Source organism: Micromonospora psammae, from assembly GCF_036902725.1.
Classification (GTDB): Bacteria; Actinomycetota; Actinomycetes; order Mycobacteriales; family Micromonosporaceae; genus Micromonospora.
Genome location: NZ_JBAKHM010000020.1, coordinates 1 through 56,975, shown reverse-complemented (window position 1 = coordinate 56,975; position 56,975 = coordinate 1). Strand labels below are relative to the sequence as shown.

At 71.6% G+C, this 56,975-nt stretch carries 53 protein-coding genes, 2 tRNA genes and 1 pseudogene (1 of these 56 running past the window's edge); 26 read left to right on the top strand and 30 right to left on the bottom strand.

The annotated features are described in order from the left end of the window. Together V6U79_RS22080 and V6U79_RS22075 are read left to right on the top strand one after the other, a co-directional pair. Nucleotides 1-2,314, top strand: partial view of an HAD-IC family P-type ATPase gene (locus V6U79_RS22080; RefSeq protein WP_334615652.1) — the 3' portion only. Its footprint begins 2,141 nt before the window's first position; the window shows 2,314 of its 4,455 coding nt (coding positions 2,142-4,455); its start codon lies beyond the left edge, outside the window; its stop codon occupies nt 2,312-2,314. Next, entirely contained in the window at nt 2,298-3,092 is a 795-nt protein-coding gene (locus tag V6U79_RS22075; RefSeq protein WP_334615651.1) for an MBL fold metallo-hydrolase, read from the top strand. The genes V6U79_RS22080 and V6U79_RS22075 overlap by 17 nt, the downstream gene beginning before the upstream one ends. Nucleotides 3,093-3,160: 68 nt before the next feature. On the opposite strand, the gene V6U79_RS22070 is transcribed toward V6U79_RS22075, so the two are convergent. The 4 genes from V6U79_RS22070 to V6U79_RS22055 all read right to left on the bottom strand — a co-directional run bounded on the left by V6U79_RS22070 (nt 3,161) and on the right by V6U79_RS22055 (nt 5,914). Beyond that, nucleotides 3,161-3,580 (bottom strand): CBS domain-containing protein, encoded by a 420-nt coding sequence (locus V6U79_RS22070; protein ID WP_334529167.1) that lies wholly within the window; start codon nt 3,578-3,580, stop codon nt 3,161-3,163. Nucleotides 3,581-3,648: 68 nt separating this feature from the next. Beyond that, on the bottom strand, nt 3,649-3,852 hold the full coding sequence (locus V6U79_RS22065) for a hypothetical protein (RefSeq protein WP_334615650.1): 204 nt from the start codon (nt 3,850-3,852) through the stop codon (nt 3,649-3,651). 70 nt (nt 3,853-3,922) lie between these two features. After that, on the bottom strand, nt 3,923-4,885 hold the full coding sequence (locus tag V6U79_RS22060; RefSeq protein WP_334529233.1) for an L-threonylcarbamoyladenylate synthase: 963 nt from the start codon (nt 4,883-4,885) through the stop codon (nt 3,923-3,925). 48 nt (nt 4,886-4,933) lie between these two features. After that, nucleotides 4,934-5,914: a phosphotransferase family protein gene (locus V6U79_RS22055; RefSeq protein WP_334529172.1), complete on the bottom strand. Its 981-nt coding sequence runs from the start codon at nt 5,912-5,914 to the stop codon at nt 4,934-4,936. 107 nt (nt 5,915-6,021) lie between these two features. Here V6U79_RS22055 and V6U79_RS22050 point away from each other — a divergent pair, with 107 nt between their 5' ends. The 3 genes from V6U79_RS22050 to V6U79_RS22040 all read left to right on the top strand — a co-directional run bounded on the left by V6U79_RS22050 (nt 6,022) and on the right by V6U79_RS22040 (nt 7,650). Then, nucleotides 6,022-6,561, top strand: coding sequence for a hypothetical protein (locus tag V6U79_RS22050; protein WP_334615649.1), 540 nt, complete (start codon nt 6,022-6,024; stop codon nt 6,559-6,561). A gap of 255 nt (nt 6,562-6,816) precedes the next feature. Then, a complete protein-coding gene (locus V6U79_RS22045; RefSeq protein ID WP_334615648.1) occupies nt 6,817-6,987 on the top strand; it encodes a low temperature requirement protein A in 171 nt (56 codons plus the stop codon). A 9-nt stretch (nt 6,988-6,996) separates the two neighbouring features. After that, a complete protein-coding gene (locus V6U79_RS22040; RefSeq protein WP_334615647.1) occupies nt 6,997-7,650 on the top strand; it encodes a hypothetical protein in 654 nt (217 codons plus the stop codon). A gap of 366 nt (nt 7,651-8,016) precedes the next feature. Here V6U79_RS22040 and V6U79_RS22035 read toward each other — a convergent pair whose 3' ends face one another. Beyond that, nucleotides 8,017-8,370, bottom strand: coding sequence for a DUF7674 family protein (locus V6U79_RS22035; RefSeq protein WP_334615646.1), 354 nt, complete (start codon nt 8,368-8,370; stop codon nt 8,017-8,019). A 618-nt stretch (nt 8,371-8,988) separates the two neighbouring features. Between V6U79_RS22035 and V6U79_RS22030 the strand changes: the two genes are divergently transcribed. The 4 genes from V6U79_RS22030 to V6U79_RS22015 all read left to right on the top strand — a co-directional run bounded on the left by V6U79_RS22030 (nt 8,989) and on the right by V6U79_RS22015 (nt 11,269). Next, the gene (locus tag V6U79_RS22030) at nt 8,989-9,117 is read left to right on the top strand and encodes a hypothetical protein (RefSeq protein WP_334520393.1); all 129 of its coding nucleotides are present in this window, start codon (nt 8,989-8,991) and stop codon (nt 9,115-9,117) included. Nucleotides 9,118-9,323: 206 nt separating this feature from the next. Continuing rightward, on the top strand, nt 9,324-9,773 hold the full coding sequence (locus V6U79_RS22025; RefSeq protein WP_334615645.1) for a hypothetical protein: 450 nt from the start codon (nt 9,324-9,326) through the stop codon (nt 9,771-9,773). Nucleotides 9,774-10,161: 388 nt separating this feature from the next. Continuing rightward, on the top strand, nt 10,162-10,698 hold the full coding sequence (locus tag V6U79_RS22020) for a tyrosine-type recombinase/integrase (RefSeq protein ID WP_334615644.1): 537 nt from the start codon (nt 10,162-10,164) through the stop codon (nt 10,696-10,698). Continuing rightward, a complete protein-coding gene (locus V6U79_RS22015; RefSeq protein WP_334615643.1) occupies nt 10,685-11,269 on the top strand; it encodes a site-specific integrase in 585 nt (194 codons plus the stop codon). The genes V6U79_RS22020 and V6U79_RS22015 overlap by 14 nt, the downstream gene beginning before the upstream one ends. Nucleotides 11,270-11,324: 55 nt before the next feature. On the opposite strand, the gene V6U79_RS22010 is transcribed toward V6U79_RS22015, so the two are convergent. From V6U79_RS22010 to gyrB, 6 genes are all read right to left on the bottom strand, one after another. Continuing rightward, a tRNA-Ala gene (locus tag V6U79_RS22010) sits at nt 11,325-11,400 on the bottom strand. Between the two features lie 31 nt (nt 11,401-11,431). After that, nucleotides 11,432-11,560 carry a DLW-39 family protein gene (locus V6U79_RS22005; RefSeq protein WP_334529178.1) on the bottom strand — a complete coding sequence of 43 codons (129 nt, stop codon included), beginning with the start codon at nt 11,558-11,560 and terminating at the stop codon, nt 11,432-11,434. Nucleotides 11,561-11,603: 43 nt separating this feature from the next. Next, a tRNA-Ile gene (locus V6U79_RS22000) sits at nt 11,604-11,677 on the bottom strand. A 294-nt stretch (nt 11,678-11,971) separates the two neighbouring features. After that, a complete protein-coding gene (locus V6U79_RS21995; protein WP_334529181.1) occupies nt 11,972-12,865 on the bottom strand; it encodes a DUF3566 domain-containing protein in 894 nt (297 codons plus the stop codon). 4 nt (nt 12,866-12,869) lie between these two features. Next, nucleotides 12,870-15,392 carry a DNA gyrase subunit A gene (gyrA, locus tag V6U79_RS21990; protein WP_334529183.1) on the bottom strand — a complete coding sequence of 841 codons (2,523 nt, stop codon included), beginning with the start codon at nt 15,390-15,392 and terminating at the stop codon, nt 12,870-12,872. A gap of 130 nt (nt 15,393-15,522) precedes the next feature. Then, nucleotides 15,523-17,469, bottom strand: coding sequence for a DNA topoisomerase (ATP-hydrolyzing) subunit B (gyrB, locus tag V6U79_RS21985; protein WP_334529185.1), 1,947 nt, complete (start codon nt 17,467-17,469; stop codon nt 15,523-15,525). 523 nt (nt 17,470-17,992) lie between these two features. On the opposite strand from gyrB, the gene V6U79_RS21980 reads away from it, so the two are divergent. Continuing rightward, complete coding sequence (locus tag V6U79_RS21980) at nt 17,993-18,547, top strand: hypothetical protein (protein ID WP_334615642.1); 555 nt, start codon at nt 17,993-17,995, stop codon at nt 18,545-18,547. 34 nt (nt 18,548-18,581) lie between these two features. On the opposite strand, the gene V6U79_RS21975 is transcribed toward V6U79_RS21980, so the two are convergent. Then, nucleotides 18,582-19,070 (bottom strand): MarR family winged helix-turn-helix transcriptional regulator, encoded by a 489-nt coding sequence (locus V6U79_RS21975; RefSeq protein WP_334615641.1) that lies wholly within the window; start codon nt 19,068-19,070, stop codon nt 18,582-18,584. 84 nt (nt 19,071-19,154) lie between these two features. Here V6U79_RS21975 and V6U79_RS21970 point away from each other — a divergent pair, with 84 nt between their 5' ends. Then, nucleotides 19,155-19,385, top strand: a complete 231-nt coding sequence (locus tag V6U79_RS21970; protein ID WP_334529194.1) for a hypothetical protein — start codon at nt 19,155-19,157, stop codon at nt 19,383-19,385. A gap of 7 nt (nt 19,386-19,392) precedes the next feature. On the opposite strand, the pseudogene V6U79_RS21965 reads toward V6U79_RS21970, so the two are convergent. The 5 genes and pseudogenes from V6U79_RS21965 to dnaA form a co-directional block, all read right to left on the bottom strand. Beyond that, nucleotides 19,393-19,935 (bottom strand): annotated as a pseudogene (locus tag V6U79_RS21965) (DciA family protein); the annotation flags it as partial. Nucleotides 19,936-20,197: 262 nt separating this feature from the next. Next, nucleotides 20,198-21,331 carry a DNA replication/repair protein RecF gene (recF, locus tag V6U79_RS21960; protein ID WP_334529197.1) on the bottom strand — a complete coding sequence of 378 codons (1,134 nt, stop codon included), beginning with the start codon at nt 21,329-21,331 and terminating at the stop codon, nt 20,198-20,200. A 16-nt stretch (nt 21,332-21,347) separates the two neighbouring features. Then, on the bottom strand, nt 21,348-22,220 hold the full coding sequence (gene gnd / locus V6U79_RS21955; protein WP_334529200.1) for a phosphogluconate dehydrogenase (NAD(+)-dependent, decarboxylating): 873 nt from the start codon (nt 22,218-22,220) through the stop codon (nt 21,348-21,350). 40 nt (nt 22,221-22,260) lie between these two features. After that, the gene (gene dnaN / locus V6U79_RS21950; RefSeq protein WP_334529203.1) at nt 22,261-23,394 is read right to left on the bottom strand and encodes a DNA polymerase III subunit beta; all 1,134 of its coding nucleotides are present in this window, start codon (nt 23,392-23,394) and stop codon (nt 22,261-22,263) included. Nucleotides 23,395-24,189: 795 nt separating this feature from the next. Beyond that, a complete protein-coding gene (gene dnaA / locus V6U79_RS21945) occupies nt 24,190-25,992 on the bottom strand; it encodes a chromosomal replication initiator protein DnaA (RefSeq protein ID WP_442933806.1) in 1,803 nt (600 codons plus the stop codon). A 663-nt stretch (nt 25,993-26,655) separates the two neighbouring features. Here dnaA and rpmH point away from each other — a divergent pair. From rpmH to V6U79_RS21900, 9 genes are all read left to right on the top strand, one after another. Then, nucleotides 26,656-26,793: a 50S ribosomal protein L34 gene (gene rpmH, locus V6U79_RS21940; RefSeq protein ID WP_334529209.1), complete on the top strand. Its 138-nt coding sequence runs from the start codon at nt 26,656-26,658 to the stop codon at nt 26,791-26,793. Nucleotides 26,794-26,827: 34 nt separating this feature from the next. Next, nucleotides 26,828-27,244, top strand: coding sequence for a ribonuclease P protein component (gene rnpA, locus V6U79_RS21935; RefSeq protein ID WP_334529212.1), 417 nt, complete (start codon nt 26,828-26,830; stop codon nt 27,242-27,244). Next, on the top strand, nt 27,241-27,528 hold the full coding sequence (gene yidD, locus V6U79_RS21930) for a membrane protein insertion efficiency factor YidD (protein ID WP_334529215.1): 288 nt from the start codon (nt 27,241-27,243) through the stop codon (nt 27,526-27,528). The genes rnpA and yidD overlap by 4 nt, the downstream gene beginning before the upstream one ends. A gap of 2 nt (nt 27,529-27,530) precedes the next feature. Then, complete coding sequence (yidC, locus tag V6U79_RS21925) at nt 27,531-28,520, top strand: membrane protein insertase YidC (RefSeq protein WP_334529218.1); 990 nt, start codon at nt 27,531-27,533, stop codon at nt 28,518-28,520. Between the two features lie 211 nt (nt 28,521-28,731). After that, on the top strand, nt 28,732-29,328 hold the full coding sequence (locus V6U79_RS21920) for a Jag family protein (protein WP_334529221.1): 597 nt from the start codon (nt 28,732-28,734) through the stop codon (nt 29,326-29,328). 79 nt (nt 29,329-29,407) lie between these two features. Next, on the top strand, nt 29,408-30,148 hold the full coding sequence (gene rsmG / locus V6U79_RS21915; RefSeq protein ID WP_334615680.1) for a 16S rRNA (guanine(527)-N(7))-methyltransferase RsmG: 741 nt from the start codon (nt 29,408-29,410) through the stop codon (nt 30,146-30,148). Nucleotides 30,149-30,358: 210 nt separating this feature from the next. Then, complete coding sequence (locus V6U79_RS21910; protein WP_334529224.1) at nt 30,359-31,729, top strand: ParA family protein; 1,371 nt, start codon at nt 30,359-30,361, stop codon at nt 31,727-31,729. A gap of 27 nt (nt 31,730-31,756) precedes the next feature. Continuing rightward, entirely contained in the window at nt 31,757-32,767 is a 1,011-nt protein-coding gene (locus V6U79_RS21905) for a ParB/RepB/Spo0J family partition protein (RefSeq protein WP_334615640.1), read from the top strand. Between the two features lie 1,822 nt (nt 32,768-34,589). Continuing rightward, nucleotides 34,590-35,501 (top strand): hypothetical protein, encoded by a 912-nt coding sequence (locus tag V6U79_RS21900; RefSeq protein ID WP_334615639.1) that lies wholly within the window; start codon nt 34,590-34,592, stop codon nt 35,499-35,501. A gap of 82 nt (nt 35,502-35,583) precedes the next feature. On the opposite strand, the gene V6U79_RS21895 is transcribed toward V6U79_RS21900, so the two are convergent. Then, nucleotides 35,584-36,582 (bottom strand): D-alanine--D-alanine ligase family protein, encoded by a 999-nt coding sequence (locus V6U79_RS21895; protein ID WP_334615638.1) that lies wholly within the window; start codon nt 36,580-36,582, stop codon nt 35,584-35,586. Nucleotides 36,583-36,589: 7 nt separating this feature from the next. Continuing rightward, nucleotides 36,590-37,900 carry an aminotransferase-like domain-containing protein gene (locus V6U79_RS21890; protein WP_334533760.1) on the bottom strand — a complete coding sequence of 437 codons (1,311 nt, stop codon included), beginning with the start codon at nt 37,898-37,900 and terminating at the stop codon, nt 36,590-36,592. Nucleotides 37,901-38,179: 279 nt separating this feature from the next. On the opposite strand from V6U79_RS21890, the gene V6U79_RS21885 reads away from it, so the two are divergent. Further along, on the top strand, nt 38,180-38,845 hold the full coding sequence (locus V6U79_RS21885) for a GNAT family N-acetyltransferase (RefSeq protein WP_334533763.1): 666 nt from the start codon (nt 38,180-38,182) through the stop codon (nt 38,843-38,845). Between the two features lie 25 nt (nt 38,846-38,870). Here the strand turns inward: V6U79_RS21885 and V6U79_RS21880 are convergent, their stop codons facing one another. The 7 genes from V6U79_RS21880 to murJ form a co-directional block, all read right to left on the bottom strand. Next, nucleotides 38,871-40,028, bottom strand: a complete 1,158-nt coding sequence (locus V6U79_RS21880) for an N-acetylmuramoyl-L-alanine amidase (RefSeq protein WP_334533766.1) — start codon at nt 40,026-40,028, stop codon at nt 38,871-38,873. A gap of 206 nt (nt 40,029-40,234) precedes the next feature. Continuing rightward, nucleotides 40,235-40,558, bottom strand: a complete 324-nt coding sequence (gene trxA, locus V6U79_RS21875) for a thioredoxin (RefSeq protein WP_334533769.1) — start codon at nt 40,556-40,558, stop codon at nt 40,235-40,237. 33 nt (nt 40,559-40,591) lie between these two features. Beyond that, on the bottom strand, nt 40,592-41,545 hold the full coding sequence (gene trxB / locus V6U79_RS21870) for a thioredoxin-disulfide reductase (RefSeq protein ID WP_334533772.1): 954 nt from the start codon (nt 41,543-41,545) through the stop codon (nt 40,592-40,594). A gap of 191 nt (nt 41,546-41,736) precedes the next feature. Beyond that, nucleotides 41,737-42,729 (bottom strand): RsmA family anti-sigma factor, encoded by a 993-nt coding sequence (locus V6U79_RS21865; RefSeq protein WP_334533775.1) that lies wholly within the window; start codon nt 42,727-42,729, stop codon nt 41,737-41,739. After that, a complete protein-coding gene (gene sigM / locus V6U79_RS21860; protein ID WP_442933805.1) occupies nt 42,726-43,502 on the bottom strand; it encodes an RNA polymerase sigma factor SigM in 777 nt (258 codons plus the stop codon). Before sigM ends, V6U79_RS21865 begins: the two co-directional genes overlap by 4 nt. 43 nt (nt 43,503-43,545) lie before the next feature. After that, nucleotides 43,546-45,156 carry a protein kinase family protein gene (locus tag V6U79_RS21855; protein WP_334533781.1) on the bottom strand — a complete coding sequence of 537 codons (1,611 nt, stop codon included), beginning with the start codon at nt 45,154-45,156 and terminating at the stop codon, nt 43,546-43,548. Between the two features lie 457 nt (nt 45,157-45,613). Beyond that, nucleotides 45,614-47,356, bottom strand: coding sequence for a murein biosynthesis integral membrane protein MurJ (gene murJ / locus V6U79_RS21850; protein ID WP_334615636.1), 1,743 nt, complete (start codon nt 47,354-47,356; stop codon nt 45,614-45,616). 127 nt (nt 47,357-47,483) lie between these two features. Here murJ and V6U79_RS21845 point away from each other — a divergent pair, with 127 nt between their 5' ends. Beyond that, nucleotides 47,484-48,947 carry a CCA tRNA nucleotidyltransferase gene (locus V6U79_RS21845; RefSeq protein ID WP_334533787.1) on the top strand — a complete coding sequence of 488 codons (1,464 nt, stop codon included), beginning with the start codon at nt 47,484-47,486 and terminating at the stop codon, nt 48,945-48,947. Nucleotides 48,948-49,159: 212 nt separating this feature from the next. After that, nucleotides 49,160-51,217 (top strand): S8 family serine peptidase, encoded by a 2,058-nt coding sequence (locus V6U79_RS21840; protein WP_334533790.1) that lies wholly within the window; start codon nt 49,160-49,162, stop codon nt 51,215-51,217. A 169-nt stretch (nt 51,218-51,386) separates the two neighbouring features. Here the strand turns inward: V6U79_RS21840 and V6U79_RS21835 are convergent, their stop codons facing one another. Then, nucleotides 51,387-52,907 (bottom strand): flotillin family protein, encoded by a 1,521-nt coding sequence (locus V6U79_RS21835; protein ID WP_334533793.1) that lies wholly within the window; start codon nt 52,905-52,907, stop codon nt 51,387-51,389. 38 nt (nt 52,908-52,945) lie between these two features. Further along, nucleotides 52,946-53,467: an NfeD C-terminal domain-containing protein gene (locus V6U79_RS21830; protein ID WP_334533812.1), complete on the bottom strand. Its 522-nt coding sequence runs from the start codon at nt 53,465-53,467 to the stop codon at nt 52,946-52,948. A gap of 191 nt (nt 53,468-53,658) precedes the next feature. Here V6U79_RS21830 and V6U79_RS21825 point away from each other — a divergent pair, with 191 nt between their 5' ends. Then, on the top strand, nt 53,659-54,138 hold the full coding sequence (locus V6U79_RS21825) for a methylated-DNA--[protein]-cysteine S-methyltransferase (RefSeq protein ID WP_334615635.1): 480 nt from the start codon (nt 53,659-53,661) through the stop codon (nt 54,136-54,138). Nucleotides 54,139-54,207: 69 nt separating this feature from the next. Here V6U79_RS21825 and V6U79_RS21820 read toward each other — a convergent pair whose 3' ends face one another. Together V6U79_RS21820 and V6U79_RS21815 are read right to left on the bottom strand one after the other, a co-directional pair. Next, nucleotides 54,208-55,287, bottom strand: a complete 1,080-nt coding sequence (locus tag V6U79_RS21820; RefSeq protein WP_334533800.1) for an inositol-3-phosphate synthase — start codon at nt 55,285-55,287, stop codon at nt 54,208-54,210. A 23-nt stretch (nt 55,288-55,310) separates the two neighbouring features. Beyond that, nucleotides 55,311-55,949, bottom strand: a complete 639-nt coding sequence (locus V6U79_RS21815) for a PadR family transcriptional regulator (protein WP_334533803.1) — start codon at nt 55,947-55,949, stop codon at nt 55,311-55,313. Between the two features lie 173 nt (nt 55,950-56,122). Here V6U79_RS21815 and V6U79_RS21810 point away from each other — a divergent pair, with 173 nt between their 5' ends. Together V6U79_RS21810 and V6U79_RS21805 are read left to right on the top strand one after the other, a co-directional pair. Next, nucleotides 56,123-56,581, top strand: a complete 459-nt coding sequence (locus tag V6U79_RS21810; RefSeq protein ID WP_334615634.1) for a DUF5318 domain-containing protein — start codon at nt 56,123-56,125, stop codon at nt 56,579-56,581. A 197-nt stretch (nt 56,582-56,778) separates the two neighbouring features. Then, the coding region (locus V6U79_RS21805; protein ID WP_334615633.1) for a hypothetical protein at nt 56,779-56,975 on the top strand (197 nt) is incomplete at its 3' end.

Below are 56,975 nucleotides of genomic sequence, written 5' to 3'. Positions count from 1 at the left end.
CACCGAACGGTCCCTGGCCGAGTTGCTGTCCCGCTCCGCGGTCACCGCCCGGGTGCGCCGCGACGGCACCGAACAGGTGCTCGTCGCCGAGGACCTGGTCCCTGGCGACGTGGTCGTCCTCGGGACGGGGGACGCGCTGCCGGCCGACTGCCGGGTGTTGACCGCCGACGGACTGGAGGCCGACGAGTCGTCGCTGACCGGGGAGTCGCTGCCGGTGCGCAAGACCGCCGAGCCGGTGGTGGCCGCCGCCGTCGCCGACCGCCGCTCGATGCTCTACGAGGGCACCACCGTCGCCGCCGGGCACGGCACCGCCGTGGTGGTGGCGACCGGCGCCGACACCGAGTCGGGTCGCAGCCTCGCCCTGGCCCGACAGGCTCCGCCGGCCAGTGGCGTGGAGGTCCGCCTCGGCAAGCTGACCAGCGCGGCGGTGCCGCTGGCGGCCAGCTCGGCGATCGCGGTGGCGGGTGCGGGGCTGCTGCGGGGCGTACCGCTGGCCCAGACGGCGGCGACCGCCGCGAACCTGGCCGTGGCGTCGGTGCCGGAGGGGCTGCCGTTCCTGGTCAGCGCCGCGCAGCTGGCGGCGGCCCGGCGACTGGCCGAGCGCGGCGCGCTGGTCCGCAACCCGCGCACCATCGAGGCGCTGGGCCGGGTGGACGTGCTCTGCTTCGACAAGACCGGCACCCTCACCGAGGGCAGGCTGCTGCTCGCCGGGGTCGGCAACGACGGCGGGTACGCCCCGGTGGCGGAGCTCGACGAGACGCTGCGGCTGATCCTCGGCGCCGCGCTGCGGGCCACCCCGAAAGCCGACGACCCGGAGCAGTTGCCGCAGCACACCGACCGGGCGGTCCGCCGCGGCGCCCGGGACGCCGGGGTGGTGGAGTGGACCGGCGCGGACGGCTGGACGGCGGTGGGGGGCCTGCCGTTCGAACCGTCCCGCGGCTACCACGCCACCATCGGGCGGAGCGGGGACCGGCTGCTGCTCAGCGTGAAGGGCGCACCCGAGACGGTGCTGCCCCGGTGCAGCGCCTGGCGTACCCACGGCGGCCGGGACGAACCGCTGGACGACGAGGGGCGCAGCGGACTGCACGCGATGCTCGCCGACCGGGCCGGGGCGGGGCACCGGATCCTCGCCGTCGCCGAGTGCGCGGTGGACGCCGAGGCGATCACCGACGACCAGGTGCACGACATGGTCTTCGTCGGCTTCCTCGCCCTCGCCGACGGGGTACGCGAGAGCGCCGCCCCCGCCGTGCGCCGGATCCGGCAGGCCGGCGTGCACACCATCATGATCACCGGGGACCATCCGGCCACCGCCGAGGCGATCGCCTCGGTGATCAGCGCGGACGACGACGACCAGCGGGTGGCGACCGGCGCCGAGCTGGACAAGCTCGACGACGAGGCGCTCGGCCAGCGGCTCTCCCGCACCGACGTGGTGGCCCGCTGCACGCCGACGCACAAGGTACGGATCATCCAGGCGTTGCAGAAGTGCGGCCGGACGGTCGCGATGACCGGCGACGGCGCCAACGACGCGCCGGCGATCCGGCTGGCCGACGTGGGCATCGCGCTCGGCCAGCGGGGCACCCCGGCCGCCCGGGCCGCCGCCGACCTGGTCGTCACCGACGACCGGCTGGAGACCATCATCGCCACCCTGGTGGAGGGGCGGGCCATGTGGTCGTCGGTCCGCCACGCGCTGAGCATCCTGGTCGGCGGCAACCTGGGCGAGATCGCGTTCAGCGTGCTGACCGCCGCCGCCACCGGCCGCTCCGCGCTCACCGGACGGCAACTCCTCCTGGTCAACCTCCTCACCGACCTGGCCCCGGCGATGGCCATCGCGATCCGACCGCCCGCCGCCGGCCACGCCGACGACCTGCTCCGGGAGGGGCCGGACACCTCGCTCGGCGGGACGTTGACCCGGGAGATCGGCCTGCGCGCCGCCGCCACCACGCTCGGCGCGACGGCCGGCTGGACGCTGGCCCGCTACACCGGCCGGGAACGCCGGGCCGGCACGGTGGCGCTGGTGTCGCTGGTCGGCACCCAGCTCGGCCAGACCGTGCTGGCCGGCGGCACCAGCCCGATGGTGCTCGCCTGCAGCGCGGTGTCGCTCGGCGTGCTCGTCACGGTGGTGCAGACCCCCGTGGTGAGCCACTTCTTCGGTTGCACCCCGCTCGGCCCGGTCGGCTGGAGCATCGCGGCCGGTTCGGCGCTCGGCGCGACCGTCGCCAACGGCGCGCTGACCCGACTGGTCGAACGCTTCCCCCCGCCGTCCGGTTCAGCCGGCGCACGAGGGGTAGGGACGGAGCATGACGGATCGACCTGAGGTGACGTTCGTCGGCACCGCGACGACGGTGCTGCGGATCGGCGGGTTCACCCTGCTGACCGATCCGAACTTCCTGCACCGGGGGCAGCGGGCGTACCTGGGCAAGGGGCTGTGGTCGCGGCGGCGGACGGACCCGGCGCTGACGATCGCGCAACTGCCCACCCTGGACGCGGTGGTCCTGTCCCACCTGCACGGCGACCACTTCGACCGGGTGGCCCGCCGCGAACTCGACCACGGGCTGCCCATCGTCACCACCCCGTCCGCCGGGCGCAAGCTGCGCCGCTGGGGCTTCGACGCCGCCGAGGGACTGGCCACCTGGCAGTCCCGGGAACTGCGCCGCGACGGCACCACGCTGCGGCTGACCGCGCTGCCCGGGCAGCACGGGCCGGGGGCACTGGACCGGCTCCTGCCCGACGTGATGGGGACCATGGTCGACCTGGAGCACGACGGGGAACGCCGGTTCCGGCTCTACGTCACCGGTGACACGCTGCGCCGGCCACAGCTCGCCGAGATCCCCCGGCGCTACCCCGACATCGACGCGATGCTGATCCACCTGGGCGGCACCCGGATCGCCGGGATCCTGCTCACCATGGACGCGAAGCAGGGCGCCGACCTGGTCGAGCTGATCCGGCCGAAGCTCACCGTGCCGATCCACTACGACGACTACCCGGTGTTCCGGTCACCGCTGCGGCACTTCGTCGAGGAGGCCCGCCGGCGCGGGCTGGTGTCGACGGTCCGCACCATCGCACGCGGCGAAACCGTGCCGCTGACCGGCTGAGCGCCCGCGTACGCCGATCGCCGCCGGCCGGCCGGAGCCGGTGGGCGGCGATCGTCGGTGCCGGTCGGTCAGGCCCGCTCGGAGATGGCCTCGATGAGGTCGCCCACCGGGCGCTCGGGCAACGACCGGGCCACGTCGGCCACGGCCACGATCCCGACGAGTTCGTGCCCGTCGATGACCGGCAGCCGGCGCACCTTGTGCTGACCCATCGTGCGCAGGATCTCGGCGGCGTCGTCGTCCGCGCCGATGGTGACGGCCTCGCCCTGGGCCAGCTCACCGGCGGTCACCTTCGCCGGGTCCTTCCCCTCGGCCAGGACCTTCACCACGATGTCGCGGTCGGTGAGCATCCCCTTGAGTCGGTTGTCGTCGCCGCAGATCGGCAGCGCACCGACGCCCAGTTCGGCCATCCGTCGGGCCGCGGCCCGCAGGTCGTCCTGCTCACGGACACAGGTCACGTCGCTGGTCATGATGTCGCGTGCGGTCGGCATGGTGACACCTCGCTTTCCGGGGGTTGTCGTTCTGAAATCCCTACCCCCGGCCCGTCGACCCATGCCGTTCAATTCCGGCGACGCCGCTCCTCCCGCCAGAGCTCGTGGCCCCGCAACAGCCAACCGAGCCACCAGACGCCGAAGAAGACCAGGAAGATCGCCAGGAACACGACGACCGCGAACCCCGCGCCGGCGGTCGACGACAGGCCGGCCAGGCAGAGCGAGAGCAGCATCAGGCCGGGCAGCAGCGGCCGTTCCGACGGATGCCTCATCCGATCCCCTCGCGTCGTCCGGGCCGTCATTCTCGCCCACCGGGCGTCGCCCTGTCCGACCCGCGGGAGTTCAGCCGGCCGGCTCCCAGGTGGCCGCGGCGCGGCGCAGCCGGTCGTTGATTGCCCGCCCCACGCCCACGTCCGGCACCGCCTCGGCGAGGATCTCGGTCACCCCGGCGGCGTCGAGCCGGTGCAGCGCGTCGAAGAGCCGGGCGGCCGCCTCCGTCACCTCACCGGCGGGCGAGAGCACCTCGACCGCCGCGTAGCCGTCCGCCGGCCGCTCCCGGAAGGCCAGGAAGCCGCGCCGGGCGCCGTCGTCGGGCGCCGGCACCGCGCCGGCCACCACCCGCAACGGGGTACGCGGGGCGTAGTGCGCCGCCAGCGTCCCCGGCGCCACCGGCTGCCCCGAGCTGCCCGGCCGTACGTGCACCGGCCCGACCACCGCGATCAGTTCCTCCAGGGCGAGCGCGCCGAGCCGCAGCACCACCGGCTGCGGGCCTCGGGCGTCCACGATGGTCGACTCGATCCCGCACCGGGTCGGCCCGCCGTCGAGCACCACGTCGACCGCCGCGCCGAGCCCCTGCACCACGTGCTCAGCGCGGGTCGGGCTGAGCTGACCGAACCGGTTGGCGCTGGGGGCGGCGACCGGCACCCCGGCGGCCCGGATCAGCGCCCGCGCGGACGGCTCGTCGGGCACCCGTACCGCCATGGTGTCCAGGCCGGAGGTGACGATCGGCGGGATGTCGGCGGGCCGCTCCACGAGCAGGGTGAGCGGGCCCGGCCAGAACCGCTCGGCCAGCGCGGCGACCGCCGGGGGCACCGGCCCGACCAGCTTCTCCAGGTCGGCGGCGTCGGCCAGGTGACTGATCAGCGGGTCGAAGCTGGGCCGGGCCTTGGCCTCGAAGATCCGAGCGGCGGCCCGCGCGTCCAGGGCGTTCGCGCCGAGCCCGTAGACGGTCTCGGTGGGGAACGCGACCAGCCCACCGGCGCGCAGGACGGCGGCGGCTTCGGCGATGCCACTGTCGGCGGGCAGAATGCGGGGTTTTCCGGTGCTCACGCTCCGACGCTAGCCTGCCCCCGGTCAGTGGGATCCCCCGGACCTCCCGCCGGTGGTCAGCCACTCGTCCAGCTCGCGCACGTACCGCGGCGCCCACTTCGGGGTCCAGCGCAGGAAGTAGACGCTCATCGACAGGGCGTGGACGGCGTGACCGAGCCGGACCCGGGACTCCCAGTCGTCCGGCAGCGGGCACACCTCGTGGTAGGCCTTGAGGAACACCGCCCGCCCCTCGGGGAACTCGTCGAAGATGTGCTCGTCGAGCTTGCCGAAGTCCAGGAACGGGTCCGCGTAGCGACCGTGTTCGAAATCGAGCAGGCAGGCGATCCGCCCGTCGCGGAGGATCATGTTCTGGCGCCACAGGTCGCCGTGGGTCAACGACGGCGTCCCGTCCGGGGGCACGGCGTCGATGGCGCGGTGGATCGCCCGGGACAGGCCGTCGCGGCCGACCGAGGTGATGTCCGCCGGCGCCCGGACCAGCTGGGAGTCGACGAGGGCGTGCAGGAAAGTCCGGACGTCCGGGTACTTCTCGGCGCCGAGCACGTCACCGAACCACGGCCCGGCGCAGGAGTGGACGCGGCCCACGAGTTCGCCCAGCTCACCGGCGAACCTCAGACGCCGGGCGACGTCCATCGCCTCCCACGCGTCGTTGGCGGGTGTACCGTGCTGGTACTCCTGCACCAGCAGCGGCGCCGCGAAGGCGGCGCTCCGGGGCACGAAGGCGCGGAACCGCACCACGGGGACGCCACCCTCGGCGGCCCGACGGGTGGTGGCGACGAGCCGCCGCAGGTGCTCGGGGTCGGTGTCCCGTACCGGTGTCTTCACCAGCAGCGGACCCTCGTCCGTGTCGGCGACCCACTGCCGGCTGGTGTAGCCGGCGTCGAGCCGCCGGACGTCCGCGACCCGGATGCCGGGGCACGCCTCGGCCAGCGCGCGGCGGGCCGCCTCGCCGCTCATCGCGTCCTCGTCGGCGGGCACGCTGCCGCCGGTCCCAGGAGGTCGTGTCATTCGGGGAAGTGTGCCAGCCACCCGCTGCCGCCGGTGCCCGCTTCCTCCGGCCGCCGGCCGGGCCCGGCCACGGTTTGGCGCTCGGATCGGGCGGGCAGAAAATTCCGGTGACCGCCGCCGAAGGGCCACCCACCATCGAGTTCAGAGCCTCGGCACGTCACCGGACCGCCTTCATGGTCATCGGGCTGCTCCTCGTCGTGGGAGCGTCTGTCGCGTTCAACCTGGTCCGGGGCCGGCAGTGGTGGGATGGGCTCTGGCTGGGGCTGCTGTGCTTCGCGATCCTCGAGGTCTCCCGGCGGGTGGCCCGCCCGCCGGACTCCGGATACCAGGCCCGGCTGCCCCTGCGGCTCACCGGCGATCACGTGGAGGTGTCCGGTCCGGACGACATCACCGTGACCATCGCCTGGTCGAACATCGCCCGCGCCGAGATCCACGGGGTGTTGGCGGCGTTCCTCGTGATCGAGCCGGTCGACCCCGACCGGACCCGGCCCCCACTGAAGCGCTGGCAGTGGGCGGGGCACGGGCAGAGCCGACCCCACGAGATCCTGGTACCGCTCGCCCACCTGACTCCGGGCCGCGACGTGCTGCGCCGTGAGCTGGCTCGCCGACTGCCCACCGACCGCGAGCGTCCACCAGCGCCGCGGTGACTCTCGCGCGCGGTCCCCCTCAGCGATCAGAGGAACCCTGTTTGGTGTGGCCCCGATGTCGCCGCCAGCTGCTCACCACCGTCGGCGACAACCCGGAGCGCCAACCACGCCCTGCACACCATCGCACTCTGCCGCCTGCGCTACGACTCCGCCGAGTGCTGCTTCCCACATCCCTGGCTCGTATGAATGGAGTGATCGCTGATACGAGAGAAGACGCCGTGGCCATGTTGGGACCCTGCGCCGGGCTGACGGCGGATGGGTGAGCCGGGCGGTGAGCGGCTCCGACGCGAGAAAGCCGGCTGGCAGCGGGCGAGCTTTCTGGAGTTGCTCTTCGATCTTGTATTCGTGTTCGCGCTCAATCAGGTCAGTGTGCGGCTGATCCATGACCCCAGCGCTACAGCCGAGGACGCAAGGATGATCGAATAGGCTGCCCTCGTGAGGCGACACTTCCGTGACGCACCGTCCAGCCTCAGTGCTCGGGCTCGCCGCTTCGTCGCGGTCCATGGAGTTTGGCTCGACGTGCCCTCGGTCAGTGACTGGCGCCAGCAGTGGGAGGCCAACGGCATTCCGTCGGAAGTCGTTGATCGTGCGGTAAGCCATCAGGCTTGCTGGGGCGGGCTCGCCCTACCTCCATCGCTCAGCTACGACGGCGGGCCGCGAATACTGTGCGCCGATACACCGGAGTGGGAGAGCGACTTCCCCGACCCAGGGTGGCGGTTCGAGGCAGGACCGCAACGGACGGCGCTGCCGTACTCCTTCCTAATCGGGCCTGACGGAAACTTCGGCATCGCGATGGATAGCTGGGTGCCACTGCACGCCCGAATCGAAGGCTGGATCGAGTCGCTGGCGCTCGCCCACTCGGCAGAGCACATCGCAGAGACGGTTACCACGATCTCTGGCGACGCGGTTGCCGACCTTGACCTCTCCGGTATGCAACCCGTTGCAGAGACTGCCGGCATTGTCGACGCCTGGTGGCACGGAGCAAGCTCGCTCATCGCGATCTACAACGGCGAAGCGGAGCTGTTCGGACGCCCCGACTATCGAGTTGCGCGGGTCTACTCCGGGAACATTGACATGAAGTGGCTGTAGCCGTTCAAGCGGATCTACTCGTCGGGCAGTTGTCGGACCGTCCAACCTCCGTGGTGCCCGGCGAGGTGATCCGCAGTACGTCAACCGGCGCTTCGAGCAGCTCCGCGGCGGCCGGCGGATGCTGGGCGAGGAGAGGACGGCGTGACCGCTTGGCTGTACGAATGGCCCGTACTCGACACCGAGATCAACCAAGGAAAGTGCTGGTGGAGCCCAGGGGACTCGAACCCCTAACCCCTGCCTTGCAAAGATCAGGCGCCCTGTCGGTCTGCGTCGTTCACGGTCGCTGATCTGCACGTCGCGTCGGCCGGTGTCGCCTTGCCCCGCCGGTCGTCAGCCGGCTTGGCTGTACGGATGGCTGTACTGCCGTTATCCAACCTGTGCGGCGGCTTCCTCGGCGAGAGCCTGCGGCCAGATCGCGATGAAGTCGGCCATCGTCGAATCCCAGGGCCCGACGGCTTCAACGAAGGACACCGCCACGAGCTCCCGCGTACTGGGGCTGGCCATAGCGGCATCCAGGAACCCGAGGCATCGAGCAAGAACGCCGGCTCTCCCGTGCTTCCATGCGTCCAAGACGAAGGGCACCACGTCACAGCCGAAAAAGACATGCTGGAGGATCTCGTCGTTGTCCCGGATGTGCTCGTTCAAGGCGTCGCGCAGCTCGGGGACGACCTCGATCAGCGCCGGCACGACGCCGCCATACGTCAGGTCCGCGGTCGCCACCCGGTAAGTATGACCGCTAGTGACAGGCCAACCGGTCTGGTCGGGCACCTCCAGTTTGGAAGGTCAAAGATCACGGCCAGCAAGGACCTGGTGGCCTGGGAATGGCAGGAAGCGCGTGACCGTTCGTGCCCCCCTGGTGACCCTCCTAGGTACCGGCTACTGGCACGTGGATGGCATAGCGGTCCTACCTATCTGAGAGCATGAGCCCCAAGCCGAACAGGAGAAGGCCGAGGATGGTGGAAGCAATGGTGACTGCGTTCCACCGTGAAAACGTCCCGCGTGCCCAGTCCTCGAAATCGGATCTCACCGGCCGAGCTAAACACCTCCCTCCGCACGTCGCAACAGCCGCCCTACGCAGGCAGCCAGGGCAGACGCCTGCGCCTGCATCCGACGGCCGCTGACCTTGACGCCGCCCAGTGCCTGCACCGGCTCGGAGGATGCGGGCACGATTCGGGCCTGCGGCCTTGGGATTAGCAGAAGATCGCAGATGGCTGGCCAGGCCGCCGCGCCCCTGCTCAGCCTATCTGTCGTTGTCGGGGATCGTCGGCGTCAGCGCGTGGTCTTGACTGCACGAGTGGCTGTAGCGGCACCGACAGCAGACCCCTATGGTTCACGATCATGGAACAGTCGATCGCAGTCGTTCTCTTCTACGCGCTAAGCCTGTTCGTCCTCTACTGGCTGATCCGTCTGGCTGTTCGGCATGCGATCCAAGACGCCGACAAGCGCCGGTCACGGGGTGGGTCGTGAAGGTCGGCGTGGCCAACCGCCGAGCAGCCGGCATGCGTGCGCTTCAGTGCCTCGCGGCATCGGCGGCCCTCGCCTTGGTCGCCGCCTGCGGCTCCTCACCCGCCCCCACACCGAGCGGTGGTCACAACCATGCTGCCCCGTCGGCAGTCACAGTCAGTGCCCGTAGGACCTGTACGCCCGCAGAGGCGAAGCTGACGTGGTCGAACGTGTCGCGGGCCAAGACCCTCACCAACGTCTTCGTCCGAGACGGTGACGCGGCGAGCAGGACAATGCTGGTGCATTCCGAAGGTCCGATCAAGCCGCAGGTTCCCGACTCGTCTCTGTCTTCCGCGGATTGGCTCGCCACCCTGGTCGAGTCGCTCCGTGAGGCTCGTCAGGTGCCAGTCGAACTGGCTCCACCGCCTGAGGACGAGGCTGCTCTTGCCAAGGCGACGCTGCTGGAGAACAAGCAGGCCGGCCGGATCGTGGCCTTCTCAGGATTGGAAAGGATCAAAGCGAGCTTCACCGTGTCCTGCCCGGCACCCAACGGTGGGACGAAGGTCAGCGGCGAGCTTTCGTCGTGGGCCGTGCCGACGATCGGGATCCTGCATTGCTCTATCACGCCTGGAGCCACGACCTTCGGTCATCTGGCTCGCAAATACTGCGGCAGGCCTTAGCCAACTGACTGCCTCACGGCGGATCTCCTCGTCGGGCAGTCGTAGACCGTCCAGCCTCCCGGGACGGGGCCAAGGTGGAGCGCCCTACCGGACGAACGACCTTGGCCCCGTCCCGGGAGGCTGGTAGCCCTTGTGGTGCCCGGCGAGGTGATCCGCTCCCGGCCGATCTCTGAGGAGGGCCGGGGTTCGGGGCAGAGCCCCGAGGCCTTCTGATCGTGTCGTTCCCAAGCGTGGCCGGCCGGTCCGGCCGATGCCGGCCGGAGGTCGCCAGCAGGCCGGGGCCGGGCCGGCGCGGCCCGCTTGCGGGCCGCCTTGATGAATTCTTGGCGACGGATGAGGAGTTCGCAGCATGACGGGCCGGCGTCGGCGCTCTCATGGTGAGGGCTCGGTGTATGAGCAGCGGCCGGGCGTGTGGGCTGCGGTGGTCGACCTCGGTTGGATCGAGGGGAAGCGGAAGCGGAAGTACGTCTACGCCAAGTGCGAGGCTGAGGCGGTCCGGAAGCGTGACGAGCTGCGGCGCCAATTCCAGCGCGGCGTCGACCTCACCGCGCAGCCTCGGACCTTAGAAGCGTGGTTGACCGAGTGGTTGCGGGACGTGAAGGCACACGACGGCACCCGGCCATCAACGCTGGTCCGCTACCGCCTGGCCGTGGGTAAGCACCTCGTGCCGGGCCTCGGCCGGGTGAAGCTCGATCGCCTGACGCCTCGGGACGTACAGCGGTTCCTCACCGGGCTACGGGGCAAACTCGCGCCGGCCAGCATCATCACGGTGCACGCCGTGCTGCGCGTCGCCCTGGCCGATGCTGAGCGGATGGACCCGGTCCCGCGCAACGTCGCCAAAGCGGCCAAGCCGCCGGCTCTCGGCCGAGCGGCGCGCCCTCACTCCCGAGGAAGCCAAGACGCTGCTGTCGGTGCTGACCGGTGACCGGCTGGAATCGCTGTTCGTCCTGGCGCTGGCGACCGGGCTCCGGCGGGCTGAGCTGTTGGGCCTCCGCTGGTCGGATGTCGACCTGCCGGGACGGGCGCTGTTCGTTCGGCAGACGCTCCAGCGAACGGATCGCGGGTTGGTGTTCGTGCCACCGAAGACGCACCGGTCGACCCGTCCGCTGCCGCTGTCGGTGCTGGCTGTCCGGGCGTTGGAGGCACAGCGGGTGCGCCAGGCCAAGGAACGGCTCGCCGCCGGTGAGGTGTGGTCGGATCTGGGTCTGGTTTTCGCCAGCACCATTGGCACCGCGATGGAGCCGCGGAACGTCAACCGGCGCTTCGAGCAGCTCCGCGCGATAGCCGGGCTGGACTGGCTGCATCTGCACGAACTGCGGCACGCGTTCGCCACGTTCCTGCTCGACCAGGGTGAGGAGCTGCGCACGGTGATGGAGCTGCTCGGGCACTCCACGATCCGGATGACGGCCGACACTTACGGGCACGTCCTGCCGGCGCGGGCTCGTCACGCTGCCTCGGCCATCGATCGGGTGCTCGGCCAGGAAGGTACGACGTGACCGCTTGGCTGTACGAATGGCTGTACTCGTACCCGAGATCAACCGGTGAAAGTGCTGGTGGAGCCCAGGGGACTCGAACCCCTAACCCCTGCCTTGCAAAGGCAGTGCTCTGCCAGTTGAGCTAGGGCCCCCATTGGCGGCCATTGCCGCCAGGAACAAGCGTCAGCGCAGGTCGGGCGCGGTGGTGGCCTCGTGCCACAGGGCGCGCTCGTCGTTGGAAGCCTTGACCTTCTTGGCCACGACGGCGGCGACGCCGACGATGCCGACGAGGAACAGGAGCTTCTTGACCATGGGAGACCCCTCGCGCTCGACGTGCCGTCGGAACGATGTGCGGTGGGGCTAGCTGGAATCGAACCAGCGACCTCAGAGTTATCAGCTCTGCGCTCTAACCGACTGAGCTATAGCCCCGCGTGGCGACGAGCAAGGTTAACCCATCGCCTCGTCCGGCCCCAAATCGGGGGTGGCCGCGGCGCTCGCGCCCTCTGTGACCGTACCCGGAGCGGCCGCACATCGGCGACCGCTTTCCCCCGGGGCCTCGCGCCGAGATCGCCCCCCGGCTTGCGGCGTGTCGGGGTGTCCCGACGAGCTGACACCGCGACACACCGCAAACGGGGAGCGTCGCCCACCCGAGGACCGGGGCCGGACGCGGCGACGCCGGGGCTACCGCGTTCGCGGCGGCCCCGGCGTCGGTGTGGCTCAGGATCAGTCGCGCTCGGCGAGGGTCAGCTCGATCCCGCCGACCAGGTCGGCGCAGACGTTGTAGACGAACGCGCCGAGCGTGGCGAGCGCGGTGAACAGCACGACGTTGACCAGGCCGATCAGCGCCGAGCTGAGGATCACACCCTTGGCGGTGATCTGGAAGCCGCTGGCGCTCTGCCCACCGCCGGCGTTGACCAGGTCGGTCAGGCTGTCGTTGACGCTCTGGAAGACCCCCATGGCGTCGAGGGCCAGGTAAAGCACCGAGGTGGCGACGACCACGACGATGAAGAGCACCACGGAGACGGCGAAGGCGAACTTCATCACCGACCAGGGGTCGATCCGCTTGAGGTTCAGCCGGGCCCGGCGCGGCCCGCGGGACGCGGCCGAGCTGACCGAGGTACGCGCGGCGCGTACCGCGTCACCGACCCGGGCGGCCCCGACGGCGGCCGCGCCGCCGATGCCCGGCGGCAGGCCGCCACCGTTGGCGGGACGGCCGGTGGACGCCTGACGGGCACCGTCCGGCGACGGCTTGGCGCCCCCGGTCACCTTCGGCTGGGTGCCGGTGGTGGCCGGGGACGTGGCGACCCCGGCCCTGATCGGCTGGGTCGTGTTGCTCGACTTGGCCGAGGTGACCACCGGCACGGTGGCGGAGCTGGGCGCGTCGGTCCCTGATGTGGGGGCCTGCTCGCTACTCGTCCCCGAGTCGTCGCCGGGCTTGTCCGGTGGCGGTGCCATTCCGGGGGCCCGGGTGAACTTCGGGGCAGGCGCGTCGGCGGGGACGGTCGCCCGGCCCACGGCAGCGCGACCGGCCGCGGTTGTGCCGCCCTTGGCGGCCTCCTCGTCGACCGGGTTGGCCGAGGTCCCCGTGTTCCCCGACTTCGCCTGTGTCTCCGTCATTCAACTAGTCCTGTTCGTCAGGCTCGTCGGCATTGCGAGCAATCGCCACGATAGTCACGCCGTCCGGGAGGTCCATCAGCTTGACCCCCATTGTGTTCCGGTCACGCGTACGGCGTACAGGCTTCACCGGAGTCCGGATGACACCGCCGTTGCTGGTGATGGCGAACAGCTCGTCGTCCGGGTCGATCACGACAGCGCCGACCAGACCACCGCGTCGTTCGGTGATCTTCGCAGTCAGCACGCCCTTACCTCCCCGGCCCTGCACCGGGTATTCCTCGATCGGGGTACGTTTCGCGTATCCCCCGTTCGTTGCCACCAGCACGTCCATGCCCTCCCGGACCACCTCCATGGCGAGCAGGACGTCGTCGTCGGTGAAGCGCATGCCGATCACGCCCGTGGTCGCCCGACCCATCGGGCGCAGCGCCTCGTCGCTGGCGTTGAACCGGATCGCCTGCGCCTTCTTGGAGACCATCAGCAGGTCGTCCGAGGGCGCGACGAGGGCAGCTCCGACCAGCTCGTCCTCATCACGCAGGTTGATCGCGATGATGCCACCGGAGCGGTTGGAGTCGAACTCCTCGAGCCGAGTCTTCTTCACCAGGCCGTTCTTCGTGGCGAGTACCAGGTAGGGCGCCACCTGGTAGTTCGGGATTTCGATGATCTGAGCGATCTGCTCGTCCGGCAGGAAGGCGAGCAGGTTGGCCACGTGCTGGCCCTTGGCCACCCTACTGGCTTCCGGCAACTCGTACGCCTTGGCCCGGTAGACGCGGCCCTTGTTGGTGAAGAACAGGATCCAGTCGTGTGTGGAGCATACGAAAAAGTGGCTGACGATGTCGTCCTGCCGCAGGGTCGCACCGCTGACGCCCTTGCCGCCGCGCCGCTGGGAGCGGTACAGGTCGACCTTGGTGCGCTTGGCGTACCCGGTGCGGGTGATGGTGACCACCACGTCCTCGCGGGCGATCAGGTCCTCCATCGAGACCTCGCCGTCGAACGGCACGATCTTCGTACGCCGGTCGTCGCCCCACTTCGCGACGATCTCGCCGAGCTCCTCCGAGACGATCCGCCGCTGCCGCTCGGGCTTGGCGAGGATGTCCTTGAGGTCGGCGATCTCGATCTCGAGCTTGGTGAGGTCGTCGATGATCCGCTGCCGCTCCAGGGCGGCCAGGCGACGCAGCTGCATGTCCAGGATCGCGGTCGCCTGGATCTCGTCGATCTCCAGCAGCCGGATCAGGCCCTGGCGGGCGTCGTCGACGGTGGGCGAGCGCCGGATCAGCGCGATCACCTCGTCGAGGGCGTCCAGCGCCTTGGCCAGGCCGCGCAGGATGTGCGCCCGCTCCTCGGCCTTGCGCAGCCGGAACGCGGTCCGCCGGCGGATCACGTCGATCTGGTGCTCGACGTAGTAGCGGATGAACTGGGCCAGGTTCAGCGTGCGCGGCACCCCGTCGACCAGGGCCAGCATGTTGGCGCCGAAGGTCTCCTGGAGCTGGGTGTGCTTGTAGAGGTTGTTCAGCACCACCTTGGCGACCGCGTCGCGCTTCAGCACGAGCACGATCCGCATGCCGGTACGCCCGGAGGACTCGTCGCGGATGTCGGCGATGCCGGCGAGCTTGCCCTCCTTGATCAGCTCGGCGATCCGCTCGGCGAGGTTGTCCGGGTTCACCTGGTAGGGCAGCTCGCTGACCACCAGGCAGGGACGGCCGCGCTTGTCCTCCTCGACCTCGACCACCGCGCGCATCCGGATCGAGCCGCGCCCGGTCCGGTACGCGTCCTGGATGGCGGCCTGGCCGACGATCAGGCCGTAGGTGGGGAAGTCGGGGCCCTTGACGATCTCCAGCAGCGCTTCGAGGGTGGTCGCCTCGTCCGCCTCCGGGTGCTCCAGGCACCACTGCACCGCCGCGCCGATCTCGCGCAGGTTGTGCGGGGGGATCTTGGTGGCCATGCCGACCGCGATGCCCTCGGAGCCGTTGACCAGCAGGTTGGGGATCCGCGACGGCAGGATGGTGGGCTCCTTGGCCCGGCCGTCGTAGTTGTCCTGGAGGTCGACGGTGTCCTCGTCGATGTCCCGCAGCATCTCCATGGCCAGCGGGTCGAGCTTGCACTCGGTGTACCGCATGGCGGCGGCCGGGTCGTTGCCCGGCGAGCCGAAGTTGCCGTTGCCGTCGACCAGCGGGTACCGCAGCGACCAGGGCTGCGCCATCCGGACCAGCGCGTCGTAGATCGCCGAGTCGCCGTGCGGGTGGAACTGGCCCATCACGTCGCCGACGACGCGGGAGCACTTCACGTAGCCGCGGTCCGGCCGGTAACCCGAGTCGAACATGGCGTAGAGGATCTTGCGGTGGACCGGCTTGAGCCCGTCCCGGACGTCCGGCAGGGCCCGCCCGACGATGACGCTCATCGCGTAGTCGAGGTACGAGCGCTGCATCTCGACCTCGAGGCCCACCGGCTCGATCCGGTCGTGCTGCACGACGGCCGCGACGGTTGTCTCCGGGATCTCCGGCTCGTTCGGGATGGACTCGGGAGTATCGGTCACTGTTAACCCTTATCAGACTCAGAGTCGTTTTCGTGCTGTGGATAACGGCTGTGGAAACCGGCCAAGCTGTGGATAACTCTGTGGACCGACGGGTCGGCCGGGGACTGCCCGGCCGACCCGTCCGGCACCGTCAGATGTCGAGGAACCGCACGTCCTTGGCGTTGCGCTGGATGAACGAACGGCGCGCCTCGACGTCCTCACCCATCAGCACGCTGAACAGCTCGTCGGCGGTCGCGGCGTCGTCGAGCGTGACCTGGCGCAGCGTACGGGTGGCCGGGTTCATCGTGGTCTCCCACAGCTCGGGGTAGTTCATCTCGCCGAGGCCCTTGAACCGCTGGATGTCGTCCGGCCGGGCGTTGGGCTTCTTCTGCTGGCGCAGCGCGATCAGCCCGTCCCGCTCGCGGTCCGAGTACGCGTACTGCGCGTCGTCGCCCTTCTTGTTCCACTTGATCTTGTAGAGCGGCGGGGCGGCCAGGTAGACGTGCCCCAGCTCGACCAGGGGCCGCATGAAGCGGAAGAGCAGGGTGAGCAGCAGCGTCTGGATGTGCTGGCCGTCGACGTCGGCGTCGGCCATCAGCACCACCTTGTGGTACCGCAGCTTCTCCATGTCGAAGTCGTCGTGGATGCCGGTGCCCAGCGCGGTGATCAGCGCCTGGACCTCGTTGTTCTTCAGCACCCGGTCGATCCGGGCCTTCTCCACGTTGAGGATCTTGCCGCGGATCGGCAGGATCGCCTGGGTCCGCGGGTCGCGCCCCTGCTTGGCCGAGCCACCGGCCGAGTCGCCCTCGACGATGAAGACCTCGGACTCGCGCGGGTCGGTGGACTGGCAGTCGGCCAGCTTGCCCGGCATCGAGCCGGACTCCAGCAGCGACTTGCGCCGGGCCAGCTTGCGCGCCTGCTGCGCGGCGATGCGGGCCCGGGCCGCCTGGGACGCCTTGGTGATGATGGTCTTGGCCTCGGCCGGGTTGCGGTCGAACCAGTCGACCAGCCACTCGTTGCAGACCCGCTGCACGAAGCTCTTGACCGGCGTGTTGCCGAGCTTGGTCTTCGTCTGCCCCTCGAACTGCGGGTTGGCCAGCTTGACCGAGATGATCGCGGCCAGGCCCTCGCGGATGTCCTCGCCGGAGAGCTTTTCGTCGCCCTTGAGCAGCTTCTTGTCGGTGCCGTAGCGGTTCACCACGCTGGTCAGCGCGGACCGGAAGCCCTCCTCGTGGGTGCCGCCCTCGTGCGTGTTGATCGTGTTCGCGAAGGTGTAGACCGACTCGCCGTACGACTCGTTCCACTGCATCGCGATCTCGACCGACATGCCCTCCTCCTCGGCCCCGAACTCGACCACCGTCTTGTGGATCGGGTTCTTGGAGGCGTTGAGGTGCCGGACGAAGTCGGCGATGCCGCCCTTGTAGCAGAAGGTGACCTCGCGCTGCCGGCCGTCCTCCTCCTCGGCGACCCGCTCGTCGAGGAGGTGGATGGTGAGACCGCGGTTGAGGAAGGCCATCTCCTGGAGGCGCCGGTAGATGGTCTGGAAGTCGAAGTCGACGGTCTCGAAGACGTCGGCGTCGGGCCAGAAGGAGACCGCCGAGCCGGTCCGGTCGGTGGTCTCGCCCTTCTCCAGCGGCGACGGCTTGGAGTTGGCGTACTGCTGCCGCCAGACGAAGCCGGACTTGTGGATCTCCACCGCCATCTTCGTGGAGAGGGCGTTCACCACCGAGACGCCGACGCCGTGCAGACCGCCGGAGACCGCGTACGCCTTGCCGTCGAACTTGCCGCCCGCGTGCAGCACGGTGAGGGCGACCTCGACACCCGGCTTCTTCAGCTTGGGGTGGAGGTCGACCGGGAAGCCACGGCCGTTGTCGGTGACCCGGACCCCGCCGTCGGCCAGCAGCACCACGTCGATGGTGTCGCAGTAGCCGGCCAGCGCCTCGTCCACGGCGTTGTCCACGACCTCCCACACGAGGTGGTGCAGACCACGTTCGCCCGTCGACCCGATGTACATGCCGGGCCGCTTGCGAACCGCCTCCAGCCCTTCCAGAACGGTGATCGACTCGGCGCCGTACTCCTGCTTGTCCTGCGCTGCCACCCTCGGCCACTTTCTCGCACCGACCGCGCCGAGGCGCGGGGGCGCGGGTTCGGCGGACAGGACGCGACGTCGGCGCGCACGGACCGGCCCCGGGAACTCCAGGTCACGGATCGCGTACGCCGGTCGCCGCGGTTGCCCGCGGATCGCGATCGGCTCAACCCGACGTGAACAATGATCAAGGGCCCCGGGGGCCCGTGTCCGTCGTTCGGTGTCGAGTCTTCGTCTCTGCGTCAATCTTACTGTGCGCGAACGACAGAACCGCCACTCGGCACCCCTGCGAGGCGTCTGAGACCTCCGTAGCCGGCCGAATCGCGCTGCCCGCGACTCCCCCTACACGCCACGGGGGGTTCGGGGGCGGCTGCCGCCCCCGGATCGGGCCGGACGGTGGGCGGCCAGGGGTCGCGCGCGAACCGGCCGTACCGTAGCTTTGCGGCGCCAGCGGTGTTGGTCTTGATCTTTTCCATCCATTACCGGGACGATCGACCCGATCGATCCGACACGTGCTCACAAGGGGTGACGCCAGATGGGGCTGGACAACGTCGCGGTGCACTGGCCGCGGACCGGCCGCTTCTACGATCCGGTCGCGCCGGCCGAGTTCGTCGATTTCGGCGAGATCGTGGACATTCCGCAGATTTCCGCGCCGACCGCGGCGCTCGCCGAACACATCGCCAAGACGGGCACGGTCCGGGCCACCGCCTACACCGAGCTGGTCGACCTGATCCTCGGGCTGGAGAATGTGCTCTACGCCACGGAGGCGGCCGCCGAGGACGAGGACCCGGTGATCGACCCGGACGGTTGCGCCTGGGTCGCCGGCGGGGTGGAGAAGTTCGTCGTCCAGCACCGGCCGCACGGCGAGGCGGTGACCTTCGAGTCGGTCAGCGAGGTGCTCCGCTCGCTGCTGGCCGACGGCCGGCTGGCCGAGCAGCAGCTGCGCTGGTTGGACAGCCGGCTGGACCGGCTGCGCGACGAGGACGGCGACCCGCCGCAGTGGGACTTCACCTGCGCCGAGCTGGGCGTGCTCGCCGCCTTCTACCGGCGCTGCGCCGACCGCGGCTTCGCGGTCTACGCCGACGCCTGACCGGGTCGTCCCGGGCCCGGGCCCGCCGGCCGGATCAGGACGGTGCGCCCGGCCCGGGAGCCCCGGCCCGGTTGGTCGCGGCGATCACCTCGGTCAGCACGGTGTGCAGGCGCCGCAGATCCTCGATCGGCAGTCCGAGCCGTTCGACGATGGCCGGCGGGATCCGCTCCGCGCGGTCGCGTAGCGCCGCGCCGCCGGCGGTGAGCGTGACGGCCAGGCTCCGCTCGTCGGAGGGGTCGCGCTCCCGCCGTACGTGACCGGCGGCCTCCAGGCGCTTCAGCAGCGGCGACAGCGTGCCGGGGTCGAGCTGGAGCAGCCGGCTCAGCTCCCGCACGGAGAGCGGCGCGTGCTGCCACAGGGCGAGCATGACCAGGTACTGCGGATGGGTCAGGCCCATCGGCTCCAGCAGCGGCCGGTAGACGGAGACGACGCCGCGCGCGGCGACCGAGAGCGCGAAGCACACCTGCTGCTCCAAAGCCAGCGGATCCCCGTCGAGCTGGTCGGGCACGGTCGACCTCCTCATCGCCATTGTCATCGTAGCAACGTTTGGTGTACCAATTGTTGGGGCACAAAGTGTTCGCGGTGGCGACGGAGAGGTCGGGCAGGCATGAGCGAGGACGGGAAGGCCGCGAAGGCACCGGGTGAAGGCGGCCGGCTCTGGGCCTGGGCCTACAAGTACCTCGCCGGCCCCGCCGAGGGGGTGCAGGGCGCCGTGCAGGGCGGGTCGACGCAGGCCCGCGAGCTGTGGAAGCAGGACCTGGAGCGGCGCAAGCAGTGGAGCCGCGAGCAGCGGGAACGCAAGCGCGCCGCCCGCGAGGCCCGACGCGCCGGGCGCTGAGCCCCGCTCAGCCGTAGGTGTCCCGCGGCCCCCGGCCACGGACCCGGCGCGGGCCCCGCGACCACGACGGCGCCGCCGGCCCGTGGATGTGCAGCTTGCGCACCACGTTGTGGCCCACCTCGCCGGCGATCCGCTTGAGCAGCGACGCCGCGAGCAGCCGGAGCTGGGTCGCCCAGGCGGTGGAGCGCGCCTCCACCGTCAGCTCGCCGTCCTCCAGCTTCACCGGCCGGCTGTGCTGGGCGATCTCCGCGCCGACGACCTTCTCCCAGGCGCCGAAGACGGTCGCCTCGGCGGCCGGCTGCTGCCAGCCGCGCGCCTTCATCAACCGCTCCAGCACCACGCCGAGCGGCTGCGGGTCGCGCGGGTCGGGGCCCGGCCCGGAGTAGCCGCGCAACCGCCGCTCACCGCCGCCGTCCCCGCCGACCACGCTCCGGCGGCGGTTCTTCGCCGCCGACTCCCGGCGGGCCTTCGCCGCGTCCAGCACGGCCCGGGCCAGCTCCGGCCCGGCCACCGCGCCCGGGTCACCCGCCGCCGATCCGCCGTCGCCCGGCGCCTCCGCACCGGTCTGCCCGCCGCCGGTGGTGCCGGCTCGCCGGCCCCCGGCCCCGGCGTCCGCGCCGGTCTGCCCGCGTCCGGTGGCGCCGGCTCGCCGGCCCCCGTCCGCGTCGCCGCCGGCCGGGCGGGCGGCGTCCGCCTCCGACCCGGTTCCGGCACCCTTGGGAGTACGCGCACCGCGCGCCGCGCCCGAGGCGGTGCGGCGCGGTCCACCCGTCGCCTTCGTCGGCTCACCGGTCCCGCCGGCGCGCTCCGGATCAGTCGACACGTCGCACCGTTCCCTCACCGACCGCGTAGCGGGTGCCGCGCAGGGTCGCCGGCACGTCGTCGTCGACGGCGCAGGTGACCAGGAGCTGGCCGGCCCCGCCGACCAGCTCGGCCAGCCGCTCCCGCCGGCCCGCGTCCAGCTCGGCGAAGACGTCGTCCAGCACCAGCACCGGCTCGATGCCGTCGGCACGCAGCAGGTCGTAGCCGGCCAGCCGCAGGGCCAGCGCGTACGACCAGCACTCACCGTGGCTGGCGTACCCCTTGGCGGGTAGTGGGCCGAGGGTGAGGGTGAGCTCGTCGCGGTGCGGTCCGACCAGGGTGGTGCCCCGTTCGATCTCCGCCGACCGGGCTTCGGCCAGCGCGGCGGTCAACGCCTCGGCCAGCGCCGCCCGGTCGGTGGTCGGCTCGGTCAGCTCCACCGACGGCCGGTACGCGATGCCCGCCGCCCCCCGGCCCGCGGCCACCGCGTCGTACGCCTTCGCCACGTGCGGGGCGAGCGCGGCGACCAGCTCCAGCCGGCCGGCGAGCAGCTCCGCGCCGTGCTGCGCCAGGTGGGTGTCCCAGACCGCCAGGGTGGAGAGGTCCCCACCGCGCGTCCCGCCCGTCTTGCGGGCCAGGTACGCGGTGCGCAGCAGGGCGTTGCGCTGCTTGACCACCCGCTCGTAGTCGGCGCGCACCCCGGCGTACCGGGGCTGCCGGCTGACCAGCAGGTCGTCCAGGTAGCGGCGGCGCTCGGCGGGATCGCCCCGGACCAGCTCCAGGTCCTCCGGGGCGAAGAGCACCAGCCGCAGCGCGCCGAGCACGTCCCGGGCCCGCCGCGCCGGTGACCGGCCCAGCCGGGCCCGGTTGGCCTTGCCGGGGACGATCTCCAGCTCGACCAGGAGTTCCCGGCCGTCGTGGACCACCGCGCAGCGGATCACCGCCGAGGTGGCGTCCATCCGGACCAGGGGGGCGTCCGTGGCGACCCGGTGCGAGTCCAGGGTCGCCACGTAGCCCAACGCCTCGACCAGGTTCGTCTTGCCGACGCCGTTGGCGCCGATCAGGACGTTCGGCCCCGGCTCCAGGTCGACGCCGACCCGCTCGTACGAACGGAAGTCGACCAGTTCGAGCCGGCGGACGTACACAGGTTGTGGATACCGCTCAGCGCTTGCGGACGGCGTGCCCACCGAACTGCTGGCGCAGCGCGGCGACGGCCTTCATCGCGGGAGAGTCGTCCTGCCGGGAGGCGAACCGGGCGAAGAGCGACGCGGTGATGACGTTCAGCGGCACGGCGAGCCGGACCGCCTCGTCGACGGTCCAGCGCCCCTCGCCGGTGTCCTCGGTGTAGCCGCTCAGCTCGGCCAGCTCCGGGTCCTCGTCGAGGGCCCGGTCGAGCAGGTCGAGCAGCCAGGAGCGGACCACGGTGCCCTCGCGCCAGGACTTGAAGACGCCCGGCACGTTGGTCACGACCTCGGACTTGGCCAGCAGCTCGTAGCCCTCGGCGTAGGCGTGCATCAGGCCGTACTCGATGCCGTTGTGCACCATCTTGGCGTAGTGGCCGGCACCGACCGGGCCGGCGTGCACGAAGCCGAACTCGCCCTCCGGCTTGAGCGCCTGGAAGACCGGCATCAGCCGGTCGACGTGCTCCTGCGCGCCGCCGACCATCAGGCCGTAACCGTTCTGCTTGCCCCAGACGCCGCCGGAGACACCCACGTCGAGGTAGCCGATGCCGCGCTCGGCGAGCCGCTCGGCCCGGGGCGCGTCGTCGCTGAACCGCGAGTTGCCGCCGTCGATGATGATGTCGCCCTCGCCCAGCACGCCGGCGAGCTCGTCGATGGTCGCGTCGGTCACCCCGGCCGGGACCATCACCCACACGGCACGCGGCGACTCCAGCTTCTCGGCCAGCTCCGACAGGCTGGCGACGTCGCTCAGCTCCGCGTTGTGGTCGAAGCCGACCACCTCGTGGCCGGCCGCGCGCAACCGCTCGCGCATGTTGCCGCCCATCCGGCCGAGTCCTACCAGGCCGAGCTGCATTTGCTCCTACCTCCGTGCGTCTGGGTTGTGCTGGGCGCGATCAGCGGGACACGCGGATCGGCATGATGAGGTACCGGTACCCGGGGATGACGTCTCCATCCTCGCCGGCAGGGGAAATCACCGCCGGCTTGAAGGCGTCGACGAAGGCCAGCTGCGCGTGCTGGGCGCCCAGGTTGGCCAGGCCGTCGATCAGGTACTGCGGGTTGAAGCCGATGGTCAGCGGCTCGCCGGTGAAGGTGGCCTCCATCGCCTCGCTGGCCCGCGCCTCCTCGGTGCCGCCAGCCTCGACCACGAGCCCGTCGGAGCTGAAGCTGAGCAGCACCGGGGTGGTCCGCTCGGCCACCAGAGCGACCCGCTTGACCACCTCGATCAGCGTGCTGACCGCCACCCGGGCCTCGGCGTTGTGGCTGGCCGGGAAGAGCGAGCGCACCGGCGGGTAGTTCGCCCCGTCCAGCAGTCGGCTGGTGGTGCGGCGGGTGCCGCCGGCGAAGCCGATCATGCCCTCGCCGGCCGCGCCCTGCGAGAGCGCCATGGTGACCTGGCCGCCGAGCGGGCCGAGCGCCTTGGCGGTGTCGTTCAGGGTGCGCGCCGGCACCAGGGCGTTGATGCTGATCTCGGGGTCGTCCGGGTGCCACTCCATCTCGCGCAGCGCGAGCCGGTAGCGGTCGGTGGCGAGCATGGCCAGGGTGCCACCGGAGAGCTCGACGCGGACGCCGGTCATCATCGGCAGGGTCTCGTCCCGGCCGGCGGCCACGGCCACCTGGGCCACCGCGGCGGCGAAGGCGGCGGCGTCGACCGTGCCGGCGCTCTCCGGCATCTCCGGCAGGCTGGGGTAGTCCTCCACCGGCATGGTGGGCAGGGTGAACCGGGCGCTGCCGCAGACCAGCTCCAGGTGGGCGCCGACCGCGGCGATGTCCACCGGCTTGGCCGGCAGCGCCTTGGTGATCTCGGCGAGCAGGCGGCCGGAGACGAGGGCGGCGCCGTCGGCGTCCCCCTGCACCTCGACGGTCACCTGGCTGGAGACCTCGTAGTCGAAGCCGGAGACCTGCAGGTTGCCGTCGGTCACCCGGAGCATCACCCCGGCGAGGACCGGTACGGACGGCCGGTTGGGCAGGCTCTTCGCGGTCCAGGCCACCGCTTCGGCGAGCGCGTCGCGCTCTACTCGGAACTTCATCAATGCCTCCGCGTCGACGTCAGCGACAACTCTCTCATGCCGACCGCTGCCTGCCGTCCCGCCCGACCGTGCGGGTACCCATCGCACCTTAGGGCGCGTGGGCATCGGCTGTGCGCCCGACCCCGTGGATCCAGGTGCCCGGGCGACTGCCGACGGCAGGGTCCGGCCCGATCCACAGGAAGTCCAACGGTGGTGATTGGTTTTTGATTCTTTTAGAAGAGATAACTCATCGTCTTCTTCGCACCTGTGCAAACTGTGGAGAACCTGCGTTCGCCCAGCTCAGGAAGGTTATCCACCGGTGGGTTGGCTGTGGAGAACCGGGGGGTGAACCGACCCGCCGGTCCACAGGCCGGGTTCTCCCCAGAGTTGTCCACGGTTGTCCACCGGTTGTCCACGGGTAATCCACCGGGTTTCTCCCCAGTGCTGTGGACAGCGCCGACGACTGTGACCGACGTCGTCCCCAGAACCTTCAACAGGCCGTGCACAGGTAGACCGTCGCCGGTGGACAACTTCACCGTCGTCCCCAGGCGTCCACAGCCTCGTCCCCAGGGTTTGTCCACAGTCTGTGGGTAACCGGGCCCGGACACTGCGTGGTTATCCACCGCCTGTGGAACAGGGGATGTGGACAACGAGGCCGTGCTGTGGACAAACATGCCGCCGATCCTGGCCCCTCGACCCACTCGAGGGTCAACCGCTCGCCCTCGACCGCCGCCCGGCGGGCAGAGAAAACGCCCGGCCGATCCCGGCCGGGCGTCCGCGTGCCCCTGGTCCGGCGTCGCCGGAGTGGCGTACGACTCAGGTGTTCTGCTTGATCCGGTTGGTCAGCTCGGCGATCTGGTTGTAGAGCGAGCGCCGCTCGGCCATCTGCTGGCGGATCTTCCGGTCGGCGTGCATGACCGTGGTGTGGTCCCGGCCACCGAAGGCCTGCCCGATCCGGGGCAGCGAGAGGTCGGTCAGCTCCCGGCACAGGTACATGGCGACCTGACGGGCGTTGACCAGGACCCGCGAGCGGGAGTGCCCGCGCAGGTCCTCCAGGCTCACCCCGAAGTAGTCGGCCGTGGAGACCATGATCTGGTCCGCGGTGATCTCCGGCCCGCCCCCGTCGGGCATGAAGTCCCGCAGCACCTCCTCAGCCAGCGACAGCTCGACGTTCGACCGGGTCAGGCTGGCGAACGCGGTGACCCGGATCAACGCCCCCTCCAGCTCCCGGATCGAGTTCGACACCCGGGAGGCGATGAACTCCAGCACGTCCGGCGGGGCGTACATCCGCTCCTGCGCCGCCTTCTTCTGCAGGATCGCGATCCGGGTCTCCAGGTCCGGCGGCTGGATGTCGGCCAGCAGCCCCCACTCGAACCGGGTCCGCATCCGGTCCTCCAGCGTCGCGAGCTGGCGCGGCGACCGGTCGGAGGTGATCACGATCTGCTTGTTGGCGTTGTGCAGGGTGTTGAAGGTGTGGAAGAACTCCTCCTGGGTGCGCTCGCGGTTCTCCAGGAACTGGATGTCGTCGATCAGGAGGATGTCGACGTCGCGGTAGCGCCGCTGGAACGCCTGCGTCTTGTCGTCCCGCAGGGAGTTGATGAAGTCGTTGGTGAACTCCTCGGTCGAGACGTACCGGACCGAGCGGGCGTTGCCCAACGTCGTGGCGTAGTGCCCGATGGCGTGCAGCAGGTGGGTCTTGCCCAGCCCGGAGCTGCCGTAGATGAAGAGCGGGTTGTACGCCTTCGCCGGCGACTCGGCCACCGCGACGCTCGCCGCGTGCGCGAACCGGTTCGACGAGCCGATGACGAACGTCTCGAACATGTACTTCGGGTTGAGCCGGTTGCCGCCGCTCTCCGCGCCGCCGGGGCGGCGGTCGTCCCGCCCGCCCGGGCGGTGGTCGGCGTTGGTCCGTCCGGGACCGCTGTCCGTACCGCCGTCGCGGGCCAGCCCGCGCGGACCCTGCCCGTCCCGGGGTGGCCGGGCCTGGTCACGGTACGCGGGCTCGAAGCCGCGGGCGCCGGTGTCCGGCGGGTCGAGCCGTCCCCGCTCCTCGAAGCCCCGCCGCTCCGGTGTGGGGGGACTCACCCGCAGCGGTTCGGCGAAGGCCGCGCCGAAGAGGGTGTCCTGGCCGCCGGTGCGGCTGGCCGGGATGAGTCCGCGGTGTCCGTCGCGACCCGGCGGCATGGCCACCTGCTCCGACTCGACCGGGCGCTCGGGATACACCGGCTCCGGCTCGTCGTAGGCCGGCCGTCCGGCGGGGAAGTCGTCCCGTCCGGCCGGAAAGTCGTCCCGGGCCGGGAAGTCGTCGCGGGGGACGTCGAACTCGGCCTGGGTGGGTTCGGGGCCGCTGCGGTAGACGGTGCCGGCGGGACGGCCGGCGGCGTCCTCGGCGACCCGCACGGTGACCGCCACCTGTATCGGCCGGCCCAGTCGGCGGGTGAGCGCCTCGGTGATGGCCGGCCGCAGCCGCGACTCGATCACGTCCCGGGTGAAGGCGTCCGGGACGGAGAGCAGAGCGGTGTCCTCGACGATCGCCCGCAGCCGGGTCAGCCGCAGGTACGCGCGCTGCTGCGCGGAGATGATCTCGTCGGCGAGTTCGTCCGTCGCCGCGGTCCACACCGCGGCCAGGTCGGTCGTACCGGCCACCGTCGTGCCACCCCCTCGCCTCTGCTCCCGGCCGCCGCTGTGATCCAGTCGACCGTTCCGGGCCCGCCACCGCGTTCGAGCGGGTGGTACCTCACCCACCGGGCGACTCGGCGACCGGCATCCACAAGTTATCCACAGCCTGTGTGTACCGACCGATTGTGCCGCCCGCTGGACGCGGGTCGGACCTGCCCCCCTGGTTGGGGGAGCGCTGAAGCGGGTTCACCGTGCCGAACGATTCACGGCCCTGTCCGGTCTTGCCCACCGGCGACAACCCGGACCGAAGACGCTGACCGCAATCGGGCACGGTAACAGCGACGACCCGACGCCATCAACCGCCGACCCTCCGCGCTTCTTGTCGGCATCAGTGAAAACCGCCGGTTCGGTCGGGGTCACGGTCCCGCGTGTACCGTCGATGACCTGTTTGACGGTCATTGCCCCCCTGCGTAGGCTGGAGCGGCTGCTCTGTGGCCCTCTGCTAGGGTGATGGGTGCTTGCTGTCCGCGGTCGCATCCCCGCCTCGCCGAGGATCCGCACCGTCGGGCAGCACCGATCGGAGGCCGCCGCCGAAGGTGGCCCGGACCACCACACGACCCCGGCGATCCCGCGCCGCGGGCGCACGAAAACGGAGAGCCTGACGTGAGCAAGCGCACCTACCAGCCGAACAACCGCCGGCGCGCGAAGACCCACGGCTTCCGGCTGCGCATGCGCACCCGTGCCGGCCGTGCCATCCTCGCGACCCGCCGCTCCAAGGGCCGCGCCCGCCTGTCGGCCTGAGGCCGACCGGTCCGGTCCGGGGACGTGGGCAGTCGTGCTGACGGCCGCACAGCGACTGCGGCGCAGTAACGACTTCGCCGCAGCGGTCCGGGGTGGTCGACGCGCCGGTCGTGGCGCGGTCGTCGTCCACCTGACCCTGCCGGCGAGCCCCGAGTCCACCGCGACAACCTCGCCGGAGCCGGCGCGGGTCAGCGGCACGGAGACGATCTCCACGCCGACCCGCGCCGGCTTCGTCGTGTCCAAGGCCGTCGGCCCCGCCGTGGTCCGTAACAAGGTCCGGCGGCGGCTGCGGCACCTGGTCCGTGAGCGCCTGGCCGAGCTGCCGGAGGGGAGCACCCTGGTGGTACGCGCCCTGCCCGCCGCGGCCGAGGCGGCGTACCCCCGGTTGGGGGCCGACCTGGACGCGGCCATCGCGGCCGCGCGGGCGCCCCGGGGGCGGCGGTCCCGGTGAGCGGCGGACCTGCCGCGCCACGGCCGACGAGCCCGGGTGCCCGGGTGCTGAGTGGCCCCATCATCGCGTACCGTCGTTGGATAAGCCCGGCGCTGCCGGCCCGCTGTCGGTTCTACCCGTCGTGCAGTGCGTACGCCCTGGAGGCGGTGGCCCGGCACGGCGCGCTCCGGGGAGCCGGCCTGACGGTCGGGCGGTTGTTGCGCTGCCACCCCTTCCACCCTGGTGGACATGACCCGGTGCCGGAGCCGGGCGGTCGCCGCCGTGCCGATGTGACTGGAGCCTGAGAGTGGATTTTAGTCTCGACTGGATCTACTACGCGATCTCGTGGATCCTGCTGACCTGGCACTCGGCCTGGGACGCCATCGGCGTGCCGGTCGACGCGGTCATCGGCACGAACTGGGCCTGGATCCTGGCCATCATCTTCCTGGTGGTCACCGTCCGGGTGATCCTGTTTCCGGTCTTCGTCAAGCAGATCAAGTCGCAGCGCGCGATGCAGGCGCTCCAGCCCAAGGTCAAGGAGCTGCAGGAGAAGCACAAGGGTGACCGGGAGACGCTCCAGAAGGAGATGATGGAGCTCTACCGGAAGGAAAAGGCCAACCCGCTGATGGGCTGCCTTCCGATGTTCCTCCAGATCCCCGTCTTCCTCGGCCTCTTCCACGTGCTCCGCCGGCTCGACCCGGCCAAGGAGAGCAAGACCCTCTACGGCTGGACCGCCGACCAGTTCGAGAGCGCCTCCGCCGCCAAGATCTTCACCGCGCCGATCGCCGGCAAGTTCGGCTCCACCGCCGACGAGTTGGCCCGCCTCGGCGCCAACGGCACCACGGTCAAGGTCATCGCCGGCATCCTGGTGCTGGTCATGATGGGCACCACCTACCTGACCAGCCGTCAGATGATCCTCAAGACCGGCTGGGCGGAGGACCCGCAGCAGCGGATGGTGCAGCGACTGATGCTCTACGGCATCCCCCTGTCGCTGCTGATCTCCGGCGCGATCTTCCCGATCGGTGTGATCATCTACTGGGTCGTCAACAACCTCTTCACCCTCGGCCAGCAGCAGTGGGTGCTGCGCAAGTTCCCGCCCCTGGTGACCAACACCAAGGCCGGCAGCGGCGCGCCCCGCAACCCGGTGCAGCCGGCGAAGACCGGCGGCTTCCTCAACCGCGCCAAGCCGGCCGCGCAGGTGCCGGCCAAGCCCGTCGCGCCGAAGGTCGCCGGGCCGAAGCCGGGTGCGAAGCCGGTCAACCCGAAGAAGGGCCGGCCCGCCAAGCGGCAGGGCTGACCACCGGGCCGCCGTCGGGACCCCCGGCGGCGGCCTTCCGGCACTGCGCAGCCGCCGTACGGTCGGCGCCGGGCCGGAACTGCCGCGCCAGGCGCGGTCACGGGCGAAACTGCCCGTACAGACGTGCCCGTGGGCACCGGCTTTCTCCCGCCGGCGCCCCGGGAAACCAGCGGACCCGACGGTCCGGCCGAGCGAGTACGGAGATGACACCGTGACCGAGACCAGCATCCCCAGCGCGGAACCGTCCCTCGACGAGGAGAACCTGCCGACCTCCGCCGTCGACGGCGAGGACGAGGCCGAGGAGAAGGACACCGAGTCGACCGGCAAGGAGAAGAAGGCCGCCGGCGAGGGCGAGCTCTTCGCGCAGAGCGAGATCGCCGCGGACTACATCGAGGGCCTGCTCGACATCCTCGATTACGACGGGGACATCGACGAGCTGGTCTCCGGCGGCCGTCCGGTCGTCGAGGTGGTCGGCGGTCGGTTGCAGAACCTCGTCGGTCAGCGGGGCGCCACCCTGGAGGCGCTCCAGGAGCTGGCCCGGCTGGCGGTGTTCCGCCAGACCGGCGCGCCGAGCCGGCTGCTGCTCGACGTCGGCGGCTACCGGGCCACCCGGCGCAAGGAGCTGGCCGCGGTGGCCAAGAACGCGGTGGAGAAGGTCAAGGAGCACGGCGAGCCGGTCCGGCTGGAGCCGATGTCCGCCTTCGAGCGCAAGTGCGTGCACGACGTGGTCAACGCCATGAGCGGCGTCGAGAGCGAGTCCGAGGGTGTCGAGCCGAACCGGCGCATCATCGTCCGGCCGGCGGACTGACCTGGTGACACACGACGACACCACGGCGGCTGCCGAATCCGGCCCGGGTGGCACGCCGCCCGGGCCGTCCCCTGTCCGCCTGCTTCCCTCACCCGAGGACGCCGCCCTGCCGCCCGCGCTGGCGCCGGCGGCGCAGGCGCTCTTCGGTGACCGGCTCGACCTCGCCGCCGCGTACGCGGAACTCCTCGCCACCGACGGCGTGGTCCGCGGCCTGATCGGTCCGCGGGAGGCGCCGCGGATCTGGGACCGGCACCTGCTCAACTGCGCGGCGGTCGCCGAGCGGATCCCGGAGGGCGCCACGGTCATCGACGTCGGGTCCGGTGCCGGCCTGCCCGGCCTGGTCCTGGCGATCGCCCGACCCGACCTCACGGTGACCCTGGTCGAGCCGCTCGCCCGGCGCACCTCGTTCCTGATCGAGGCGGTACAGCACCTCGGCCTGGCCAGGACGGTCCGGGTGTTCCGGGGCCGGGCCGACGAGGCGGCTTCCGGGGAGACCGGGACCGGCCCGTTCAGCGCGGACGTCGTCACCGCCCGGGCGGTCGCGCCGCTGGACCGGCTGGCCACCTGGTGCCTCCCCCTCGCGGTGCCCAGAGGTCGGCTCCTCGCGCTGAAGGGCTCCTCGGCCGCCGAGGAGATCGCCGAACACGCCGGGGTGGTCACCCGGCTCGGTGGCGGTGAGCCGAGCGTGCACCTCTGCGGCGAGGGGCTCATCGACCCGCCAGCGACCGTGGTGGAGGTCGTACGGGAGCGGGTGGTGCGACCGCCGTCGGTCAAGAAGGCGCCGAAGCGGTCGCGCGGCGGCCGGAAGCAGGCTCGCTGACCGCCTCCCACCGGCCACGCCGGGTGTCGGACGCGACGAGAACGGAGATGGACCCGCCGTGCCCGTCCCCCGTAGGCTGGCCGCGCGTCGATAGTGTGGGGCGGGCGGTTCCCGACCGCTCCCGCCGGGCCGTACGCCTCCGCGGTGTGAGCGCGCGTGCGACCAGTTGACGGGTGCGGACCGACCATCCGGAGCGGGCAGGGATGACAGGTGCATGACGACGACAGGTACGACGATCCACGATTGATCCGCCCCGAGGGCCTGACCCCCGGCGCGGACGGCGTTTCACGTGAAACCGAGCCCCGGTTCCGGGCGCCCGGCGACCAGTCGGAACCGACCACGACCCGTGCCCCGGACTGCGAGCCCGTCGTGCACCGTGACCCACCGGCGGTGGGTGCCGCGCGTCCCGGCCCCGAGTCGTACTCTCCGCTCCCGCCCCTCGACGCCGTCGCTCGACCAGCCAACCTGCCCGCGGACCGCTCGGGTCCCACCCGCCGCAACTCCGGGGCAGCCTCGCGATTCGAGCCGGGGGCCGGGGGCAACGTTCCGCCGCCCGTCCCGCAACAGCCGCAGCCGAACGCGGTGCCCGACGCTCTACCCCGGGAACCGGTGCGCGCCGACAAGCCGAGCCCCGCCCCAGGGGCCTCGGCCGTCGACCCGACCGGCCCCACGTACGTTTCACGTGAAACCCCGACGCGCGAAGAGGATGACCCACCGTTGGCTATGGAGGCGATGCGCGCCGTGCAGATCCTTAATCCGAGTGGCGAGGTGAGCATGCCCCGTCCGGAACGGACCCGGGTGATGTCCGTCGCCAACCAGAAGGGCGGCGTGGGCAAGACCACGACCACGGTGAACCTGGCAGTGGCGCTGGCCCTGCACGGCAACCGGGTGCTCGTGGTCGACCTAGACCCGCAGGGCAACGCCTCCACCGGGCTGAACGTCCCGCACCACACCGGGGTGCCGGACGTCTACGACTGCCTGATCAACAGCGTGCCGCTGGAGGAGGTGGCGCAGGAGGTCGAGGGCATCCCCAACCTCTGGTGCGTGCCCGCCACCATCGACCTGGCCGGCGCGGAGATCGAGTTGGTGTCAGTGGTCGCCCGCGAGTCCCGGCTGGCCCGGGCCATCGCCGCCTACCCGGGGCACTTCGACTACGTCTTCATCGACTGCCCGCCCTCGCTCGGCCTCCTGACGGTCAACGCGTTGGTGGCCGCGCAGGAGGTGCTGATCCCCATCCAGTGCGAGTACTACGCGCTGGAGGGGCTGAACCAGCTGATCAACAACATCAACCTGGTCCGCCAGCACCTGAATCCGGCGCTCGAGGTCTCCACGATCCTGCTCACCATGTACGACCGGCGCACCCGGCTCGCCGACGCGGTCGAGCAGGACGTCCGGAACCACTTCGGCGACAAGGTCCTCCAGGCGGTCATTCCGCGCAACGTCCGCGTCTCCGAGGCACCCAGCTACGGCCAGTCCGTGATGACCTACGATCCCGGATCACGAGGTGCCACGAGCTACTTCGAGGCTGCCCTGGAAATCGCCGAGCGCGGCGTCAAGGAGCCGGTGAGCCGGAATGCGTAGTGCGGACAAGTCGCTGGGAGGCGTCGCATGAAGAACCGTCCCCGTGGCGGTCTGGGTCGAGGGCTCGGGGCGCTCATCCCGACCGGCCCGGTGCCGGAGGCGCCGACGAGCGTTGTCTCGCCGGCCGAGGACGACCACGCGCATCCGACGGTGGAGACACCCGCCGTGGCCCCGCCGGTGACGGCGGTGTCGGTCGAGCCGGAGCCGGAGCTGAGCCCGGTACCGGGTGCCCGCTTCGCCGAGATCCCGGTCGACGCGATCCTGCCCAACCCGAAGCAGCCCCGGCAGGTCTTCGACGAGGAGGCCCTGGAGGAGCTGAAGACCTCCATCCAGGAGGTGGGCTTCCTCCAACCGATCGTCGTACGCCAGCTCGACGGCGAGAAGTACGAACTGGTGATGGGTGAGCGCCGGTGGCGGGCCGCCCAGGCGGTGGGTCGGGAGAACATCCCGGCGATCGTGCGGGACACCAAGGACGACGCGATGCTCCGGGACGCGCTCCTGGAGAACATCCATCGGGCCAACCTGAACCCGTTGGAAGAGGCCGCCGCGTACCAGCAGCTGCTGGAGGAGTTCGGGGCGACCCACGAGGAGTTGGCGCGACGCATCGGCCGGAGCCGGCCGCAGATCTCCAACACCATCCGACTGCTGAACCTGCCGGCTCAGGTGCAGCGCCGGGTGGCGGCCGGCGTGCTCTCCGCCGGGCACGCCCGGGCGCTGCTGAGCCTCGAAGAGCCGGAGGCGCAGGAACAGCTCGCCCTCCGCATCGTCGCCGAGGGGCTGTCGGTCCGGGCGACCGAGGAGATCGTGGCGCTGGCGCTCAGCGAGGGGCCGGCGAAGACTCCGGCCAAGCGCCGGACCAAGGCGCACGCCCCGGCGCTGACCGACCTGGCCGACCGCCTCTCCGACCGGTTCGACACCCGCGTGAAGGTGGACATCGGCCGGAGCAAGGGCAAGATCACCATCGAGTTCGCCACGGTCGACGACCTGGAACGGATCGTCGGCATCATCGGTGTCGAGCAGGAGGAGCCCGAGGGCTGAGCCTCCCTGTCCGTTGTCGGCACCGGCCGCGTCCCTTCAGGGGCGCGGCCGGTCTGCTTCTCGGAGCTTCCCTCCTGAACGAGGTCGTGAGCTCCCGCCCCGCCCCCGTCCCCGCCCCCGCGCCCGGGCATCCCGGCGGCCGGGCTGTTGCGGGGGCAGGGTCGCCGGGAGCGCGGCGGTTTCACGTGAAACGCACTGGCAGAGCCGGCGGGTAGCCCGAACAGCCTGGGCCCCCTGACGGCGGTTCGGGTGCCGTCACCTGTGGTGCCGGTTCCGCCGAGTGACTGCCGTCGCCGTGCCAGGGCCGCAGTCCGTGGGGGCGTCCTGGGTCGCCTTGTCGGTGGCGGGGCGGTCTCCGTCCACAGCTTGTGGCCCGGTGTTCGCTCAGCAGGCTTCTCAGCGGGCAGAAGCGGCACGCCACAGCGAGGACAGCTGGGCACGCCACGTCGCACGTACCGGCGAGGCGCTCTTCGCCCGGCTCGAACCCATCACCCTCCTGAAGTCGTTCCTGCGGTCCCGACCCGGGGAGTGTGGCTCTGTGCGGATGCCTGGCAGGCAGATGCGGGCGATTCGGCGTTGGAATGCTCGGAGTCGTTCCCTGGATCTCTTCGTTCACGTGGAACTGGGCCGAGCGAGCGATCCCTGGCGCGGGCGAGCGCAGGCGGAGAGAGGGGGCAAGCGGGCGGAGACGGCGGAGCCGCCTGTGGACACCGGCCCCCGCTCTTGCCCGATGGTGCCGCTGGCCACGCCCCAGGGACCCGGTCCTCGCTCACCTGGCCGTCGTGAGGTGGCGGCCAATTGGCTTCCCGCCCATTCCCGGTCGGCCAGGTCTGAGCCGCCCTGGGCCGTCCCGCGCCCCCGTGAGATGACCCAGGTGGTCCCCCTGTCATTCCCGCGCCTTCCAGGTGGCGTTGTCGTCCGTTCCGCTCCTGCGGGGAGCGGCGATGCGACCGTTTCCGACCCTGGTCCCGCGGTGACGTCACCACGGTTCCCTCCTGCTCCCGAGTGGCAATCTCGGTGGTTGCCGTGCCGCGCCCCTGTCCCAACTGCGGCCCGGAGGCCGGCGCGAACGGCGGCAGCGAGCCGCGCGACTTCGTGGTGCGGCGGCTGCCTGGGCCCGGACGACGGCTCCGTCGTTTCACGTGGAACCAGGCCAGTCGTGGATCCCTTCAACGCGCACCCTGGTTCCAGGCCGCGCTGGCCGCCGCCCCGGGTCAGGTCCCCGCCCCACTCGCCCCCGGCCCCCTGGCGACTGGCCCACTCGCCCTGCTCCGCCCCGCCGGTTCGGCCCCGCCCCGCCCCGCCGGCTCGGCCCGCCGGCTCGTCCCGCCGGCTCGTCCCAGCCCGCCCGCACGGCGGGCCCGCCTCGCCCGGCCCGCCCCCTCAGACGTGGCCGGCCGCCCTTCTCGCCTCCACCCGCCGGCTCACCCCTGGCCCGACTTCCCGACTCGGCGCACGCCGTCTCCGCCTCGTGGCAGAGCTTCCCCTCGACAGAACTGCCGCCAGAGGCAGCAGCGGACCGCCCTGCCGTTCGTTAGGAGAGACGGGCCTGGGACTCCTGTGACGGACGCTGTGGAGGAGCCACATAGTTATCCACAGGCCTTGTCCACAGGCACCCCCCGTTTCACGTGAAACCGCGCGTAAAACAGTGCCCTGACCTGTGGATGACGGGGTGTGTTGGTGATCTCATCAGCCTGTGGACAACCTCGCTCCGGCACCTGTCGCCCGCCCTCCGTGAGCCCTCTGAACCGCATGAGGCGACCTCATGATCGCCGCTCTTCAGGTAGGGACAGCGGTCGCTTACTCGGTTAGGGTCAGCGTCGTGCACGACACCCCTCCCTCAGTCCCGGACTTCACCCAGTGGCCCTCGTTCCCCTTCGAGGGCGACCTCCGCGTCAAGCACCTCGAGGATCCGGTCCCGGTCGAGCCTCCCCGCAAGGGTGAGGGGCACCGGGAATGCACCGCCTGCAACGCCCCGGACGACGCCTACATCTGGGTGGGCGAGCGGTGGCGGGTTCGCGCCATGGACCGGCCGACCGGCCTGCCGATGGTGCTGATCCTGGAATCCCGCTCCCACCTCGACCTGGGCGATCTGCCCAACCTGCTCGCCGCCGAGCTCGGCGTGATGACGGTACGACTGGAGCGCGCCATCCGGTCGCTGGACGGCGTCGCCCGGGTGCACGTGAACCGCTGGGGTGACGGCTCCGCCCATCTCCACATGTGGTTCCTGGCCCGCCCGTACGGCCGGCTCCAGTTGCGCGGGACCTTCCTCTCTCTCTGGGATTCGATCCTCCCGCCCATCTCGGAAGCTCAGTGGCGGGAGAACCTGGCCCTGGTCGCCGCCTGGCTGGCCGAGTTCGGCGGGCGTCCGCTGGCCGAACCACCCCGCATCCAGTGGCAGGCGCCGTCGAGCTTCTCCGCGCAGTCGTCCGCGCAGGCGGCCGCCGCCGAAGAGGAGCCCGTCTCGGTGATCGAGGCGGACGAGGAGATCCCGGTACCGGCGGACGAGGACGACGACACCCTGGACGCCCCCGACACCGGCAGCATCGAGACCGATCCCGAGGACGACGCCGAATCCGAGGACGCCGACGCGGCCGAGGAAGCCGACGCGGCCGAGGAAGCCGACGGCGAGCCCGGCGGGGACACCGGGGACGAGGCCGACGACGCCAGCAGCATCGAGGATGCCGGGAACGAGGAGCGGGCGCCGGTCCCGGACGGCGGTTCGAGCCGCTAGCCCCGACGGGCCGGCCCGGAGTCCTCGACGCCCGGGCCGGTCGCGTGGGTCGGCCGTGCGGCCACCGCCGGCGGGAGGCGCGTCAGGAGCGGCGGGCGGCGGCCCGACCGACCAGCGTCCCGAGCACCCGCCCGAAGTCCAGGCCGGCGGCCTGGATCGCCAGCGGCAGCAGTGACGTCTCCGTCATGCCCGGGGACACGTTGACCTCCAGCACGTGCGGCCTGCCGTCGGAGTCGACGATCAGGTCCACCCGGGAGAGGTCGCGCAACCCCAGCGCGTTGTGCGCGGCGAGGGCCACCTCGGCGACGCTGCCGGCGACGGCCGGGTCCAGCCGGGCCGGGGCGTGCCAGGTGGTCCGGCCGGCCGTGTAACGGGCCGCGTAGTCGTACACGCCGTTGCGCGGCACGATCTCCACCGGCGGCAGGGCCTGCGGCCCCTCGCCCAGGTCGACCACGGAGACCGCCACGTCCATGCCGGGCACGTACCGCTCGACCAGCGCGGTCGAGTCGTACGCGAAGCAGCCGACCATGGCGGCCGGGAGTGCCGCGGCGTCCCGGACCACGGCGGCGCCCAGGCCCGACCCGCCCTGCGTGGGCTTCACCATCAGTGGCAGGCCCAGCCGGTCGACGATCCGGTCCAGCACCGCCACCGCACCCAGCTCGGAGAAGCGGTCGTGCGGCAGGGCCACCCAGTCGGGGGTGGGGATGCCGTTTTCGCGGAGCACCGCCTTGGCCGACGGCTTGTCCCAGGCCAGCCGGGAGGCGCGGGCGTCGCAGCCGACATACGGAACTCCGCAGAGGTCGAGGACGCCGCGCAGCGAACCGTCCTCCCCGGTCGCGCCGTGCAGCGCGATCACCACCGCGTCCGGCGGATCGGCGGTCAGCGCGGGCAGCAGCGCCACGTCGGCGTCCCGCAGCTCCGCCTCCACCCCGACCGCGCGCAGCGCGTCGAGCACGCGGCGGCCGGAGCGCAGTGAGACGTCCCGTTCGTACGAGAGCCCACCGGCGAGCACCAGCACGTGCAGGTCGGTGATGGTGGCAGGGTCGGTCACGAGGGATCGCTCGGCGGAGGTGACAGCCATCCCGGAATCATGCCAAGTCGGGTCCCGGCGCGTCCGCGCCGCCCTGCCGGCGGCGGCCGGCCGGGCTGACCGCGCCGAAGACGCGCCGCATGGCGATGTCCTGCTCCATCACGCCGGCTAACCGGCGCACCCCCTCGCGGATCCGCTCCGGCGACGGGAAGGAGAAGTTGAGCCGCATGTTGCCGGTCCCGGAGCCGTCGGCGTAGAAGCCGGTGCCCGGCACGTACGCCACCCGGGCGGCGATGGCGCGCGGCATCATCGCCTTGGCGTCCAGCCCGTCGGGGAGGTTCGCCCAGACGAAGAGACCCCCGGCCGGGGTGGTCCAGGTGGTGCCGGCGGGCATCAGGTCCTCCAGCGCGGCGAGCATGGCGTCCCGCCGCTCCCGGTAGACCTCCCGGTAGACCTTCAGCTGCTCCCGCCACGGCATGGTGGAGAGGTACGTCGCCACCGCGGCCTGCGCGTAGCCGCTGGGGCAGAGGATCTGCGCCTCGCTGGCGATGACCAGCTTGTCGCGGACCGCGTGCGGGGCGAGGATCCAGCCGACCCGCAGGCCGGGGGCGAAGGTCTTGGAGAAGGTGCTCAGGTAGAAGACGCCGTCGCGGCGGCGGGCCCGCAGCGGCGCGGGCGCCTCACCCTCGAAACCGAGCTGGCCGTACGGGTCGTCCTCGACCACCAGCAGGCCGGCGCGCTCGCAGATGTCCAGCACCCGCTCGCGGCGCTCCTCGCTCAGCGTCACGCCGGTCGGGTTCTGGTAGGTCGGGATGGTGTAGAGGAACTTCACCCGCCGGCCGGCGCGGGCCAGGTCGGCGATGGCGACCTCCAGCGCCTCGGGGATCAGCCCCTCGTCGTCCATCGGGACGTGCGCGACCTGGGCCTGGGCGGCCTGGAACACCCCGAGCGCGCCGACATAGGTCGGGCCCTCGGCGAGCACCACGTCCCCCGGGTCCAGGAAGAGGCGGGCCACCAGGTCGAGCGCCTGCTGCCCGCCGACGGTGACCACCACGTCCTCGGGTGAGGCGCCGCAGGCCGCGTCGATCCCGGAGAGCGCCATCACCTCGCAGATCCGCTCGCGCAGCTCCAGGGTGCCCTGGCCGATGCCGTACTGGAGGGTGGTGACGCCGTGCTCCGAGCCCAGCCGGCCGAGCATCTCGCCGACCGCGTCGAGCGGCAGCGCGGCGATGTACGGGGCTCCACCGGCGAGCGAGACGACCTCCGGCCGGCTGGCCACCGCGAAGAGCGCCCGGATCTCCGAGGCGGTCATCCCGCGGACGCGTCGGGCGTACCGGTCGGTGTAGTCGTCGAGCGTCGTGCCGGTCATGACATCACCTCGATCGGGTGTCGGTCGGGTCCCGGCCGGTGTGGTACCCGCGCTGCCGCCGACCATGGCGGCGCGGGACGCCGGTTACCCGATCGTAGTCGGGATCGGCGCCGCCGGCCGTCACGACTTCGAGCGGGGTCCACATCCCGGACCGACCCCCCGAGCCGGGTGGCTGTTCGCGCGTCCCCTCCCGTACGGTCGGTTGGCGGCGTACGATCGCTCGTCGGGGGCAGGAAGCCGCGGTGGTTCCACCTCCGAGCCTATTGTGGGGATGCGCCAATGTCGCGACGTCTGGTCAGTCTGACCCTCGACACCTTGGAAGACCTACCCCGCCCGTGCCGGCAGTGTGTCTACTGGGAGCTGGACCCGGTCTCCGCCGACCGGGCCTGCGCGGCCGGTGATCCGGGGCTGGAGAAGGAGGCCTGGGTCTCCCAGACCCTGCTGGAGTGGGGCTCCTGCGGCAAGCTCGTCTACGTCGACGGCATGCCCGCCGGTTTCGTCATGTACGCCCCGCCGGCCTACGTGCCCCGCTCGATGGCCTTCCCCACCTCGCCGGTCTCCGCCGACGCGGCGCTGCTGATGACGGCCAACGTGGTGCCCTCCTTCGCCGGTGGCGGACTGGGCCGGATGCTCGTGCAGGGTGTCGCCCGGGATCTGACCAAGCGCGGCATCAAGGCGATCGAGGCGTTCGGTGACGCGAAGTTCGGCGACGGGGACGACGCCACCCGCGCCTGCGTCGCCCCGGCCGACTTCTTCCTCTCGGTGGGCTTCAAGACCGTCCGCCCCCACCCGCGCTACCCGCGCCTGCGGCTGGAGCTGCGCACCGCCCTGAGTTGGAAGTCCGACGTCGAGTACGCGCTGGAGAAGCTGCTCGGCTCGATGAGCCCCGAGACGCTGCTGCGCCCGGTACGCCCCGCCCCGGCCACCCGGTCCACCGCCGGCTGATCCGCCGGCGGGACGCGGCCCCGGCTCAGTCGACCACCGCGCCGGCGGCCACCACCGCCCGCAGCTCGCTCACGTCGATCGAGCCGGTCGGCACGTCCCGCTCGATCGGGAAGAACATCCGCTGCACGGCGGCCACGATCGCTTCCACCACCCGGTCCCGGAACCGGGGATCCACCAGCCGTTCCCGGTCCTTCGGCGAGGTCAGGTAGCCGACCTCCACCCGTACCGCCGGCATCCTGGTCAGCCGCAGCAGGTCCCACGCCTTGGCGTGGGTACGGCAGTCCCGCAGCCCCGTCCGGGCGACGATCTCCCGCTGCACCAGCCCGGCGAGTCGCTCCCCGGTCGCCGAGTTCACGCCGTTGTCGGTGCCGTAGTGGTAGGTGGCCACACCTTCCGCATCGGGATTGGCGTGCCCGTCGGTGTGCAGGGAGATGAACACGTCGGCGCCGAGCGAGTTGGCCAGCTGCGCCCGGTCGGTGTCCGGCAGGCAGCTCTCCGGCGTCGGACCCCGGGTGAGCTGCACGCGGACGCCGGCGGCGGCGAGTCGCCCCTCCAGCCGGCTGGCCAGGTCGTGCACGATCTCCGCCTCGATCCAGCGCAGCGGGCCCTCGGGCACCACCACCCCCGGGTCGGTGCCGCCGTGGCCGGGGTCGATGACCACCGTCCGCCCGACCAGGGTGGGCCCGGACTGCCGGATGGCGTCGGACTCGCGCAGCCACTGCGGTCGGCCGCCGACCACCTTGCGGCCGAGCCGGCGCAGCGCGCTCATGGTGTGCGGTCCGCAGGAGCCGTCGGGCTTGAGCCCCACCTCGCGCTGGAACTGGGCCACCGCCCGGGAGGTGCGGACGCCGTAGATGGCGTCGGCGCGGCCCACGTCGTACCCCATCTCCAGGAGGCGTTCCTGGAGCGACCGGACGTCCTCGCCGGTGAGGGGTTCGGGCACCGCGTGGTAGAGGGTGCGGGCGCCCAGCCGCCAGCGGGCGGCGTCCAGGGCGCGCCAGGTCTCGGCGCCGACCCGCCCGTCGACGCTGAGCCCCCGGGACTGCTGGAACGCGCGGACCGCGCGTTCGGTGGCGGCGTCGAACTCGTCGCCGGTCGACGACGGGAGCAGGTCGAGGCCGGTCAGGACGGTGCGGATCTCCGTCACGGCGGGTCCACGGTCACCGGGTCGGATCGGACGCACGCACGACCCCCTCTGCTGCTGCCTGGTCGGCGCCACGCTCTCCTCACGCCCACCGGGACTTGCGACGATGGCGCTCTCCGCCGAGCGGATGCCTACGGAGCGTACCGTGGCCGGTCGCCAGCCGGTCCGGGTTCGCGCAGGTCACCGCCGCTGGAAAGACGAAACCCCGCACCCGGTCGGGTGCGGGGTTCCGGTGTCGTGGTGGCTCAGAGCGCCGACTCGATCAGCCGGACCAACTCGCCCTTGGGCTTGGCGCCCGCGATCGACTGCACCGGCTCGCCGTTCTTGAAGATGGTCAGGGTCGGCACGGACATCACCCGGTAGGCGCGGGCGGTCTCCGGGTTCTCGTCGATGTTGAGCTTGACGATGGTGACCTGGTCACCCATCTCGCCCGCGATCTCCTCCAGCAGCGGCGACACCTTACGGCACGGCCCGCACCACTCGGCCCAGAAGTCCACCAGCACCGGCTTGTCGGACTTCAACACGTCGGTGTCGAAGTTCGCGTCGGTGACGACCTTCGTTGCTCCCACTATGACCCTCCTCAGACGTTCGGTTCGTGTCTCTCAGCCCTGGACCGTGGCGATGAAGCGCTCGGCGTCCAGCGCGGCGGCACAGCCCGTGCCGGCCGCCGTGATCGCCTGCCGGTAGGTGTGGTCCACCAGGTCACCGGCGGCGAAGACGCCGGGGATGCTGGTGCGGGTGCTGGGCGCCTGCACCTTCACGTACCCCTCGTCGTCGACCTCCACCTGGTCGCGGAAGAGTTCGCTGCGCGGGTCGTGGCCGATCGCGACGAAGACGCCGGTCACGTCCATCACCTTGGTCTCGCCGGTGTGCACGTTGCGGACCCGGACCCCGCTGACCTTGCCGTCCTCGCCGAGGATCTCCTCGACAGTGGTGTTCCACTCGACCTTGATCTTGTCGTTGCCCAGCGCCCGGTCGGCCATGATCTTGCTGGCCCGGAACGAGTCGCGCCGGTGGACGATGGTGACCGAGTCGGCGAAGCGGGTGAGGAAGCTGGCCTCCTCCATCGCGGAGTCGCCGCCACCGACCACCACGATGTTCTGGCCGCGGAAGAAGAAACCGTCACAGGTCGCGCAGGACGACACGCCGTGGCCGAGGTACTCCTGCTCGCCGGGGACACCCAGCGGCCGCCACGCCGAACCGGTGGAGAGGATGACGGCGCGGGCCCGGTAGGCGGTCTCGCCCACCCACACGGTGCTCACCGCGTCGGAACCGATCTGGCCGGTGTCCTTCAGCTCCACCCGGGTGACGTCGTCGGTGAGGAACTCCGCGCCGAACCGCTCGGCCTGCTTGCGCATGTTGTCCATCAGCTCGGGGCCGAGGATGCCGTCGGCGAAGCCGGGGAAGTTCTCCACCTCGGTCGTCGTCATCAGCGCGCCACCGGACTGCACGCCCTCGATGACGAGAGGCTTGAGGTTGGCGCGGGCGGCATAGACCGCCGCCGTGTAGCCGGCCGGCCCGGAGCCGATGATGATCAGGTTGCGGACCTCGTCCACTGCCGTCTCCCGATGTGTGTGTTCGCCATCCGTACCGGCTGAACTGCCGCCGGGACGATGCCGATCCGAGTGCCGACCGTTCAGCGACGGCGGCGACTGACTTGCAGAACGTCATCGTACGAACCGGGGATTCCCGAGCCGGTCGTCCGGTGGGTCACGTCACGCGGCGGCGGACGCCCGTGGCCGCGAACTCACCCTACCCGCGCCTGCCACCGGGTGTCCGCGCCGGAGCCCGGTACGCCGCACTCCGCCCCGGTCACCCAGGTCCAGTGTTCCCCGGACGGGTCGGCGAAGCGGACCACCAGCGCCGGCTCCCCCCGGAAGGAGGCGTAGTCGACCAGGTCCACGGTGACCGGCCCACGGCCGTGCTCGGCCGAGATCTCGGCGAGACAGACGTCCAACGCACCCCGGTCGCTGAGCCGGTCGAGCCCGCCGGCGAAGGCCGGACGCCTCCTGTCCGGCGCCCCCTCGACCGAGCCCACCCCCGGCTGCGGGCCGGGACCGGCGCTCGCGGCCTTCGGCAGCGCCGACCGGGACGCACCACCGACCAGCGTCTCCGGTGTCCAGTCGGTGCCGCTGCGCCCGGGCTCGGTGGTCAACCGGAACGGCGCGGCCGCGTCCTCGGCGGACGGTCCGGCCATCGTCGTGGCGGCGGTGTCCTCGGTGCCCGAGCGGTCGAGCAGCTGGCCGATGCCGATGCCGCCGGTCATCAGCGAGGCCGCGGCGAGCGCGACCGGGCCGGCGAGCCGGGACCAGCGCCGGCGTCGCCGCCCCGGACCGGCCGCGTCGGCGCGCCCGTCGTCCGGCCGGGACCCACCGGTACGTCGTGCCGCGCCGCCGGCCTGGGCCGGTACGCCGGGAGGGGTCGGCCGGGCGTCGTGCCCGACCCGGTCGGTGCTCGCGAGCGTGGCGTCGGCGGGAGCGGCCGGACCGGCGCCGGCGAGCGCCGCGGTGAGCCGGTCGAGAACAGCGAGCGGCATCTCGGGCGCCGGCTCGGCCCAGGCGGTGAGGTCGGCGCGGACCAGGGCGACCGCGGGGGCCAGTTCGGCGTACGCCTGGGCCCAGGCGGGGTCCTCGTCGACCAGGCGGGCGACGGTCACCTCGTCCGGGGTGCCGGCCAGGGCCCCGCCGACGTAGTCGGCGAGCAGGTCGTGGTCGACCTCCCTGAATTCCCGGGCCGTCACGTCTCCTCCTGGTGGGCATCCTGCCGGGAGCGCCCCGACCCCGATCCGACGCCTTCCGGGGCCCGTCGGTTCCCGACGGTGACGTCCGGCACGTTCCGAGCGGGGCCGGCGACCGCCGGGCCATCGGTCGAGCCGGTGCGCAGATGCCCGAGCAGGACCGCCAGCCGGGCCCGGCCACGGGCGCAGCGGCTCTTGACCGTCCCCTCCACCACCCCGAGGATCCGGGCCACCTCCGCGACCGGATAGCCCTGCACGTCGACCAGCACGAGCGCGGCCCGCTGCTCGACCGGCAGCGCCGCGAGGGCCTGCCGGACCACCAGGGCGGTGTCGTGGTCGGTGGCCGGGGCGGCGGGTTCGACCCCGCCGGTGAGCCGGCCGTCCTGGTCGGTGCGCGTACCGTCGGGCAGCGGGACGGTCGGATGGGCCTGGCGCCGCCGGATCCGGTCCAGGCAGGCGTTCACCACGATCCGGTGCAGCCAGGTCGTGACGGCGGAGTCGCCGCGGAACCGGCCGGCGGCGCGGTGGGCGGAGAGCAGCGCGTCCTGGAGCGCGTCCGCCGCCTCCTCGCGGTCGCCCAGCGTACGCAGCGCCACCGCCCAGAGGCGGTCCCGGTGCCGGTGGAGCAGCTCGGTGAAGGCGTCCCGGTCACCGGCGACGTGCGCCCGGAGCAGCTCGATGTCGCTCGCCTCGGCGGGCGGCACCGGGCGCGGGATCGTCGCCGGCACCGGGTCACCGGGCGCCGGGTCGGGCGTCCCCCCGCCGCGACCCGTCATCACCACGTCCGGGGGAGGCGGTGCCGGGGTCGCGGCAGCCGGATCACGAGCCCTGGACCGTGATTTCCTGCACGCCGAGCTTCCAGCCGTCCCCGCTGTCCTTCTCCGGCAGTTCGGTGATCCAGAAGAGCAGGTAGCGGTACGTCTTGTCGGCGTCGAAGCCGTTGAAGGTCATCTTGGTGCCGTCGTGCTCCTCGAACGGCTGCCCGATCCGGGTCGTGTAGGCCGCCTTGAGCTGCTTGTCGCCGGTGGAGCTGGACGGGAAGTCGCTCTCACCGGCGAGCAGTTCGGCGGAGGCTCCGGTCGAGGAGAGGACCGCCTGCAACGACTTGACCGTGCGCGGCTGGCCCAGGTCGATCCAGATGCCCATGCCCTTCTTCAAGCCGCCGAACTTGCCGTTGTTCCGGTAGCTCTGGGTCTCCCAGCCCTCGTCCTCGTCGCCGTCGATCACCTTCTCGGCGTCGCGCACCTCTGCGCGGTCCCCGCTGTCCGGGTCGATGATCCGGACGTCCTCGATGTTGAGCTTGCGCACGGCGGGCGCGGGGGCGCTGGCCGCGCTGGACGGGGCGCTGTTGGACGGCCGGGCCACCGGCTCGGTGTCGGGCGACTTGTCGTCGCCGCCGAGGGCGCTGATGCCGATGAGCAGGCCGACCAGGGCGACGGCCAGCAGGCCGGCGATGCCGATCGCGACCTTGCGGCCACCCGCGGCGGCCAGCGGTGAGGGGTCTTCGCCGGGGTCGGCGGTGAAGCGGATCGTGCCGGTCTGGTCGAGGAAGTGGTCCTCGGCCGGGATGTCGAGCCGGCCCAGCTCGGCGGCGAGCACGTCCGACGACGGCGGGGCGATCTCGGCGTCGAGCAGGTCCATGGTCAGGTCGTCGAGGTAGGCCGGTACGCCGGCCCGGACCTGCCGCGGGGCGGCGATCGCGCCGCTGGCGTCGCGGACCGCGTCCGGGATGGCGGCACGGCCGTGGCCGGCGGTCGCGCCGTGCAGCGGGGCCTCGGCGTGCGGCCAGTGCCCGGTCAGCGCGAAGTACAGGATGCCGCCGACCGCCCGGATGTCGTTCTCCTGGCTGTCCGCGCCGTCGGTCCGCGCGTCGGCCAGCACCACCCGGGAGTCGTCGCTGATCATCACGGTGCCGGGGTGCACGTTGCCGTGCACCATCCCGGTCGCGTGCACGGAGGCGAGCGCGCTGGCCACCGCGTTGCCCACGGCCGTGGCGCGGGCCGGGTCCAGCGGACCGTCGGCCACCAGCTCCCGCAGGGACCGACCGTCGACCCACTCGCGCACCACGTACGCGCGGTCGTCCTCGTCGATCGCGTCGTAGACGCCGACCAGGTTGGGGTGGATGACGCGGCTGGCGGCGACCGCCGCCTGGAGCATCTCGGTGGCCGAGTCGCCGCCCGGGTAGCGCAGCACGACCGCCACCGGCCGGCGCAGGACGACGTCGACCCCGCGCCACACCAGTCGCCCGGCGCTGTCGTTGTTGATGTGCTCGACCAGTTCGTACCGCTCGGCGAGGATCTCACCGGCCGTGGGAGCACCGAAGGTCATGACGGGCGGAGCAGTCTCCTCCGCCTCCTGACCCTCGCCGACCTGGGTCACCAGTCCTCCCTCGGTGATCGTGTCGATCGATGGACCCGCGCTGCTGGGCATGTGGCTTCCCGCTCCGCCTTGAAGGAACCGGCCGACGGCGTCGACGCGAGCGTCGGCCACCTGCCGCATCCGTCGAGTGCGACCTTACCCGGACTGGCCGTCATACCGACATGTCATCTTCCCGCCGGTGCCGACCAGGTGCCGGTTAAGAAGCACCTTGTCCGGTTACTACCCTTGTCGGCCACGTTGCTGGCACATGTACTGGCCAATCTAGAGGCTGACCGCAAGTAGTCGCCGGAGGGGCCCACCCGGGAGTGGCGATCCGACAACCCTGTGCCGAGTTCCCTCCGAACGGCCCATCAAGCTCAGCCGTACGGTTGGTTGTCCACAGGCCGATCCGGTGCCTGACCGGGAAATCGCCCGGTTATCCACAGGCGTATCCCCAGGCTGGTGATCCTCGTTCACACTCCGTGCCGGAGGGCCCCGGAGCCCGGGGCCGTGCCACCGTCGCGCAGCGTCAGCGCCCCAGCCGCCGACGCACCATCCCGACCACCTCGGTGATCTCGCCGATCCGCAGCACCATGGCCAGTCCCAGGTAGGTCCCCCCGATGACCGCGCCGCCGACCACCAGCTGGACGGCCGCCGCGAGCCAGCCCAGGTCGCCCGGGTCACCGGGCAGCAGGTTGACCACCAGCAGGCCGACCAGCGCCGCCCCCAGCGCGGCGACGACCACCTTGCCCATGGTCCGCATGATGGCGCCCAGCCCGATCCGGCCGACCCGCGGCCGGAGCAGCAGCGCGGAGACCACCGCCGCCGCGACGTACGAGAGCGCGTTGCCGAGCATCATGCCCGCCGCCGCGAAGGCCGGCGAAAAGACGACGAAGAGCCCCACCTGGAGCAGCACCCGCAGCGCCACCACCGGGATGTTGACCAGCGCCGGGGTGCGGGTGTCCGGCAGCGCGTAGAACGCGAAGGTGAAGAGCTGGCTGACCGCGAAGGGCACCAGCCCCACCGCGGCGACCAGCAGCACGGTGGAGGTGGCGCGGGCGTTCTCGGCGTCGAAGGCGCCGTACTGGAAGACCACCCGGGAGATCGGGCTGGCCAGCACCGCGTAGCAGACCGCCACGGGGGCGAGCACCGCGGTGACCATCCGGGTGCCCCGGGACAGGTCGGCCGTCACGTCGCGGAACCGGCCGTCGGCGGCGGCGGCGCTCATCCGGGGCATCAGCGCGGTGATGATCGAGACGGCGATGATGCCGTGCGCCATCATCAGCAGCAGGAAGACGTTGTTGTAGATCAGGATGCCCGCGCTGTCCTCGCCGGCCGCCCGGGTCAGCAGGTTGACCACCACGAAGAGGCCGAGCTGGTTGACCGCCACGTAGCAGAACATCCAGGCGCCGAGCCGCGCCAGCTCGCTCAGCCCCAGCTCGCGGAAGTCGAAGCGCCACTTCCAGCGGAAGCCCACCTTGCGCAGGGCCGGCAGCAGGCCGGCGGCCTGCACCGCCACGCCGAGCAGGGTGCCGCCGCCGACCAGCAGGATCTGCCCGGCGTCCAGCTCGCCCGGCTTCAGCGCCCTGGCCCCGTAGATGAGGATGTAGAGGCCGAAGACGCCGATGACCACCAGGTTGTTCAGGATCGGCGCCCACATCGGCGCGGCGAAGTGACCCCGGGTGTTCAGCACCGCGGCGATCAACGCGCTGACGCCGGTGAAGAAGAGCATCGGCAGCATCAGGTACGACAGGCTGGTGACGAGGTCGGTGTAGTGCTCGTCCTTGCCGCTGGCGTAGAGGGCGGTCAGCACCGGCGCGAGCGCGACCGCGATCAGCGCGGCGGCGGCCAGCGTGATCACCGCCAGGCTGAGCAGCCGCTGGGCGTACGCCTCACCGCGGTCCGGGTCGGCCTTGCTCCGACGGACCAGCACCGGGATCAGCACACTGGTCAGCACGCCGCCGAGCAGGAACTCGTACACCTGGTTCGGCAGGAACTGGGCCGTCGTGTAGGCGTTGCCGATCAGGTTGCCCAGCGCGGCACCGATCATCAGGTTCCGGATGAAGCCCGTACCCCGGCTGACCAGGCTGCCGATCGCCATCACCGCGCTGTTCGCCGCGGCGCTGGTCTCCCCGACCACCTCCGGCGGGGGCGCGGTGGCCTCCACCCCCGGCTGGTTCAGCGGTTCGGCGGAGATGAAGGTCGCCCCGTCGGTCGGCGGCATGGCGCCGTCCGGCGTGGCGTTCGCGCTGCGGTAGAGCCCGCCGCCCATCTCCAGCCTCCAAGGGGTACGTCGGAGCCGGACGCCGGCTCGCACGTGGAAGACCTTAGTCAACCTCGACCTCTTACCCGCGCCCGGCGGATCAGTTGCCACACCCGCCCGATAGGCTGGCGATCCCATGTCCGAAGCTGCCTCCGCATCCCACGCCGGCGACCGCCGCGAGCTCACCGTCGTGCAGCGCAACGCCGTCGCCGAACTGCTCCGTGTCTCCCCGGTCGCCGACGAGTTGGGCCGCCGGTTCGCCGCCGCCGGACACGAGCTGCACCTGGTGGGCGGTTCCGTGCGCGACGCCCTGCTCGGCCGGCTCGGCGACGACCTGGACTTCTGCACCGACGCCCACCCCGACCAGACCTTGAAGATCATCAAGGGTTGGGCCGAGTCGATCTGGGAGACCGGCCGGGAGTTCGGCACCATCGGCTGCCAGCGCGACGGGCTGCGCCTGGAGATCACCACCTACCGCGCCGAGGCGTACGACCAGGTCAGCCGGAACCCGATCGTCGAGTACGGGACCGACCTCGACGAGGACCTGAAGCGGCGGGACTTCACCATCAACGCGATGGCGGTCAGCCTGCCCGACCACCGGTTCACCGACCCGCACGGCGGTCTGGACGATCTCGCTGCCAAGGTCATCCGTACCCCCGGCACGCCGGGGGAGTCCTTCGGCGACGACCCGCTGCGGATGCTGCGGGCGGCCCGCTTCGCCGCGCAGCTGCGCTTCACCGTCCACCCGGACGTGCGCGCCGCGATGACCCGGATGGCCGCCGACCTGGACCGGATCACCGCCGAGCGGATCCGCGACGAGTTCACCAAGCTGCTCTCCGGCGCCGACCCCATCACCGGGCTGCGGCTGCTCGTCGACACCGGCCTCGCCGAGCGGTTCCTGCCCGAGCTGACCGGCCTCAAGCTGGAGATCGACGAGCACGCCCAGCACAAGGACGTCTACGAGCACACCCTGACCGTGGTCAGCAACGCCGTCTCCTTCGAGGAGGACGGCCCGGACTTCGTCCTGCGGATGGCCGCGCTCATGCACGACGTGGGCAAGCCGGCGACCAAGGCGGTCGGGTCGGACGGTCGGGTCAGCTTCCACCACCACGAGGTGGTCGGTGCCCGGTTGACCAAGGCCCGGATGAAGGCGATGCGCTACCCCAAGGACGTCACCGCGCAGGTGGTCGCCCTGGTCGCGCTGCACCTGCGCTTCTACGGGTACGGCCGGGGCGAGTGGACCGACTCGGCGGTGCGCCGGTACGTCACCGACGCCGGCGACCTGCTGACCCGGCTGCACAAGCTGACCCGGTCGGACTGCACCACCCGCAACCGGCGCAAGGCGGCCCAGCTGGCGGCCGACTACGACGCGCTGGAGGAGCGGATCGCCCGGATCGCGGCCGAGGAGGACCTGGCCCGGGTCCGCCCCGACCTGGACGGCAACGCGATCATGGAGCTGCTCGGCGTACCGCCCGGACCGGTGGTGGGGCGGGCCTGGCAGCACCTCAAGGAGCTGCGCCTGGAGCGGGGCCCGCTGGACCGGGACTCCGCCGAGGCGGAGCTGCTGCGCTGGGCCCGCGAGCAGGGCATCGTCGACTGAGGCAACCCCTCGCCGACGGCCCTCACCTGGGTCCGTCGCCCCGTAACGACGAAACGCCGGCGTTTCGACCGAACGGTTGAGGCGTCCGCTGTCGATCGTCGTCCATGATGTCGTTGGCGCCCTCGCCCCTGGATGTTCCTTTTCGGGGCCGCGCATCCTGTCCGGCCGTCGGACGAAGACGGCCGTCCTATCTCTACGGGGAGACCATCTACATGAGACGTGGCGTCATACGCCGCACCGCGGTCGCCGGCCTGGCCCTCGCCACGGTGAGCACCCTGACGGCGTTCACCGGTGGTGGCGCACTGGCCGCTCCGACCACCCCGGTCAGCCCGGACCCGAGCAACCCGGTCCGGCCGACCCTGATCGCTCCGGAACGCCCACAGGCGCGCGGCACCTCCGCCAAGCCTGTGCCGGGCCGCTACATCGTGAAGCTCAAGGACGGCAAGGCCGCCCCGAGCGTCACCCGCAGCACCGTGAAGGCCCTGACGAAGACCAACGGCGGTAAGGTCCGGAAGGTCTTCACCAGCGCCATGCGGGGCTACTCCGCGCAGCTCACCCCGGCCCAGGCGAAGAGACTGGCGGCGGATCCGGACGTCGCGTACGTCGAGCCGGTCCGCCGGTACTCGGCGAGCGACACCCAGACCAGCCCGCCCTCGTGGGGTCTGGACCGGATCGACCAGACCACTCCGGCGCTGAACCGCTCCTACACGTACCCGGCGACGTCGGCCAGCGACGTCACCGCGTACATCATCGACACCGGAATCAACATCGACCACCAGGACTTCGGTGGCCGGGCGAGCCACGGGTTCAACGCGGTCCCCGACGGCAACGTCGCCGACTGCAACGGTCACGGCACCCACGTGGCGGGCACGGTGGGTGGCAAGGCCTACGGCGTGGCCAAGGACGTCAACCTGGTCGCCGTGCGGGTGCTCAACTGCGAAGGCTCCGGCACGACCGAAGAGGTCATCGCCGGGGTCGACTGGGTGACCGCCAACGCCCAGAAGCCGGCAGTGGCGAACATGAGCCTGGGCGGTTGGGCGGACGTGGCGCTGGACGACGCGGTCGCCGCCTCCATCGCCTCCGGGATCAGCTACTCCCTCGCCGCCGGTAACGACACGGACGACGCCTGCTCGTACTCCCCGGCACGGGTCCCGGCCGGGATCACCGTGGGCGCCACCGACCGGGTGGACATGATGGCCGGCTTCTCGAACTACGGCCGCTGCCTCGACACCTTCGCCCCTGGCGTCGGCATCACCTCCGCCTTCATCGGCGGCACCAGCACGACCCGGACGCTGAACGGGACGTCGATGGCCGCGCCGCACGTGGCCGGCGCGGCGGCGCTGCTGCTCGCCCAGAACCCGACCTGGTCCCCGCAGCAGGTGCGGAACGCCGTCGTCACCAACGGCATCTCCGGCGCCGTGCTCGGCCCCGCGGGCAGCATCGATCGGCTGCTGCACGTCGGTGCCGTTCCGGTGAGCCGCAGCTCCGTTGGCCTGCGGGCCCGGGTCAACGACAGCCTCACCGTGGCCGACGGCGCCGGCACCAAGCCGCTGATCGCCCGTAGCTGGCAGCTCGGCGCCTGGGAGAAGTTCGACGTCGTCTCCGCCGGCAACGGGCTGGTCGCCCTCAAGGCGAAGGTCAACGGCAAGTTCGTCGTGGCGGAGAGCGGCGGCAGCAAGCCGCTGATCGCTCGCAGCTCCGCGATCGGCACCTGGGAGAAGTTCCAGCTGATCCACAACACTGACGGCAGCATCAGCCTCAAGTCGCAGGCCAACGGCAAGTACGTGACCGCCGACGGCGCGGGTTCGAAGCCGCTGATCGCCAAGGGCGCCACCATCAGCGCCTGGGAGAAGTTCGACCTGGAAGCTCCGAACCCGATCGTCAGCGTGAAGGCCAAGGCGAACGGCAAGTTCGTCGTGGCGGAGAGCGCGGGCAGCAAGCCGCTGATCGCCCGGAGCAGCTCGGTCGGGGCGTGGGAGAAGTACGAGCTGGTCGATCTCGGATACGGCTGGGTCGCCTTCCGCGCGCTGGTCAACAACCGGTACGTGACCGCGCAGAGCGGCGGTTCCCTGCCGCTGCTGGCAAAGGGCACCGCGATCAACAGCTGGGAGGCGTTCTACGTCGGCTGGCACCACGCGGACGGCACCGTCCACCTCTACGCCGACGCCAACGAAAAGATCGTCAAGGCCGACAGTGGTGGTAGCAAGCCGCTGATCGCCAAGAGCCTCTCGGTCGGCTCCTGGGAGCAGTTCACCATCGCTCTCGCCTAAGCAGGGCCCCGCACCATCCGGCGCCCGTCGGCACCGTCCCGCACGCGGGGTGGTCCGGCGGGCGCCGTTCCTTTCTCGCCGTACCGCGGGTTGCCCCGCCGACCGGGTGCGGCCGCCCGAAGACGATGCCGGCCGGACCCGTGACGGGACCGGCCGGCATCGTGATGGCTCAGTGGCCGACGGGCTTGCCGTCCACCACGGGGCGGTCGGAAGTCGCCGTGGCGGCGCTCCGCTGCGCGCCGAGCTTGGCGAGCAGGCCGGGCAGGTCGATGCCGGTGAGGTCGGAGCCGAGCTGGAGGCCCTGCGCGACGTTGCCGGCCACCGACCTCGTCAGCGACGAGGCCCCGTCGGTGGAGATCACCGTCATCTTGTCGATCGCGCCGATCGGGGCGCTGGCCGCCTCGACCACCTGCGGCAGCACCTTGACCAGCAGGTCCAGCACCGCCGCCTCGCCGTACGCGGCGAACGCCTCGGCCTTGCGGGCCATCGCGTCCGCCTCGGCCTGACCGCGGGCCAGGATGGCCGCGGCCTCGGCCTGGCCCTCCCGCTCGACCGCCTCGGCGATCGCGGAGCGCCGCCGCTGCTCGGCCTCACCCTCCTTGGCGCCCTCGACGGCGTTCGCCTCGGCCAGCGCCGCCCGGCGGGCCCGCTCGCCCTCACCGGTGAGCCGGGCCTGCTCGGCGGCGGCCTGGGCGGCGGCGATGACGGACTGCCGCTGCGCGTCGGCGTTGAGCACGGCCGCGTTGCGGGCCGCCTCGGCCTCCTGCTCCACCTTGTAGCGGGCCGCGTCGGCCGGCTTGCGCACCTCGGTGTCGAGCTGGCGCTGCTTCAGCTCGGCGTTGCGCTCGGCCACCTTCTGCTGCTCGGAGAGGATCGCCTGGTCCCGTTCGGCCTGGGCGAGCGGTCCGGCCGCCGCTGACCGGGCCTTCGCGGCGTCGATCTCGGCCTGGATGGCGGCCTGCTTGAGCGACAGGTTCCGGTTCGCCTCGGCGATCGCCTCCTCGGCGAGCAGCCGCTCCTGCTCGGCCTGCTGCCGGGCCCGGGCCTCGGCGATGGCCGCGTCCTTGAGCACCCGGGCCGCCTCCGGACGGCCCAGGTCCTGCAGGTACGAGCCCTCGGCCAGGATGTCCTGGAGCTGGAAGGTGTCCAGCACCAGCCCCTGGTTGGTCATCGAGTGTTCGGCCTCCTCGGCGACCGCGCTGGCGAACGCGGCCCGGTCCCGGATGACCTCCTCCACGGTGAGCCGGCCGACGATCGAGCGGAGCGCGCCGGCGAGCACCTCCCGGGTGAAGTTGTCGATCTCGTCCTGCTGGTGCAGGAAGCGCTGGGCGGCGGCGCGGATCGCGTCCTCGGTGCCACCGACCTTGACGATCGCCACGCCGTGCAGGTCGGTGCGGATGCCCTGCTTGCTGACCGCGCCCCGGATGCCCACGTCGATGCGGCGGCTGGAGAGGTCGAGCGACTGGAGCTTCTGCACCACCGGCAGCACGAAGACGGAGGCGCCGAGGACCACCTTCTGGCCGGACATGTCGGTGGAGCGGCCACCGTCGGCGGTCTGCGTGGTGCGGCCCTTGCGCCCGGTGACGATGAACGCCTCGTTCGGGCCGGCGACCTTGATCCGGGAGAGCACGAAGAGCACGAGGACGACGACCAGCAGGACCGCGCCGCCGACGGCGATGACAAGGGGCATGGGCGAATTCCGTCTCTGCGAGGAGGTGGAGTTGGAGGTCAGTAGGTCTCGACGTGGACGCTGGTCTCGCTCAGCGCCTGCACGACGAAGATCTGCGCGCCGACCGGGATGGGATGGTCGGCGCGGGCGTTGAGCTTCACCGGCTGGCCTGCCACGCGTACCCGGACCTCGCCGTAGCCGGTGGCGGGCACCGGGGTGACCACCAGGCCGAGCGCGCCGACCAGGTGGTCGCGGGTGGGCGTCGGGTCGGTGGGCATGTCCCGCGCCGCCCGGCCCAGCCGGGACGCCAGCCACGCGGCCGGCACCGCGGCGACCGCGCCGCCGGCCACCGCCGCCGCCACCATGCCGGGGGTACGCCCACCGAGCAGCTCGTTGACGATGGCGGCGCCGAAGCCGAAGGCTCCGAGGAAGCCGGCGACCGCCTCGACGGAGACGGGACCGTCGACGTCCAGGTGACCGAGGTGGAGGAGTTCGGTGCCGAGCAGGGCGAGGGCCATCACGGCGACGCCCGCCCCGCCGATGATCAGAAAGATGAGAGTCCCCGTGGCCACGACCTGCACGGTATCGACGTGGCGCAACGTCCGGACCGGTCCGACCGGGGCGACGGTGAGCGGAACGCGTCGGTCCTCCCGAAGGCGGGCGGCCGGTCGAAGCGGCGCGGCCGAGCCGGTTCCGCCCTGGTGGCGCGGTGGACGGCACAGGTGACGGGCCGGTCGTACCGGTGACCTGTGGCCGGGGGAAGAATGGGCGGATGCGCTGGACCGTGCTCGACACCCCGATCGGCGAGTTCTCGGTGGCCACCGAGGCCGGCAGCGTCCGTGGGGCGCACTTCGGGCGGGTGGCGTCGGCGGCCGAGGAGCCGTCGGACGAGCTGACCCGACGGGTGGTGGCGGAGCTGCGGGCGTACTTCGCCGGGGAGGCGACCGACTTCGGTGTCCCGGTCGAGATGCCACGCGGGTCCGACTTCGAGCGGGCGGTGTGGCGGGAGATGACCCGCATCCCGTACGGGGAGACGCTCACCTACGGCGAGGTGGCCCGCCGGGTGGGGGACGCCGGGGCGGCCCGGGCGGTCGGGGTGGCCTGCAACCGAAACCCGGTCCCGGTGATCGTGCCCTGTCACCGGATCGTCGGGGCGGGCGGGAAGCTGGTCGGCTTCGGCGGCGGCCTGGACCGCAAGGTGAAGCTGCTGGAGCTGGAGGCCGGGGTGGCCCTGCGCCGCGCCTGGTCCTGACGGAGGCCCCCGGAACGGGTCCGGGCCCGACCGAATGGCCGGGCCCGGGTGTTGCTGGTGTTCAGCGCGTCAGCGCTCGACCTCGCCGGCGATGAAGGCCTCGACGGCGGCGTGCGCGTCGTGGTCGGCGTACTGCACCGGCGGGGACTTCATGAAGTACGACGAGGCCGACATGATCGGGCCACCGATCTTGCGGTCCAGGGCGATCTTCGCGGCCCGGACGGCGTCGATGATGACGCCGGCCGAGTTCGGCGAGTCCCACACCTCGAGCTTGAGCTCGGCGTTGAGCGGGGTGTCACCGAAGGAGCGACCCTCCAGGCGGATGTACGCCCACTTGCGGTCGTCCAGCCACGGCACGTGGTCCGACGGGCCGATGTGCACGTCGCTCTTGCTCATCTCGTGCGGGATCTGCGAGGTGACCGACTGGGTCTTCGAGATCTTCTTCGAGACCAGGCGGTTGCGCTCCAGCATGTTCATGAAGTCCATGTTGCCGCCGAAGTTGAGCTGGTACGTGCGCAGCAGCTCGACACCGCGGTCCTCGAAGAGCTTCGCCAGCGCGCGGTGCACGATGGTGGCACCGACCTGGCTCTTGATGTCGTCACCGACGATCGGCAGGCCCGCGTCCTCGAACTTCTTCGCCCACTCGGGGTCGGAGGCGATGAAGACCGGCAGGGCGTTGACGAACGCGCAGCCGGCGTCGATCGCGGCCTGGGCGTAGAACTTGTCGGCCTGCTCGGAGCCGACCGGCAGGTAGGAGACGACCACGTCGACCTGCGCGTCGCGCAGCGCCTTGGCCACGTCGACCGGCTCGGCGTCCGACTCCTCGACGATCTCACGGTAGTACTGGCCCAGGCCGTCGAAGGTCGGACCGCGCTGCACGCTGACGCCGGTCGGCGGCACGTCGCAGAGCTTGATGGTGTTGTTCTCGCTGGCGACGATCGCCTCCGCGAGGTCCATGCCCACCTTCTTGGCGTCCACGTCGAACGCCGCGACAAACTCCACGTCCGAAACGTGGTAGTCGCCGAAGGTGACGTGCATGAGACCCGGGACGCGGTCGTTCGGGTCGGCGTTCCGGTAGTACTCCACGCCCTGAACGAGGGACGAGGCGCAGTTACCCACACCGACGATGGCGACGCGGACGGAGCCCATAGCGTCTGCCTCCTTCTTCTTCATCACGGCCGCTCTTTCCTGGACTCTCCAGGCGGAGGCGGGCTGTTGTTGTCTCGTCGGCCGCCGGCCGTCCCGGGTTGCGGGACCGTCGGGGCACGGCCGGAGCGCTCGTTGGCGATGAGCTCCTCCAGCCAGCGGACCTCGCGCTCACAGGCGTCGAGCCCGTGGCGTTGCAGTTCCAGGGTGTACGCGTCGAGGCGCTCGGCCGCCCGGCCCAGCACGTCACGAAGACCTTCGCGACGCTCCTCGATCGTGCGGCGGCGACCCTCCAGGATGCGCAGTCGGGTCGCCTGGTCGGTCCGGGCGAAGAACGCGAAGTGCACCCCGAAGCCCGTGTCGTCGTACGTCTCGGGCCCGGCCTGCGCGATCAGTTGGGCGAAGCGTTCCTTGCCCTCCGCGGTGATTTTGTAGACCACCCGACCTCGTCGGCTGGTCAGCGCGGGTACCTCCTCGGCGGTCGCGGGTGTCTCGGCGGCCTCGGTGATCCATCCCGCCGCCTGCAGCCGGCGCAGGGTCGGGTAGAGCGAGCCGTAGCTGATCGCCGCCCGGATGGCGCCGAGCTTGGCGGTGAGCTCCTTGCGGAGTTCGTAGCCGTGCATCGGTGACTCCTGCAGGAGGCCGAGGATGGCTAGCTCGAGCACGGGCCATCCCTTCCCACCTCCGGCAGCGGAGTCAACCGCCGCGATGTATCGGACCGATACATCGCACGTTAGTACCTCAGCCACGATCAGGGCAAACCTTCGTTCCGGGAGCTGTTGGTGACGGATCGTGACGGTGGTCGCCTCGTCCGGCCGGACCGCGTACCCTTCTCCGCATGCGTACGCAGCGCCAGGTGGTGGACTACTCGCTCCAGAAGCGGGCAGTGCTGCGTGAGCTCCTGGCCGGCCGGGTCGGCACGTACGACGTCTGCGACGCCTCGCCGTACCTGAAGAACGCCGCCCGGTTCCACGGTGAGCCGACGGAGCAGCGCTGCCCGATCTGCCGGAGCGAGAACCTGACCCACGTCCACTACATTTACGGGGACGAGCTCAAGCAGTCCGCCGGCCAGGCGCGCACGCTGGCCGAGTTGCCCGTGCTGGCGATGACGCTGCGTGAGTTCCAGGTCTTCGTGGTGGAGGTGTGTCTCGGCTGTGACTGGAACCATCTCGTCGAGCAGTTCCTGCTCGGCCGGGACGGGCTGGCCGAGGGAGGACCGGAGCAGGGTGCGGTGGGCGGCGTGAGCGCGCCGGGCACCGGACCGGCCCAGGGGCGAAGGCGAGAGGCGCAACGGTGAACTTGGCTGGACCGGTCGATCCCGGTGCCGTCGACGACGGGCACCACGACCGGCAGCTGAACGGCCTGATTGGTCCGATTGATACGGATATGATGACGCGCCCCGGCTCCCGCCGGGGCTTCGCGTCGCGTGTGTCAACTCACGGCAACCCGGTGGTGGCGCCCCCGCGTCCCACCGCGACCGGCAGGGTGTGAGGAATGAACTCGTACGGCGATCCCAGTTCCCCGCGTGCGCGGGCCCAGGTACCGGGTTCGAACGGTGGCCCCGGGCCGCGGTCCGACGACGCGTACCCCGGCTCCGGCGGCGAGGCCCGCGGCGCGGCACCGGCCGGCCGGGCCTCGGTCGGCGGCGCGGCCGCCGGGCGGGGCTCCGCGGCGGTGGAGGCGGGTCGGAG

Coding starts and splice junctions, on each gene's coding strand:
- V6U79_RS21980 (WP_334615642.1), top strand. CDS start 17,993: ATGGGGCTGGACAACGTCGCGGTGCACTGGCCGCGGACCGGCCGCTTC.
- V6U79_RS22070 (WP_334529167.1), bottom strand. CDS start 3,580: ATGCCGACCGCACGCGACATCATGACCAGCGACGTGACCTGTGTCCGT.
- V6U79_RS21835 (WP_334533793.1), bottom strand. CDS start 52,907: ATGCCCCTTGTCATCGCCGTCGGCGGCGCGGTCCTGCTGGTCGTCGTC.
- V6U79_RS22055 (WP_334529172.1), bottom strand. CDS start 5,914: ATGACACGACCTCCTGGGACCGGCGGCAGCGTGCCCGCCGACGAGGAC.
- V6U79_RS21890 (WP_334533760.1), bottom strand. CDS start 37,900: ATGACCGGCACGACGCTCGACGACTACACCGACCGGTACGCCCGACGC.
- sigM (WP_442933805.1), bottom strand. CDS start 43,502: ATGACGGGTCGCGGCGGGGGGACGCCCGACCCGGCGCCCGGTGACCCG.
- V6U79_RS21840 (WP_334533790.1), top strand. CDS start 49,160: ATGAGACGTGGCGTCATACGCCGCACCGCGGTCGCCGGCCTGGCCCTC.
- V6U79_RS22065 (WP_334615650.1), bottom strand. CDS start 3,852: ATGAGGCATCCGTCGGAACGGCCGCTGCTGCCCGGCCTGATGCTGCTC.
- V6U79_RS21970 (WP_334529194.1), top strand. CDS start 19,155: ATGAGCGAGGACGGGAAGGCCGCGAAGGCACCGGGTGAAGGCGGCCGG.
- murJ (WP_334615636.1), bottom strand. CDS start 47,356: ATGGGCGGCGGGCTCTACCGCAGCGCGAACGCCACGCCGGACGGCGCC.
- V6U79_RS21995 (WP_334529181.1), bottom strand. CDS start 12,865: ATGACGGAGACACAGGCGAAGTCGGGGAACACGGGGACCTCGGCCAAC.
- V6U79_RS22045 (WP_334615648.1), top strand. CDS start 6,817: ATGGGTGAGCCGGGCGGTGAGCGGCTCCGACGCGAGAAAGCCGGCTGG.
- dnaN (WP_334529203.1), bottom strand. CDS start 23,394: ATGAAGTTCCGAGTAGAGCGCGACGCGCTCGCCGAAGCGGTGGCCTGG.
- V6U79_RS21905 (WP_334615640.1), top strand. CDS start 31,757: ATGAAGAACCGTCCCCGTGGCGGTCTGGGTCGAGGGCTCGGGGCGCTC.
- V6U79_RS21885 (WP_334533763.1), top strand. CDS start 38,180: ATGTCGCGACGTCTGGTCAGTCTGACCCTCGACACCTTGGAAGACCTA.
- V6U79_RS21820 (WP_334533800.1), bottom strand. CDS start 55,287: ATGGGCTCCGTCCGCGTCGCCATCGTCGGTGTGGGTAACTGCGCCTCG.
- V6U79_RS22075 (WP_334615651.1), top strand. CDS start 2,298: ATGACGGATCGACCTGAGGTGACGTTCGTCGGCACCGCGACGACGGTG.
- V6U79_RS21825 (WP_334615635.1), top strand. CDS start 53,659: ATGCGCTGGACCGTGCTCGACACCCCGATCGGCGAGTTCTCGGTGGCC.
- V6U79_RS21855 (WP_334533781.1), bottom strand. CDS start 45,156: ATGCCCAGCAGCGCGGGTCCATCGATCGACACGATCACCGAGGGAGGA.
- V6U79_RS22030 (WP_334520393.1), top strand. CDS start 8,989: ATGGAACAGTCGATCGCAGTCGTTCTCTTCTACGCGCTAAGCCTGTTC.
- gnd (WP_334529200.1), bottom strand. CDS start 22,220: ATGCAGCTCGGCCTGGTAGGACTCGGCCGGATGGGCGGCAACATGCGC.
- V6U79_RS21895 (WP_334615638.1), bottom strand. CDS start 36,582: ATGGCTGTCACCTCCGCCGAGCGATCCCTCGTGACCGACCCTGCCACC.
- V6U79_RS21845 (WP_334533787.1), top strand. CDS start 47,484: ATGTCCGAAGCTGCCTCCGCATCCCACGCCGGCGACCGCCGCGAGCTC.
- V6U79_RS21810 (WP_334615634.1), top strand. CDS start 56,123: ATGCGTACGCAGCGCCAGGTGGTGGACTACTCGCTCCAGAAGCGGGCA.
- V6U79_RS21975 (WP_334615641.1), bottom strand. CDS start 19,070: ATGAGGAGGTCGACCGTGCCCGACCAGCTCGACGGGGATCCGCTGGCT.
- V6U79_RS22005 (WP_334529178.1), bottom strand. CDS start 11,560: ATGGTCAAGAAGCTCCTGTTCCTCGTCGGCATCGTCGGCGTCGCCGCC.